Origin of the sequence: Bradyrhizobium hereditatis, assembly GCF_020329435.1 — a bacterium.
GTDB classification, from domain to species: Bacteria; Pseudomonadota; Alphaproteobacteria; order Rhizobiales; family Xanthobacteraceae; genus Bradyrhizobium; species Bradyrhizobium hereditatis.
Window position 1 is genome coordinate 382,823 of the sequence record NZ_JAGKJK010000005.1, and the last position, 56,048, is coordinate 438,870.

The 56,048-nt window shown below is 62.9% G+C and carries 59 protein-coding genes (2 of these 59 running past the window's edge); 23 read left to right on the plus strand and 36 right to left on the minus strand.

All coding sequences use genetic code 11. The features are described from left to right. On the minus strand, positions 1-960 hold the 5' portion of the coding sequence (gene mdcA, locus J6524_RS14560; RefSeq protein ID WP_225671547.1) for a malonate decarboxylase subunit alpha. It extends 729 nt beyond the left edge of the window; only the first 960 of its 1,689 coding nucleotides appear in the window; the start codon lies at positions 958-960; its stop codon lies beyond the left edge, outside the window. A gap of 112 nt (positions 961-1,072) precedes the next feature. On the opposite strand from mdcA, the gene J6524_RS14565 reads away from it, so the two are divergent. From J6524_RS14565 to J6524_RS14575, 3 genes are all read left to right on the plus strand, one after another. After that, positions 1,073-1,951 (plus strand): LysR substrate-binding domain-containing protein, encoded by an 879-nt coding sequence (locus J6524_RS14565; RefSeq protein ID WP_225671549.1) that lies wholly within the window; start codon positions 1,073-1,075, stop codon positions 1,949-1,951. A 145-nt stretch (positions 1,952-2,096) separates the two neighbouring features. Then, entirely contained in the window at positions 2,097-3,326 is a 1,230-nt protein-coding gene (gene hemA, locus J6524_RS14570) for a 5-aminolevulinate synthase (RefSeq protein ID WP_225671551.1), read from the plus strand. A 157-nt stretch (positions 3,327-3,483) separates the two neighbouring features. Next, positions 3,484-6,996, plus strand: a complete 3,513-nt coding sequence (locus tag J6524_RS14575; protein WP_225671553.1) for a PAS domain-containing hybrid sensor histidine kinase/response regulator — start codon at positions 3,484-3,486, stop codon at positions 6,994-6,996. Between the two features lie 125 nt (positions 6,997-7,121). Here J6524_RS14575 and J6524_RS14580 read toward each other — a convergent pair whose 3' ends face one another. From J6524_RS14580 to J6524_RS14590, 3 genes are all read right to left on the minus strand, one after another. Beyond that, positions 7,122-7,796, minus strand: a complete 675-nt coding sequence (locus J6524_RS14580) for a response regulator transcription factor (protein WP_225671555.1) — start codon at positions 7,794-7,796, stop codon at positions 7,122-7,124. Positions 7,797-7,993: 197 nt separating this feature from the next. Next, on the minus strand, positions 7,994-10,129 hold the full coding sequence (locus J6524_RS14585) for a DUF294 nucleotidyltransferase-like domain-containing protein (RefSeq protein WP_225671557.1): 2,136 nt from the start codon (positions 10,127-10,129) through the stop codon (positions 7,994-7,996). A 28-nt stretch (positions 10,130-10,157) separates the two neighbouring features. Then, entirely contained in the window at positions 10,158-10,778 is a 621-nt protein-coding gene (locus J6524_RS14590) for a hypothetical protein (RefSeq protein ID WP_225671559.1), read from the minus strand. A 337-nt stretch (positions 10,779-11,115) separates the two neighbouring features. On the opposite strand from J6524_RS14590, the gene J6524_RS14595 reads away from it, so the two are divergent. From J6524_RS14595 to J6524_RS14620, 6 genes are all read left to right on the plus strand, one after another. Next, entirely contained in the window at positions 11,116-11,394 is a 279-nt protein-coding gene (locus J6524_RS14595; protein ID WP_225671561.1) for a DUF4212 domain-containing protein, read from the plus strand. 13 nt (positions 11,395-11,407) lie between these two features. Continuing rightward, on the plus strand, positions 11,408-13,384 hold the full coding sequence (locus tag J6524_RS14600; protein WP_225671563.1) for a sodium:solute symporter family protein: 1,977 nt from the start codon (positions 11,408-11,410) through the stop codon (positions 13,382-13,384). A 167-nt stretch (positions 13,385-13,551) separates the two neighbouring features. Next, positions 13,552-13,872 (plus strand): hypothetical protein, encoded by a 321-nt coding sequence (locus tag J6524_RS14605; protein WP_225671565.1) that lies wholly within the window; start codon positions 13,552-13,554, stop codon positions 13,870-13,872. After that, complete coding sequence (locus tag J6524_RS14610) at positions 13,869-14,192, plus strand: hypothetical protein (RefSeq protein ID WP_225671567.1); 324 nt, start codon at positions 13,869-13,871, stop codon at positions 14,190-14,192. The genes J6524_RS14605 and J6524_RS14610 overlap by 4 nt, the downstream gene beginning before the upstream one ends. 95 nt (positions 14,193-14,287) lie before the next feature. Continuing rightward, on the plus strand, positions 14,288-14,656 hold the full coding sequence (locus J6524_RS14615; protein WP_225671570.1) for a hypothetical protein: 369 nt from the start codon (positions 14,288-14,290) through the stop codon (positions 14,654-14,656). 349 nt (positions 14,657-15,005) lie between these two features. Next, entirely contained in the window at positions 15,006-16,655 is a 1,650-nt protein-coding gene (locus tag J6524_RS14620; RefSeq protein WP_225671829.1) for an MFS transporter, read from the plus strand. A gap of 205 nt (positions 16,656-16,860) precedes the next feature. On the opposite strand, the gene J6524_RS14625 is transcribed toward J6524_RS14620, so the two are convergent. The 3 genes from J6524_RS14625 to J6524_RS14635 form a co-directional block, all read right to left on the minus strand. Continuing rightward, positions 16,861-17,334, minus strand: a complete 474-nt coding sequence (locus J6524_RS14625; RefSeq protein WP_225671572.1) for a secondary thiamine-phosphate synthase enzyme YjbQ — start codon at positions 17,332-17,334, stop codon at positions 16,861-16,863. Positions 17,335-17,519: 185 nt separating this feature from the next. Beyond that, positions 17,520-18,035 carry a hypothetical protein gene (locus J6524_RS14630; protein ID WP_376712022.1) on the minus strand — a complete coding sequence of 172 codons (516 nt, stop codon included), beginning with the start codon at positions 18,033-18,035 and terminating at the stop codon, positions 17,520-17,522. Between the two features lie 69 nt (positions 18,036-18,104). Next, positions 18,105-18,740 carry a 2-hydroxychromene-2-carboxylate isomerase gene (locus J6524_RS14635; protein ID WP_225671575.1) on the minus strand — a complete coding sequence of 212 codons (636 nt, stop codon included), beginning with the start codon at positions 18,738-18,740 and terminating at the stop codon, positions 18,105-18,107. 274 nt (positions 18,741-19,014) lie between these two features. Between J6524_RS14635 and J6524_RS14640 the strand changes: the two genes are divergently transcribed. The 5 genes from J6524_RS14640 (at position 19,015) to J6524_RS14660 (ending at position 21,593) form a co-directional block, all read left to right on the plus strand. Next, positions 19,015-19,386, plus strand: a complete 372-nt coding sequence (locus tag J6524_RS14640; RefSeq protein ID WP_225671833.1) for an AtpZ/AtpI family protein — start codon at positions 19,015-19,017, stop codon at positions 19,384-19,386. A 68-nt stretch (positions 19,387-19,454) separates the two neighbouring features. Then, on the plus strand, positions 19,455-20,210 hold the full coding sequence (locus J6524_RS14645; RefSeq protein ID WP_225671577.1) for a F0F1 ATP synthase subunit A: 756 nt from the start codon (positions 19,455-19,457) through the stop codon (positions 20,208-20,210). Between the two features lie 56 nt (positions 20,211-20,266). Then, positions 20,267-20,497, plus strand: coding sequence for a F0F1 ATP synthase subunit C (locus J6524_RS14650; RefSeq protein ID WP_016847054.1), 231 nt, complete (start codon positions 20,267-20,269; stop codon positions 20,495-20,497). Between the two features lie 57 nt (positions 20,498-20,554). Further along, positions 20,555-21,103, plus strand: coding sequence for a F0F1 ATP synthase subunit B family protein (locus tag J6524_RS14655; protein WP_225671579.1), 549 nt, complete (start codon positions 20,555-20,557; stop codon positions 21,101-21,103). Between the two features lie 4 nt (positions 21,104-21,107). Further along, positions 21,108-21,593 (plus strand): F0F1 ATP synthase subunit B family protein, encoded by a 486-nt coding sequence (locus tag J6524_RS14660; RefSeq protein ID WP_225671581.1) that lies wholly within the window; start codon positions 21,108-21,110, stop codon positions 21,591-21,593. 65 nt (positions 21,594-21,658) lie between these two features. Here J6524_RS14660 and J6524_RS14665 read toward each other — a convergent pair whose 3' ends face one another. The 8 genes from J6524_RS14665 to paoA form a co-directional block, all read right to left on the minus strand. Then, a complete protein-coding gene (locus tag J6524_RS14665; protein ID WP_376712023.1) occupies positions 21,659-22,294 on the minus strand; it encodes a hypothetical protein in 636 nt (211 codons plus the stop codon). Between the two features lie 104 nt (positions 22,295-22,398). Next, positions 22,399-22,986, minus strand: coding sequence for a GNAT family N-acetyltransferase (locus J6524_RS14670; protein WP_225671584.1), 588 nt, complete (start codon positions 22,984-22,986; stop codon positions 22,399-22,401). A 100-nt stretch (positions 22,987-23,086) separates the two neighbouring features. After that, positions 23,087-24,376, minus strand: coding sequence for a M16 family metallopeptidase (locus J6524_RS14675; protein WP_225671586.1), 1,290 nt, complete (start codon positions 24,374-24,376; stop codon positions 23,087-23,089). Further along, positions 24,373-25,791, minus strand: coding sequence for a threonine synthase (gene thrC / locus J6524_RS14680; RefSeq protein WP_225671588.1), 1,419 nt, complete (start codon positions 25,789-25,791; stop codon positions 24,373-24,375). The genes J6524_RS14675 and thrC overlap by 4 nt, the downstream gene beginning before the upstream one ends. A gap of 434 nt (positions 25,792-26,225) precedes the next feature. After that, complete coding sequence (locus tag J6524_RS14685) at positions 26,226-27,497, minus strand: lipoprotein-releasing ABC transporter permease subunit (RefSeq protein ID WP_225671590.1); 1,272 nt, start codon at positions 27,495-27,497, stop codon at positions 26,226-26,228. A 192-nt stretch (positions 27,498-27,689) separates the two neighbouring features. Further along, complete coding sequence (paoC, locus tag J6524_RS14690) at positions 27,690-29,897, minus strand: aldehyde oxidoreductase molybdenum-binding subunit PaoC (protein WP_225671592.1); 2,208 nt, start codon at positions 29,895-29,897, stop codon at positions 27,690-27,692. A gap of 3 nt (positions 29,898-29,900) precedes the next feature. Next, complete coding sequence (locus tag J6524_RS14695) at positions 29,901-30,851, minus strand: FAD binding domain-containing protein (RefSeq protein WP_225671594.1); 951 nt, start codon at positions 30,849-30,851, stop codon at positions 29,901-29,903. After that, the gene (paoA, locus tag J6524_RS14700; RefSeq protein ID WP_225671597.1) at positions 30,848-31,501 is read right to left on the minus strand and encodes an aldehyde dehydrogenase iron-sulfur subunit PaoA; all 654 of its coding nucleotides are present in this window, start codon (positions 31,499-31,501) and stop codon (positions 30,848-30,850) included. The genes J6524_RS14695 and paoA overlap by 4 nt, the downstream gene beginning before the upstream one ends. Positions 31,502-31,723: 222 nt before the next feature. Between paoA and J6524_RS14705 the strand changes: the two genes are divergently transcribed. After that, a complete protein-coding gene (locus J6524_RS14705) occupies positions 31,724-32,617 on the plus strand; it encodes a LysR family transcriptional regulator (RefSeq protein WP_225671599.1) in 894 nt (297 codons plus the stop codon). 75 nt (positions 32,618-32,692) lie between these two features. On the opposite strand, the gene J6524_RS14710 is transcribed toward J6524_RS14705, so the two are convergent. The 4 genes from J6524_RS14710 to J6524_RS14725 form a co-directional block, all read right to left on the minus strand. Further along, entirely contained in the window at positions 32,693-32,923 is a 231-nt protein-coding gene (locus J6524_RS14710) for a hypothetical protein (protein ID WP_225671601.1), read from the minus strand. A 113-nt stretch (positions 32,924-33,036) separates the two neighbouring features. Then, positions 33,037-33,249 (minus strand): hypothetical protein, encoded by a 213-nt coding sequence (locus J6524_RS14715; RefSeq protein ID WP_225671603.1) that lies wholly within the window; start codon positions 33,247-33,249, stop codon positions 33,037-33,039. Between the two features lie 290 nt (positions 33,250-33,539). After that, complete coding sequence (locus J6524_RS14720) at positions 33,540-33,785, minus strand: hypothetical protein (RefSeq protein WP_225671605.1); 246 nt, start codon at positions 33,783-33,785, stop codon at positions 33,540-33,542. 335 nt (positions 33,786-34,120) lie between these two features. Beyond that, positions 34,121-34,765 (minus strand): response regulator transcription factor, encoded by a 645-nt coding sequence (locus tag J6524_RS14725; protein WP_225671607.1) that lies wholly within the window; start codon positions 34,763-34,765, stop codon positions 34,121-34,123. Between the two features lie 116 nt (positions 34,766-34,881). Here J6524_RS14725 and J6524_RS14730 point away from each other — a divergent pair, with 116 nt between their 5' ends. Then, positions 34,882-36,198, plus strand: a complete 1,317-nt coding sequence (locus J6524_RS14730) for a histidine kinase (RefSeq protein WP_312002386.1) — start codon at positions 34,882-34,884, stop codon at positions 36,196-36,198. Positions 36,199-36,222: 24 nt separating this feature from the next. Here the strand turns inward: J6524_RS14730 and J6524_RS14735 are convergent, their stop codons facing one another. The 9 genes from J6524_RS14735 to coxB all read right to left on the minus strand — a co-directional run bounded on the left by J6524_RS14735 (position 36,223) and on the right by coxB (position 43,386). Beyond that, a complete protein-coding gene (locus J6524_RS14735; protein WP_225671611.1) occupies positions 36,223-36,744 on the minus strand; it encodes a nuclear transport factor 2 family protein in 522 nt (173 codons plus the stop codon). Positions 36,745-36,787: 43 nt separating this feature from the next. Further along, the gene (locus J6524_RS14740) at positions 36,788-37,555 is read right to left on the minus strand and encodes an SURF1 family protein (protein WP_225671613.1); all 768 of its coding nucleotides are present in this window, start codon (positions 37,553-37,555) and stop codon (positions 36,788-36,790) included. After that, the gene (locus J6524_RS14745) at positions 37,552-37,941 is read right to left on the minus strand and encodes a DUF983 domain-containing protein (RefSeq protein WP_225671616.1); all 390 of its coding nucleotides are present in this window, start codon (positions 37,939-37,941) and stop codon (positions 37,552-37,554) included. The genes J6524_RS14740 and J6524_RS14745 overlap by 4 nt, the downstream gene beginning before the upstream one ends. Before the next feature lie 91 nt (positions 37,942-38,032). Then, a complete protein-coding gene (locus J6524_RS14750) occupies positions 38,033-38,923 on the minus strand; it encodes a cytochrome c oxidase subunit 3 (RefSeq protein WP_225671618.1) in 891 nt (296 codons plus the stop codon). 101 nt (positions 38,924-39,024) lie between these two features. Next, a complete protein-coding gene (locus J6524_RS14755) occupies positions 39,025-39,669 on the minus strand; it encodes a cytochrome c oxidase assembly protein (protein WP_225671620.1) in 645 nt (214 codons plus the stop codon). 5 nt (positions 39,670-39,674) lie between these two features. Further along, on the minus strand, positions 39,675-39,839 hold the full coding sequence (locus tag J6524_RS14760) for a cytochrome c oxidase system small membrane protein (protein ID WP_225671622.1): 165 nt from the start codon (positions 39,837-39,839) through the stop codon (positions 39,675-39,677). Positions 39,840-39,857: 18 nt separating this feature from the next. After that, positions 39,858-40,799: a heme o synthase gene (locus J6524_RS14765; protein ID WP_225671623.1), complete on the minus strand. Its 942-nt coding sequence runs from the start codon at positions 40,797-40,799 to the stop codon at positions 39,858-39,860. 59 nt (positions 40,800-40,858) lie between these two features. After that, positions 40,859-42,478 carry a cytochrome c oxidase subunit I gene (gene ctaD / locus J6524_RS14770; protein WP_225671625.1) on the minus strand — a complete coding sequence of 540 codons (1,620 nt, stop codon included), beginning with the start codon at positions 42,476-42,478 and terminating at the stop codon, positions 40,859-40,861. Between the two features lie 74 nt (positions 42,479-42,552). Continuing rightward, complete coding sequence (coxB, locus tag J6524_RS14775) at positions 42,553-43,386, minus strand: cytochrome c oxidase subunit II (protein WP_225671627.1); 834 nt, start codon at positions 43,384-43,386, stop codon at positions 42,553-42,555. Between the two features lie 539 nt (positions 43,387-43,925). Between coxB and J6524_RS14780 the strand changes: the two genes are divergently transcribed. Next, a complete protein-coding gene (locus J6524_RS14780) occupies positions 43,926-44,477 on the plus strand; it encodes an invasion associated locus B family protein (protein ID WP_225671629.1) in 552 nt (183 codons plus the stop codon). A gap of 17 nt (positions 44,478-44,494) precedes the next feature. Here the strand turns inward: J6524_RS14780 and J6524_RS14785 are convergent, their stop codons facing one another. The 3 genes from J6524_RS14785 to J6524_RS14795 are packed head-to-tail and all read right to left on the minus strand — an operon-like array spanning position 44,495 to position 46,027. After that, positions 44,495-45,106 carry a TlpA family protein disulfide reductase gene (locus J6524_RS14785; RefSeq protein ID WP_225671631.1) on the minus strand — a complete coding sequence of 204 codons (612 nt, stop codon included), beginning with the start codon at positions 45,104-45,106 and terminating at the stop codon, positions 44,495-44,497. A gap of 13 nt (positions 45,107-45,119) precedes the next feature. After that, entirely contained in the window at positions 45,120-45,623 is a 504-nt protein-coding gene (locus J6524_RS14790; RefSeq protein WP_225671633.1) for a DsrE family protein, read from the minus strand. Positions 45,624-45,634: 11 nt separating this feature from the next. After that, entirely contained in the window at positions 45,635-46,027 is a 393-nt protein-coding gene (locus J6524_RS14795; protein WP_225671635.1) for a DoxX family protein, read from the minus strand. A 116-nt stretch (positions 46,028-46,143) separates the two neighbouring features. Here J6524_RS14795 and J6524_RS14800 point away from each other — a divergent pair, with 116 nt between their 5' ends. Then, positions 46,144-46,560 carry a winged helix-turn-helix transcriptional regulator gene (locus J6524_RS14800; RefSeq protein ID WP_225671637.1) on the plus strand — a complete coding sequence of 139 codons (417 nt, stop codon included), beginning with the start codon at positions 46,144-46,146 and terminating at the stop codon, positions 46,558-46,560. Positions 46,561-46,643: 83 nt separating this feature from the next. Here the strand turns inward: J6524_RS14800 and J6524_RS14805 are convergent, their stop codons facing one another. After that, a complete protein-coding gene (locus tag J6524_RS14805) occupies positions 46,644-47,144 on the minus strand; it encodes a GNAT family N-acetyltransferase (protein ID WP_225671639.1) in 501 nt (166 codons plus the stop codon). 85 nt (positions 47,145-47,229) lie between these two features. Here J6524_RS14805 and tldD point away from each other — a divergent pair, with 85 nt between their 5' ends. The 4 genes from tldD (at position 47,230) to J6524_RS14825 (ending at position 50,654) form a co-directional block, all read left to right on the plus strand. Beyond that, positions 47,230-48,654: a metalloprotease TldD gene (gene tldD / locus J6524_RS14810; protein WP_225671641.1), complete on the plus strand. Its 1,425-nt coding sequence runs from the start codon at positions 47,230-47,232 to the stop codon at positions 48,652-48,654. Continuing rightward, the gene (lepB, locus tag J6524_RS14815; protein ID WP_376712024.1) at positions 48,654-49,436 is read left to right on the plus strand and encodes a signal peptidase I; all 783 of its coding nucleotides are present in this window, start codon (positions 48,654-48,656) and stop codon (positions 49,434-49,436) included. Before tldD ends, lepB begins: the two co-directional genes overlap by 1 nt. A gap of 95 nt (positions 49,437-49,531) precedes the next feature. Beyond that, positions 49,532-49,870 carry an MmcQ/YjbR family DNA-binding protein gene (locus tag J6524_RS14820; RefSeq protein WP_225671643.1) on the plus strand — a complete coding sequence of 113 codons (339 nt, stop codon included), beginning with the start codon at positions 49,532-49,534 and terminating at the stop codon, positions 49,868-49,870. A gap of 214 nt (positions 49,871-50,084) precedes the next feature. After that, a complete protein-coding gene (locus J6524_RS14825) occupies positions 50,085-50,654 on the plus strand; it encodes a nucleotidyltransferase family protein (protein ID WP_225671645.1) in 570 nt (189 codons plus the stop codon). Between the two features lie 147 nt (positions 50,655-50,801). Here the strand turns inward: J6524_RS14825 and J6524_RS14830 are convergent, their stop codons facing one another. From J6524_RS14830 to J6524_RS14840, 3 genes are all read right to left on the minus strand, one after another. Further along, entirely contained in the window at positions 50,802-51,356 is a 555-nt protein-coding gene (locus tag J6524_RS14830; protein WP_225671647.1) for a PAN domain-containing protein, read from the minus strand. A 202-nt stretch (positions 51,357-51,558) separates the two neighbouring features. Next, on the minus strand, positions 51,559-52,929 hold the full coding sequence (locus J6524_RS14835; protein ID WP_225671649.1) for a glutamate--cysteine ligase: 1,371 nt from the start codon (positions 52,927-52,929) through the stop codon (positions 51,559-51,561). Between the two features lie 96 nt (positions 52,930-53,025). Then, positions 53,026-53,514, minus strand: a complete 489-nt coding sequence (locus tag J6524_RS14840; RefSeq protein ID WP_225671651.1) for a MarR family winged helix-turn-helix transcriptional regulator — start codon at positions 53,512-53,514, stop codon at positions 53,026-53,028. Positions 53,515-53,638: 124 nt separating this feature from the next. Between J6524_RS14840 and gstA the strand changes: the two genes are divergently transcribed. Beyond that, a complete protein-coding gene (gene gstA, locus J6524_RS14845; protein ID WP_225671653.1) occupies positions 53,639-54,253 on the plus strand; it encodes a glutathione transferase GstA in 615 nt (204 codons plus the stop codon). A gap of 216 nt (positions 54,254-54,469) precedes the next feature. On the opposite strand, the gene J6524_RS14850 is transcribed toward gstA, so the two are convergent. Beyond that, positions 54,470-56,048, minus strand: partial view of an FAD-dependent oxidoreductase gene (locus tag J6524_RS14850; protein ID WP_225671655.1) — the 3' portion only. 635 nt of this gene lie beyond the right edge of the window; the window shows 1,579 of its 2,214 coding nt (coding positions 636-2,214); its start codon lies beyond the right edge, outside the window — the gene reads right to left on this strand; its stop codon occupies positions 54,470-54,472.

Genomic DNA, 56,048 nt, shown 5'->3' on the forward strand with positions numbered 1-56,048 from the left:
CACGTCGGCACGCGCCGACATGTATCGCTCCATGCCGAGCTCGGAGCCGAAGCAATAGACGTTGTCGACGAAGCCGGCCTCGATCGCGGGGATCAGCGTCGGGTGCGGATTGAGCACGAAGTGTCTTGCGATCTTGCCCTTTAGTCCGCGCGTTGCGGCGAAAGTCGGAAGGATCAATTCGATCGCCGCCGTGGCGTAACCGATGCCGTGATTGAGTCGCTGTACTTCGTAGGGCTCATAGACGGCGGCAATCGCCATCATCGCCATCAGGATGTTCTGGTCGCGGACCTTTGCGGGATCCCGCGTGAACAGCGGCTCGATGAAGTATGGCTTTGGGCCTGGGACGACGAAGTCGACCCAATCGCCGGGAATGTCGACCCGCGGCAAGCGATCGACGATCTCATTGACCTGAGCCACCACGATGCCGCCACGGAAGGCGGTCGCCTCGGTGATGACAGGCGTGTCCTCGGTGTTCGGACCCGTATAGAGGTTGCCGTCGCGATCGGCCTTGTCGGCTACGATTAACGCAACACGCGGCGTCAGGTCGACCAGCATCCGCCCGTAAAGTTCGAGATAAGTGTGGATCGCGCCGATCTTCAACGAACCCGTTGCGACCAGTTCGGCGAGCTTGCGGCTTTGCGGGCCGGCAAAGGCAAAGTCGAGCCGGTTGGCGATACCGCGCTCAAACACGGCAAGGTGATCGGGCAAGGCCAGCACCGACTGCACCATGTGAAGATCATGCAGTCGCGCAGGAGCGGCCTTGGCGAGTGCCGCAGAGAGAAAATCGGCCTGCTTCTGGTTATCACCTTCGACCGCGACACGGTCGAAGGGCTCGATGACGGCCTCAAGCAGCGCCGTGGCGCGATCGGGCGGACACACTTTTCCGCTGCCACAGACCGATTGAGCCCTGCGCAAGCGATCGCCGCGGTTTGTCGATCTCGGGGTTGGTTGTTGTGACATCGTGAGCCCTTTCCGTGGTCTGGGATAGCGATGACCAAAATGTACGGACGGGTCATTGATTATAAAAACAGTATTTTATAATATCATTGATCGTCAAACATGATCAGTTGTTATGCTCGAATTCGACCTCCTCCGCACCTTCGTCGCCGTGGCCGATTGCGGCGGCTTCCACCGTGCGGCCGAACAGCTCCACCTCACGCAGTCGACGGTAAGCCAGCAGATCAAGCGCCTCGAACTCGAAACCAGGCGGCCGCTGTTCCGCCGCACCACGCGGACGGTCGCGTTGACCGACGACGGCGAGATGCTGCTGGATGACGCGCGTCGGCTCCTGCAGCTCGAAGAAGCGGCGCGCCGCCGCCTCAACGCCCCGCAACTGTCCGGTATCGTGCGCTTGGGCGCGGTGGAGGAAGTAGCCAGCGGTTCGCTGCCGCCCGCTCTCGGCCGCTTCGCCAAATTGCATCCGAACGTGAAGCTCGAGGTTCAGATCGGCGTCAGTTCCGAACTGATCGGACAGCTCGACGCCGGACGACTTGACGTGGTGCTGGCCAAACGTCCGCTCGGCACATCACGCGGGCGTCTTGCGTGGCGCGAGCCGCTATTGTGGACCGCCGCAGAAACCTTCGAACTCTCTCCCGGGGCCCCGTTGCCGCTGGCGCTGTACCGCGAGCATTCGGTGTCGCGCGAGGCCGCACTTCAAGCACTGCGCACCAGCGATCTTTCCTGGGAGATCGTCTACACCAGCCCCAGCCTGACCGGTGTCCGCGCCGCAGGCTTGGCCGGCCTTGCCGTTACACCCTTGCCGGTGAGCGCCATCGTCGGCGGCTTACGCGTTCTCGGCGCCAAGGAGGGGCTGCCGCGCCTTCCCGATCTCGAATTCGCGATCTTTGAGCGGGATCGGCCGGCGGCCGCAGCGGCGGCACTGGCTGCAACACTGGCATCTTTGGCGCCGGCTGCAGAACGTGCCGTTCACAGGACCAAGAGGCGCAACTAGCGCCTTGATCCGCATCAACATTTGAGCCGGCTAAGTAGCATTCCGGAGCTGCGCTGAAATGTGGGAATTCGCATAGACACCAAAGCTGGAAACGCTCTAAAAAGACGCGACGCCAATCCGGCCGGTTCCGTTCCAGGTCTTTGCGATGGACTACAGCAAATTCTTCAATACCGCCCTCAACCGCCTGCATGACGAGCGGCGCTACCGCGTGTTCGCCGACCTCGAGCGGATCGCGGGACGCTTTCCGCATGCGGTCTGGCACTCGCCGAAGGGCAAGCGCGACGTCGTGATCTGGTGCTCCAACGATTATCTCGGCATGGGTCAACACCCGAAGGTGGTCGGCGCCATGGTGGAAACCGCGACCCGCGTCGGCACCGGCGCCGGTGGCACCCGCAACATCGCGGGCACCCATCATCCCCTGGTGCAACTCGAGCAGGAGCTGGCTGACCTGCACGGCAAGGAAGCGTCGCTGCTGTTCACCTCGGGCTATGTCTCGAACCAGACCGGCATCTCCACGATCGCCAAGCTGATCCCGAACTGCCTCATTCTATCTGACGCGCTCAACCACAATTCGATGATCGAGGGCGTGCGCCAGGCCGGCTGCGAACGGCAGATCTTCCGCCATAACGACCTCGCGCATCTCGAGGAACTCTTGATCGCGGCAGGCCCCGACCGGCCCAAGCTGATCGTCTGCGAGAGCCTCTATTCGATGGACGGCGACGTCGCACCGCTCGCCAAGATCTGCGACCTCGCCGAGAAATACGGCGCCATGACCTATGTCGACGAGGTTCATGCGGTCGGCATGTACGGCCCGCGCGGCGGCGGCATCGCCGAGCGTGACGGCGTCATGCACCGCATCGACGTACTCGAAGGCACGCTCGCAAAAGCGTTCGGCTGCCTCGGCGGCTATATCGCTGGCAAGGCCGAGATCATCGACGCGGTCCGCTCCTATGCGCCGGGCTTCATCTTCACCACCGCGCTGCCGCCGGCGATCTGCTCGGCCGCGACTGCCGCGATCCGGCACCTGAAGACCTCGAACTGGGAGCGCGAGCGCCACCAGGACCGCGCCGCCCGCGTCAAGGCGATCCTCAACGCCGCCGGGCTGCCTGTCATGTCGAGCGACACCCATATCGTGCCGCTGTTCGTCGGCGATCCCGAGAAGTGCAAGCAGGCCTCCGACATCCTCCTGGAGGAGCACGGCATCTACATCCAGCCGATCAACTATCCGACGGTCGCCAAGGGAACCGAGCGGCTGCGGATCACGCCCTCGCCCTACCACGATGACGGCCTGATCGATCGGCTCGCCGAAGCGCTGCTCCAGGTCTGGGACCGCCTCGGCCTCAAGTTGAACAGGAAATCGCTGGCGGCCGAGTAACCCTATCCCGCCAAACCTTCGCAAATTGGGCCGGTCGCGCGATGCGCTGCCGGCCCAAAGCGTTTATATTGCCTTCCTCCGGCCGAGACGCCCGCGCGTCCGGCCGGCGCGAAGAAGCACGTCCGCATCAAGTGACGGGAGAGGGAGACCCGCAGCGATGCTGCACGACTGGGGCGTAATCGCCGCCGCGTTCGCCTATATCGGACTATTGTTCGTCGTCGCCAGCTATGGCGACCGCCTGTCGCCGAGCCAGCGCGGCCGCGCCAGCATGATGATCTATCCGCTGTCGCTGGCGATCTACTGCACCTCCTGGACTTTCTTCGGCTCGGTCGGCTTCGCCACCCGCACTAGTGTCGAGTTCCTCGCCATCTATGTCGGCCCGATCCTGATGATCGGGCTGTGCACGCCGCTGCTCAAGCGGGTGATTCATCTCGCCAAATCGCAGAACATCACCTCGATCGCCGACTTCATCGCGGCGCGCTACGGCAAAAGCCAGGCAGTCGCCGCCACGGTCGCTGTCATCGCGATCGTGGGTTCCGTGCCCTATATCGCGCTGCAGCTCAAGGCAGTGGCCTCCTCGCTGGAGACGATCCTCAGCGAAGACAAGCTGTTCTCCTCGATCCCGATCATTGGCGACATCGCGCTGGTCGTGACGCTGGCGATGGCAGCGTTCGCGGTGCTGTTCGGCACCCGCCAGACCGACGCCACGGAGCACCAGCACGGCCTGATGCTGGCGATCGCCACCGAATCCATTGTCAAGCTGGTGGCCTTTCTCGCCGCCGGCGCCTTCGTCACTTTCTGGATGTTCACGCCGGTCGAGCTGATCGAACGAGCGATGAAGACGCCCGAGGCGGTGCGCGCCATCAGCTACGTGCCGTCGATCGGCAATTTCCTGACCATGACGCTGCTGTCGTTCTGCGCGATCATGCTGCTGCCGCGCCAGTTCCACGTCAGCGTGGTCGAAAATTCCAGCCCCGAGGAGGTCCGCCGCGCCCGCTGGCTGTTTCCGCTCTATCTGGTCGCCATCAATCTGTTCGTGATTCCGATCGCGATCGCGGGTCTCGTCACCTTCCCGTTCGGCGCCGTCGACAGCGATATGTATGTGCTGGCGTTGCCGATCGAGGCGAATTCCACGCTGCTCAGCATTGCCGTGTTCGTTGGCGGCCTTTCGGCTGCCACCGCAATGGTGATCGTGGAATGCGTCGCGCTCTCGATCATGGTCTCGAACGACCTCGTTTTGCCGATGGTGCTGCAGGGCAGCCCCACGGCGCGCGACGGCAGCAAGGCTTTTGGCGATTTCCTGCTCAGGATACGGCGCATCGCGATCTTCGCCATCATGGTGATGGCGTATTTCTACTATCGCGCGCTCGGCAACACCCAGCTCGCGGCGATTGGCCTGTTGTCGTTCGCCGCGCTCGCGCAACTGGCGCCGGCCTTTTTCGGCGGCCTGTTGTGGCGGCAGGGCACTGCGCGCGGAGCGATGGTCGGCATGCTGGTCGGCGTCGCGGTGTGGTTCTACACGCTGTTCCTGCCGAGCTTCCTGGAAGGTAGTACAGCCGGTCTCTTATTCTTGCAGCAAGGCCCGTTCGGCATCACGGCGCTGCGCCCGCAGGCGCTGCTCGGCACCGATCTGCCGCCCTTGATGCACGGCGTGTTCTGGTCGCTCGCGCTCAACATCGTGACCTATGTCCTGATATCGATCGCGCGCCAGCCGTCCTCGATCGAACGGCTACAGGCGGACTTGTTCGTGCCGAACACGCTGACGCCGATTGCTCCGCCCTTCCGGCGCTGGCGCACCACAGTGACGGTGCAGGACATCCAGAGCACGGTGGCGCAATATCTCGGTCCCGAGCGTGCTGCCCAGGCCTTCGAAAACTTTGCCGCCGGTCATCCCGGCAATCTCGATCCGACCGCGCCGGCCGATTTCGAGCTGCTGCAATACGCCGAGCGGCTGATCGCCTCCTCGATCGGGGCGGCATCCTCGCGCCTCGTGATGTCGCTTCTGTTGCGCAAGCGCACCGTCTCCGCGAAGGCCGCGCTCAAGCTGCTCGACGATTCCCACGCCGCGCTGCACTTCAACCGCGAGATCCTGCAGACCGCGCTCAACCATGTACGCCAGGGCATCGCAGTGTTCGATGCCGATCTGCAGCTGATCTGCTCGAACCGCCAGTTCGGCGAAATTCTCGCGCTGCCGCCGCATCTGGTGCAACTCGGCATTCCCCTGCAGGAGATCCTCGAATTCATGGGCGCGGTCAGCGCCTCCGGCGCCGACGATCCCGACACGCTGCTGCAGCGGCGGCTGGAGGCCTACACCACTGAGGGCGAGCCCTATCTGGAACGGCTGCCCGACCGCCACATGGTCATCGAGGTGCGTTCCAACCGGATGCCGGGCGGCGGCTTCGTCATCACTTTCTCCGACGTAACGCCGAGCTTCGAGGCCGCCGAGGCGCTGGAGCGCGCCAATGCAACACTGGAAAAGCGCGTGCGCGACCGCACCGAGGAGTTGACCCGCCTCAACTCCGAGCTGGCGCGGGCCAAGAGCACGGCCGAGGATGCCAACATCTCGAAGACGCGGTTCCTGGCCGCCGCCAGCCACGACATTCTGCAGCCGCTCAACGCGGCACGGCTTTATGTGACGAGCCTCGTCGAACGGCAGAACGGCGGCGAGGATTCGCGCCTGGTCGAAAACATCGACGACTCGCTGGAGGCGATCGAGGAGATCCTCGGCGCGCTGCTGGATATCTCGCGGCTCGATGCGGGAGCGATGACGACCTCGATCTCAAGCTTCAAGATGGCCGACCTGATGCGCTCGCTCGAAATCGAATTCGCGCCAATCGCCCGCGCCAAGGGGCTGGAGCTGACCTTCGTGCCCTGCTCGCTGCCGGTGCAATCCGACCGCTCGCTGCTGCGGCGGCTGCTCCAGAATTTCATCTCGAACGCCATCAAATATACGCCGCGCGGGCGCGTGCTGATCGGCTGCCGCCGTCACGGACAGTCGCTGCAGATCGGAGTCTACGACACCGGCGTCGGCATTCCCGTGACCAAGCGCAGCGAGATCTTCAAGGAGTTTCACCGCCTCGAACAGGGCGCGCGAATCGCGCGCGGCCTCGGCCTTGGCCTGTCGATCGTCGAGCGGCTGGCGCGCGTGCTCAACCATGGCATCGCGATCAACGCAACTGCCAGCGGCGGCTCAGTGTTTTCGGTGACGGTGCCGGTCGCCAAGGGGATCAACCATACTGCCGCCGTCACCAGCGCCACGCCGCTTTCGAAGACGCCGATGAGCGGCGCGCTGATCGTCTGCATCGAGAACGATCCGGCGATCCTCGACGGCATGAAGACGCTGCTGACGGCCTGGGATGCCGAGGTAATCGCCGTGGCCGATCCCGAGGCTGCGATCGCAGCGATCGAATCGTCAGACGGCAGCGTGACGGGGCTTTTGGTCGACTATCATCTCGACCGCGGTAACGGCGTCGCGGCAATCCGCGAGATCCGCCGCCGCTTCGGCGAAAACATTCCCGCGATCCTGATCACGGCGGACCGCAGCCCGAACGTCCGGGCGGCCGCGCGCGAAGAGAATATCACGATCCTCAACAAGCCGGTGAAGCCGGCATCGCTCCGCGCTTTGCTCGGCCAGTGGCGCGCCCAGCAGATGGTGGCGGCGGCCGAGTAGCATTCGACGTTGCGAGGAGCTTGCGACGGAATTGCAAAAGCAATTTTGCGCTGAAGCGACGAAGCAATCCATCTCTCCTCGCGCGGTGAGATGGATTGCTTCGCTAACGCTCGCAACGACGGCGATCACCCCGTCGGCGTGCCCTGGCGCCACTGGCCGCCGGAGATTTTCGCGGCGGCGATCACGGCTTGCGTCCGGCTTTCGACGCCGAGCTTTTGCAGGATCGCGGAGACATGCGCCTTGATGGTCGCCTCGGAGACCCCGAGCTCATAGGCGATCTGCTTGTTGAGCAGGCCTTCGGAGAGCATCATCAGCACCCGCACCTGCTGCGGGGTCAGCGTGACCAGGCGGTCGCGCAGGCGCGCCATCTCGGGATCGTCGGCCGACGAAAGGTCGGTATCCGGCGGAACCCAGACGTCGCCCTCCATCACCTTCATGATGGCATCGCGCAGCGTTTCGACGCCGAAGCGTTTCGGAATAAAGCCAGAGGCGCCGAAATCCAGCGACCGCCGGATCGTGCCGGCGTCGTCGCTCGCGGACACGATCACCACCGGGATCGCCGGATATTGCGCACGCAGATAGATCAGGCCGGAGAAGCCCGAGATTCCGGGCATGGTGAGGTCGAGCAAAATCAGGTCGACCTCGGAATCCCGTTCCAAGAGCGCGGTGAGATCCTCGAACGTGCCGGCCTCGCTGACGACGGCCGATGCCACGACGCTCGCCACCGCCTGCCGCAACGCGTCGCGGAACAGCGGGTGGTCATCAGCGATGACGAGGTGGGTGCCGGCAGGGGTGGTCATCTACTTCTTGTGCGTCCAAACGCATGCTCTCGCCATGACGGCTGTCCGGGCGAATTTATCCGTAATTGTCCCCCGCCCCACGTTTGTATGCAAGCACGCAAATACCCCATCAAGCAGAAGCGGTTAACCGCGATCTTGTGCGTCGCAACATGGCTGCTTCGGATTCCTGCGGAACGCCATGGAATCGGGTCTGTCATTCAGTGCAGGAACAGGAGATCGCGCGCGAGGTCATCGACATGCGCCACCGCTTCGAGTGCCGCTCGCAGCCGGTCTTGCGCGCGGCTCGACAATGGCTTGATCGCAACCGCGTTGGAGGGCGGCAGGCCGTGGGCGGCATCTTCAATCTGCTGCGCCACGATCAGATCCAGAAACACGCCGTGTGCCTCCATCAAGGCGTCGAGATCGCTTTCGCTGGCGTGGGCCAGAGCCTTGACCCCGGCCAGCCGTGCCGGCGTCGACCGGTCCATCACGTGATAACGTATCGCCATGGCGCGCGCCGCGGCCACCAGACCGAACAGCCCGGCCGACTTGATGTCGATGCGGCCGCCCTCGGTACGGATGCCGCCGAACAGCGTGAGGCTACCCGGAATCCTCACGGTATCGACAAGCAGCTTGGCAAAAGCGGTCTGTCCGTCCGCTGCGTCATAGGCAGCCTGTCTTACCTCCATCGCAAGAGCAGCGTCGCCGTGTACGGCGCGCAAGTCGAAGAAGATATCCACCGACAGCAAATCCGCAGGGTTGGAGCGCGATATCCAGTGGTCGACGCGGGACAGCCATGTGGCGACCGAACCGCGCCAGGCGGCGTTCTTCGCCATCACGCCTCCCTTGCAGTAGGGCACGCCGGCCTGGTGCAGGATATCGGCCACGTGTTCGCCGAACGCGGCAAACCAGCGATCCTCGGGACCGTCCGGATCGCCATGCGCGAAGATGACGGCATTGTCCTGATCCATCGCCAGCATGCTTTCGCCGCGCCCGGCGGACCCCAGAACGACCAAAGCATAGGGTACGGGCGGTTCGCCGCGGCCGCTCTCCCGCATCGTCCGCTCCGCGATCACTGCGGCCTGGCGCGAGAGTGCTCCCAGCTCGCGGGAAATCACTTCAGCAATCTCGCGGCCCGACAGGCCTTCGCCCGACAATGCTCCCGCAAGATGCGGCAGCCTGGCCCAGGCGACGGAAAGTGCGTGCGCGTCCTGAGCGTCGTCGATCTCGTCGCCGAGCGAGATGGCCTCGCCCGCCCGCAGCCGCAGCAAGTCGCGCGCCGACAACGCTCCGACCACGTGGCCTCGCTCATCGACGACCCCGAGATGGCGTATCTTGTGGCGACTCATTCGGCCAATCGCACGGTAGAGAAAGGCGTCGGCAGGAACGGCGATCAACGGACGCGCCATGATTTGCCTCACCGGCAACTCGAGCGCTCCCGCACCGAAGCGGTCGATCGCCCGCAACACGTCGCGCTCGGTCAGGATGCCTGCGTCGACAGCCTTGATTTCCTCCGATGCACCCAGCGAGTCCGCGACGTAGAGCGAGGATATCTTCTCCTGCCCCATCCTCCCGACGGCCTGCGATATCGGCGTGTCGGGTGTGACAAAGACGGCCGGTGTCCGCATGATGTCGCGATTGCGGCGGCGAAATGCATAGGCGTCGTAGCGCCTCAAGGTCCGCTCGGCATCGAGCCGTGACGGGGGCTCGACCGCTTCGGCCCAGCCGGATCGAACCTGATCGTCGAGCACAGCCGTCAGCGCGCGGCACGCGCGCTCGGCCTCTGCAACGGTGCGGATGCCGTGATCGCGGAGCTGCGGCACAAGCGCCAGGAACACCCGTGCCGTGATGATTGCATCACCGAGCGCCGTGTGCCGGCCTGCGAGATCGATGTCGAGCCAGGTAGCCAGCTTCTCCAGCGAATATCCGGCCAGTTTTGGCGCGGCGATTTCGGCCAGCAGCCTCGTGTCGAGCGTCCGCGGACGAGACCACGGCAGCCCTGCTTCCTCGCATTCACGCCTCCAGACCGCCAGGTCAAAACCGATCGTGTGCCCGATCACGATGCCCGCGCCGAGATATTCCCGGAAGCGCGGCCAGACGTCGGCAAACGGAGGCGCTGCTGCAACGGCCGCGTCGTCGATGCCATGAACCTCGGTGATGCCTGCGGGGATCGATTCGGCACCCGGCCGAATCAGCTGACGAAACGAGTCGCCATCGACGAGCTTGCCCGCCGAGAGCCGCACGGCCGCAAGCTCGATAATTCGGGCCTTTCGCGGGTCGAGCCCGGTCGTTTCGGTGTCGACGACAACCGCATCGAGGGCCAGAAGCGGTGCGCCTCCCTGCGTGCGGTCCATCGCGCCTCCATCAACGTCGCCTGCGCGCCTATGCCGTATCGCCCGTGCTCAACACCTGTCGCAGCGACGCCACGTCTGCCCGCGCGACGAATTCGTCATGGATATTGCACAGGCTGACGCGCAGGTAATTGCGTGTCGTATCAAAATCTCGCCCGCGCAGCTTTTCGTGGATCGGCATCATCGCAAAGTAGCTCTCCGCCAGGGGATTCGGGATGTCCATCACCCGCTTCGGCGCATGTCCCCCGGCCAGGTCCAGCCGATGCTCCAGTTCGCGCCGCGCTTCTTGCCAGCCCGCCGCGCCGATCGATGGCGGCACCGGATAACGGTCGAAGACCGAGAGGACGATGCGGATGGTCCGGTCGTGCACCGCCCGCCGGTCCGCGCCGTCGTGCGGCCGCAGCACCCCTTCGACCATCTCGCCGACCATCGCGAGACCGAGCGGAAATGCCTGCCAGCGCGCACGTTCGACGGAATTGGCAAACCCCTCCTCGGCAAACAGCACCTTGGCGTAATGGCCAGCGCGGGCACGGGAATATTCGTAAATACCCTTCTGCACGATGAAGGCCGACTGGGCATGGACGAAGTCTGCGAGCGCCTCGCGGTCGCGGATCGGCGGACGTCGTCGAAACAGTTTTTCGAATAGCTTCATTGCGATCTCACACTGCCAAATCGACGCTGGTGGCCCTCAATTTACCTTATCTGGTCCTGGCGAATTCAACTTTCTCTACGCCATGCCGTTAGCAGTTGCGGCAACTCCCCATTGCAATTGCTCCGCTCCATTTCGCAGGCGCAACAATTATTACCCCCGAAAGTATTATGAGCCCTGACCCCTCGTAATGTTAGCCTGCGTTGTCTCCAGAATCGGCACAAAGACCGATAGAGCAGCGGCATAGGGGGGACGCCGCACTGAAGGGATTTGTATTCCCCTCGATCATTCATCCCGGCGCTTTTTCGCCGGCCCATGCTTTGAAGGAGGAATGCAAGCTATGCCTGACTCTACGAGCATCAAACAGAATGAAGAGGCTCATTGGCGCAAGACGTCGCGCCTGATGTTCACGCACCTCGGAATCTGGTTCTTCTTCGGCTTCGTCATCCACATGTTCGTGAAGCCGCTCAACAATATCGTCATTCCGATTCTGGGCTTCCCGCTCGGCTTCTATATGGCGGCGCAAGGGTCGCTCATCGCGTTCGTGGTCATGCTGTTCGTGTTCGCGAAACAGCAGGACAAGATCGATCGCGAATTTGGCTTTGCCGAGGAAGATTGAGGGGAGCATCGACATGGCCACGCAAGGCGCTGCCACTTCGGATTTCATCAAAAATCTTGGCAGGATGTACGGGACCTACACCGGCGGGTTTCTGGCGTTCATCATTCTGCTCGCGCTTCTCGAACAGGTTGGCGTTCCAAACAAGATCCTTGGCTACTTCTTCGTGTTCTTCACGCTTGCGGTCTACGCCATCATCGGGGTGATGACGCGAACTGCGGAAGTCTCCGAGTATTATGTCGCGGGACGGCGCGTGCCTGCCTTCTACAACGGCATGGCAACCGGCGCCGACTGGATGTCCGCGGCTTCCTTCGTCGGCATGGCCGGCACTCTGTTCCTGCTCGGTTATGACGGTCTCGCATGGGTGCTCGGATGGACCGGCGGATTTGTGCTGGTGTCGATCCTGATCGGGCCATATCTGCGCAAGTTCGGCGCCTATACCGTACCCGACTTCCTCTCGTTCCGGTACGGCGGCAACTTCGCTCGCTCACTCGGCGTGATCGTACTCGTCGCCTGCTCCTTCACCTATGTGACCGCGCAGATCTACGGCACCGGGATTATCGCCTCGCGGTTCCTCGGGATGCAGTTCGAGCTTGCGGTCTTTGCGGGCCTGGTCGGCATCCTGCTGTGCGCGATGCTGGGCGGCATGCGGGCGGTGACCTGGACGCAGATCGCACAATACATCGTGCTGATCATCGCCTATCTGACGCCGATCGTAATCCTGTCCACCATGAAGTACGGGATTCCGATCCCCGAACTCACCTACGGGCAGGCGATCGTGGATATTACCGCGCGCGAGCAGCAAATGTTGGCGACGGGTCTTGCGACACCCGCGGCGCTGAAACCGCACATCCAGCCCTTCATCAACTACAGCCCGCTCAACTTCTTCGCGATCATCATGTGCATGATGGTCGGAACAGCCTCGTTGCCGCACATTCTGATGCGTTACTTCACCACCCCGTCGGTGCGTGAGGCACGCCAGTCGGTCGCCTGGTCGCTGTTTTTTATCTTCCTATTGTACTTCTCGGCGCCGGCCTATGCCGCGTTCTCCAAGCTGGAGGTCTACACCAACATCATCGGGCGCGACCTGTCAGCGATTCGCCCCTGGTTGTTCAGTTGGGGTGAACTCGGGCTGATCCAGATCTGCGGCAAGGACGCAAGCAGCATCGATGCGGTTATCGCAGCGTGCAAGGCCATCGCCGGTCACCCGGGCGTCGTCCGGCTGCAGGACTTCGTCATCAATACGGACGTGATCGTGCTCTCCACCCCGGAGATCGCGGGACTTCCCTATGTGATCTCGGGTCTGGTCGCAGCCGGCGGTCTCGCCGCCGCCCTCTCCACCGCCGACGGGCTGCTGCTCGCCATAGCCAACGCCTTGTCGCACGACATCTACTACAAGATGATCGACCCGAACGCTCCGACCATTCGCCGGCTCACGGTGGCTCGCGCTCTCCTCGTGGGCGTTGCGGTGGTCGCAGCCGCGACGGCCGCAACCAAGCCGGGCGACATCCTGGCCATGGTCGGCTGGGCGTTCTCGCTCGCGATGGCCGGTAACTTCCCGGCTCTCGTGATGGGCGTCTGGTGGAAGCGGACGACGGCAGCCGGCGCCATCTGCGGCATTATTGCGGGCTTCGGGTTGTGCCTGTTCTATCTCGTGACAACCCGGTACTTCCCGGGTGCAGGCGTGAAGTACTTCGGCATGACGTCGCTGCTGAACCCCGTGACAGGGGCTCCGGTGGTCGATATCGCGAAGGCCATGGCGTTGCCCAATGCCATGGAAAGCTTCCCGACATTGGCTCACCCGCTGGCCAACAAGGTCGGGTGGTTCAACCTCAACAACATCGCCTGCGGATTGTTGGGAGCCCCACTCGGCTTCTTGACAATCGTCGTCGTCAGTCTGCTCGGCAAGGAGCCGTCGCGGGAGATGCAGGCCTACGTCGACGAAATCCGGAAGCCGCGCGGCAGGACGGTGCTCGAAGAGAAGACTACCTAGGTTCTTTGACTGCAGACGATCGACGGGGCCCCCAGGGGCCCCGTCTTTTGTTGGCGGCAGCTTATCCGGCTTGCCCGAACATCGAGCTCTTGCCATTGTTGGTCGAGCGCGGCTGGTTGCGATGATCGGCCGACTGTCACACCGCCAGGCCGCGAGGAGAAACGTTCTTGGATATCGCAAGCTCGCTCGCGGCGTATTGGTACTTTCACCTGCCCAATTTTATCCTTGCAGTGTTGATGTACACGTTGCTTGGCCGCGCCCTGCTGGGTTTGATGGTGGATGCAGATTCGCCGAATTACATCTGGCGATTTTTCTGCCGGATCACCGATCCCGTCGTCGCCGCCGTTGCGATCGTGACGCCCAAGGTAACCCCGCCGGTCCTGGTTTGGCTGTTCGGCTTCGTCTGGCTGTTCTGGCTGCGCGTCGCGTTTCACTACACATTGCTGCTGTTCAATCTCGCGCCCCGGCTTGGCGGAGCCGCGTCATGAATCGCAATTTCTATTTCATCGGCATAGCGTTCTTCGGCATGATCAACGGCATCTTCAATCAGCTCGCGCTGATCTTCACGCTGCTATACGTCCAGTTGCTCGCCGGCCCGCTGCTGTTTGGCAGCCTGTCCCTGACGCTGATGTTCGCATCTCTGATGGTTTCGACCGCGACCGTCATTCTTGGAGGAATCCCGGCGGCGATCTACGAGCGGGTCACCGGCGCCTCGGAATCTAGCGACGCATCGCTCTGGATCTGGCTTGCGGGAACCGCCCTTTTAGCGCTGCCGGCCGCCGGTAACTTTCTCAAGATCGGCCTGTGACGGCCACTTCGCGGTGTTGAGCGCGGGCGGCGCTGCCGCTACCCTGCGGCCCGGTTTCGAACCGGCATATACCTTGATTGACGGGGTGGCGGATCGTGGAAGAGATACGCCGTATCGCCTACGAAACAGTGCTTCGCGCCTGCGGCTTCGCCTCGCTCGCGATCTTCTGCATTATGATCGGGTTGTCCTTCCTGCCACGCTCCTCCTTCCAGGCGGGAGGTTTTCTCAGCATATTGATGACACTGATTCTGGTTTTGAAAGCTTGGGAGGCCCGGACTAAGGACCACCGCCGGACCGAGTTGTGGCTCTACCTTCCCAAAGAGAGCCGTCCACCTCAGGCCTCCGCGCAGCGAACAGTTTCGACGGTCATGCGCGAGACTTATCTGCTGTTCGCGCTCTGGACCGCGAAGATCTCCATTGTGATGTGGAGCATTGCGCTTTTCCTCTCTCTTATTGGACTTTAGTTTGAGCTTCGCCAACGGCGGGGCCGGGCGCGGTCGGATCACCGCTCATGGCGGACCGGCCAAATGCAGGCTGGGCGCAGCGACCTGCCTGAACGCCCACGGCTTTTCACAATCCAAGAACCAGCGCTGCCTACTGTTTACGCAGTCTGGAATTACGCGCCGGCCACGGCCTGCTCGCGCAGAGGCCCCGACGCCCAGCCGAAAGTACTATTGGGCCAAGCGTCGCGAACATGTAGTGAGCCCTATTCATAATGCGTGATCTGACGCAACGCACATTTGCGCGATCGTAAAAAAGGGGAGCGAATCGGAAATGTCGACAGTTACTGCCACGTCCGGCAAGGCCGCAGGGATGACGAAGGACGAACGTTTCGTCATTCTCGCATCCTCGCTCGGCACCGTCTTCGAATGGTATGACTTCTACCTGTTCGGCTCGCTTGCCAGCGTGATCGGCGCGCAATTCTTCGGCGTCATTGATCCCGCAACAAATCAACCGATGTTCAACCAGGCCACGCGCGATATCTTCGCACTGCTGGCGTTCGCAGCGGGCTTCATCGTTCGTCCGTTCGGCGCCATCGTGTTCGGCCGCGTCGGCGACATCGTCGGCCGCAAGTACACCTTCCTCGTCACCATTCTGATCATGGGCCTGTCGACCTTCATCGTCGGCATATTGCCCAACGCGGCGACCATCGGCATTGCGGCGCCGATCATCCTGATCGGCCTGCGCCTGTTACAGGGCCTCGCGCTCGGCGGTGAATATGGCGGCGCGGCGACCTACGTGGCCGAACATGCCCCGATGGGCAAGCGCGGCTACTACACCTCGTTCATCCAGACCACGGCAACGCTCGGCCTGTTCCTGTCGCTGCTGGTGATCCTGTTCACCCGCACCGCGCTCGGCGAGGCCGAATTCGCCAAGTGGGGCTGGCGCATTCCGTTCCTCGTCTCCGTGGTGCTGCTCGGCATCTCGGTCTGGATCCGGTTGCGCCTGAACGAGTCGCCCGTGTTCCAGAGGATGAAGGACGAGGGCAAGGGCTCGAAGGCGCCGTTGACCGAGGCCTTCGCCAACTGGAGCAATGCAAAACTCGTCCTAATCGCCTTGATCGGCGGCGTGATGGGCCAGGGCGTGGTCTGGTACACTGGCCAGTTCTACGCGCTGTTCTTCATGCAATCGATCCTGAAGGTCGACGGCTATACCGCCAACCTCCTGATCGCATGGTCGCTGCTGCTCGGCACTGGCTTCTTCATCGTGTTCGGAGCGCTGTCCGACAAGATCGGCCGCAAGCCGATCATTCTGGCGGGCTGCCTGATCGCGGCGCTGACCTTCTTCCCGATCTTCCGGATGATCACCACCAATGCCAACCCGGCGCTGGAAAAGGCGATCGAATCCGTGAAGGTCGAAGTGGTGGCCGACGCCAAGGGCTGCGGTGACCTGTTCAATCCGGTCGGCACCCGCGTCTTCTCCGCACCATGCGATACGGTACGCGCCTACTTGGCACAGCAGTCGGTCAAATACTCGACCAGCTATGGCGCTGCCGGCTCCGGCGTGAAGGTCGTCGTCAATGGAAAGGACGTAGCTTACACCGACGCTAAGACGTCCAATCCGGCCGTCCTGGCAGCGGTGCAGGCCGCAGGTTACCCCAAGGCCGGCGACGCCCAGATCGTGAAGATGGCTCACCCGTTCGATATCTTCAAACCGAACGTCGCCGCCATCATCGGGCTGCTGTTCATACTGGTGCTCTTCGTCACCATGGTGTACGGGCCAATCGCTGCGATGCTGGTCGAACTGTTCCCGACCAAGATCCGCTACACCTCGATGTCGCTGCCCTATCACATCGGCAACGGCTGGTTCGGCGGGTTGCTGCCGGCGACCTCGTTCGCGATCGTGGCCTCGACCGGCGATATCTACGCGGGTCTCTGGTATCCGATCATCTTCGCCTCGATTACGGCGGTGGTCGGCTTCTTCTTCCTGCCGGAAACCAAGGACGTCGACATTACGAAGTAACTTTCAAGAATCTTTGGACCGGCCGCGGAGCGATCCGCGGCCGGTTTGCTTTTGGGAAACGGCTTAGTTCTACAGCGTCATGCCGCTCAAACCCCTCATCCTGAGGAGCCCGCTGAGCGGGCGTCTCGAAGGATGTAGGCCACAGACGGGGCCTCGTGGTTCGAGACGCGCTTCGCGCTCCTCACCATGAGGGGCTTGTGCAGAGTTAATCCACGCTGCCCACGAACTGCAGCACGATCTCGCGCCGGTGCGGCCGCGCGCGGTTCTCGGTCAGATAGATCGCCTGCCAGGTGCCCAGCGCGAGCGTGCCCTGCAGCACCGGGACCTGCAGCGAGGTCGCCGTCAGCATAGTCTTGATGTGCGCGGGCATGTCGTCCGGCCCCTCGGTGTCATGGCGCCAGCCGGCGTTTTCGGGCGCAAGCCGGTTCAGCGCCGTCGCCAAATCGACGAGCACGGTCGGATCGGCATTTTCCTGGATCGTCAGCGACGCCGAGGTATGGCGGATGAACAGCATCACCGCACCTTCGCGCGCGGCGGCATCGCGCAGGAATTTCGCGACTTCGGCGGTGAGGTCGGTGAAGCCTGTGCCTGATGTCTCCACGGTCAGCAGCGAGGAGACGATGGTGCTGGCGGCAACGGTGGAGGGAGCGCTGCGGGAAATGGATTTGGGTGCGACCATAGATTCGATCTCTCAACACGTCGTCCCTGCGAACGCAGGGACCCATAACCACCAACGTCAGTCGTTGCAGATGGTGTCAACTTTCATCGAAGAAAATCGAAAGGCCGCGGCGTATGGGTCCCTGCGCCGAGTGCGCGATTGCGCACGGAGGCAGGGACGACGTGCGGTTGGAGCGCGACGCGCCGTCAAATCTTGCCGTTGACGTCCCGCTGCAAGCGGTTGGCGATCTCGATCAGGCGCCGCCAAGCCTTCTCCAGAAACGTCATCATGCGATCCATGTCGCGGTCGCTCGGCAGCGGGATTTCGATCTTGCGCTCGCCCTCCGCCACCTTCGGCTCGCTCTTCTTCAGCGAGTCGGATTTTGGCAGCGCCTCTTCGATTTTGCCGGGGACGGTAGGCTCGCGCGCGGCGAGCTCTGCCTTGAGCTTTTCATTCTCGGCCTGTAGGCGCCCGATCTCCGCATCCATCGCGGCGCGCTCGTCCGGCACGGCATAGCAGGCCCAGCCCGCACCCGAATTGCTGCACATGGAGACCGCACCGGTGCGGGTATCGAGGCGAAGCGCGCCATCGGCCGTCGTTGACAGCGTATAGCGGCCGTTCTCGGCTTCCGGCATGCCCGCAATGGCGGCTCCCGCGCCGATGAGACAGATGACCAGGACGACGGGCTTCAAGAATTTCGAGGACGATGTTGCTGTGCGCATGGGCTTGCTCCCGCCTCAGGACAGGCTCGGTTTCCTCGACCGCCGGGGCGCTTTCAAGGCGCGTCGCTTTCAAGGCGCAGTCTGGACTCTTGAAGTATATGGAGCGCGACCGGACTTCAACGCATCCTCCAGCAATTCGAGCCGGTCCTGCCCCCAGAACACCTCGCTGTCCAGCACGTAGACCGGCGAGCCGAACACGTCGGCTGCCAGCGCGTCCTGCCGGTTCTGCTCATACGCTGCCGTAATGTCCTCCGAGCCGGAGCGCTCCACCAGTTGCTGGCCGGGCAGCCCCGATTCGTCAGCGAGCTGCGCAATCGTTGCGGGATCGGCGAGGTTGAGCTGATCCTCCCAGACGCCCGCAAAGCACCGCCGCAGATATCGGTCGGGATCAAGGCCGGCTTCCAGCGCCGCGATCACCACGCCGTCCGCAAGACGAGCGTTGAACGGCCAGTAGGTCGGCTGCAGGTGAAATTTCAGCCCGCGCTTGTCGCGCCAGCGTTGCAGCTCGACCATCCGGTAGCGCTGCCGTACCGGATGGCGCTTCATCAAAGGCAGGCCACCGGTCTCCGAGAACAGATCGACCAGCACTACCGGCTTGTGATTTACCTTGAGATCGTAAGTACTTACCAGGTTCCTAAAGGACTGGTGTCCAATATAGGCCCAAGGCGATTGGATCGAAAAATAGTAGTCGACCTGACGCGGCATGTGCCCTCCGGGAACGAGGATTTCGCTTCGCTCCGAGCATCCCAACAGACCACCCAAACTGGCGCAAGATCGATCATTGCAACAATAACTGCTGCACTGCGATGGCAGTCCACAGTGTCGCAGGCATCCCAGGAATAAATGCAATCAAATCAATGCACTAACTGGTTAGGGCCCAATCTTGACTTGATTAGGCGCGGTAAGTATGGTCCGCGCGGCTTTCAAGGGTGACGGGCGTAATTTCCATCCACCGTTGGCATCGTTTAATGTCTTGGGCATGGCCGAAGACAAAAACAACAACGCAAGTGGAAATCGCGATCAGCCGTCTTCCGACGAAGCTGCGCTTTCCGCAAGGCTCGGAAGTCTGGATCAACGGTTGTCCGAAATTCGCGACAGCCGGAAACTCAGGACTGATCAACCCGGAACTGAAAGCGGAGACAGGGCAGCCAGAGCATCTGCGATGGCGCTGGGTTTTCGTCTTTCCTCGGAGTTGGTTGCGGGCGTTGTCGTCGGGGCGGCGATTGGCTGGGGGTTCGACCGTTTGTTGTCGACATCGCCGTTCGGTCTCATCGTGTTTCTCCTACTCGGCTTCACTGCCGGCGTGGTCAACGTGGTGAGGTCTGCAGGCGTAGCATCCCGCAGACGCTGAGCTTCGACGGAAAGTCACGACATTTGAAATTCGATGCCGGCCAGGCCGGTGGATAAAGAGCCGCGCGGATGAAAATCGACCCGATCCACCAGTTCAATATCGAACCCATCTTCACGATCGGCCATATTGGCAACCACGCGATCGCCTTCACCAACTCGTCGCTCTACATGTTCCTCTCGGTAGCGGTGATTTCGCTACTGATGATCGGCGGCATGTCGGGACGGCAGCTCGTTCCGGGAAGGCTGCAGTCGATCGCGGAAATCTCCTACGAGTTCGTCGCCTCGACGATCCGCTCTACCGCCGGCGCGGAAGGCATGAAGTTCTTCCCGCTGATCTTCTCGCTGTTCATGTTCATCTGCATCTCGAACCTGATCGGCATCATCCCCTACACCTTCACGGTTTCGAGCCACATCATCGTTACCGCGGCGCTGGCGCTCCTGGTCTTCTTCACGGTGCTGATCTACGGCCTCTACAAGAACGGCCTCAAGTTCTTCAAAATCTTCGTTCCCCACGGCGTTCCGATCTACATCCTGCCGCTGGTCATGTTCATCGAAATCCTGTCGTTCTTCCTGCGGCCGGTTTCGCACAGCGTGCGTCTGTTCGCGAACATGCTGGCCGGCCACATCGCGCTGAAGGTGTTCGCAGGCTTCGTCGCCATGCTCGGCGTCTCGCTCGGCGCGATCGGCTGGATCGGCGGCGTGCTGCCACTGGCGCTCACCGTGGCGCTGACCGCGCTCGAACTGCTGGTCGCGTTCCTGCAGGCCTATGTGTTTGCGATCCTGACCTGCATCTATCTCAACGACGCCATTCATCCGGGACACTAAGCGGTCCGGGGAATTTCCACCCACACCCTGTCTTATCTCTCAAGGAGCTCTAGAAAATGGAACCGGCAGCAGCAAAACTTATCGGCGCGGGCATCGCATGCATCGGCATGGGCGGCGCAGGCGTCGGCGTGGGCATCATCTTCGGCAACTACCTTGCCGCTGCCGTGCGCAATCCTTCCGCAGCCCAGGGACAGTTCGGCAACCTGATCTTCGGCTTCGCCGTGACCGAAGCGCTCGGCATTTTCTCGCTGCTGATCGCGCTGCTGCTGCTGTTCGTTCCGCTCTGAGCTGCATCCACTCGCGCCGCCTTCGGGCGGCGCGCTGACAGCAACAGGAGACCCCCCGTGGCTGAGAAAAGTCATGGTACTGGCGCCCACACCGGGGCCGACGGCGGACACGGCGGAGGATTTCCTCCGTTCGAGTCGAGCACGTTCGCCTCGCAGCTGGTGTCCCTCGCCATCGCGTTCGTCGCGCTCTATGTGATCGTGTCCCGCTTTGCGCTGCCGCGCGTCGAAAGCGTGATCGACGCACGTCAGAACGCGATCGAGGGCGATCTTGCGGCGGCGCAGAAGTTCAAGGACGAGTCGGACGCGGCGCTGAAGGCGTATGAGACCGAACTCGCTTCGGCCCGCGCCCGCGCGCAGGCGATCGGCAACGAGACCCGCGAGAAGCTGAACGCGGCCGCGGAAGCCGAGCGCAAGGCGCTGGAAGACCAGCTCAACGCAAAACTTGCCGCCGCCGAGAAGCAGATCGCGGCGACGCGGGAAACCGCGATGAGCAACGTCCGCGGCATCGCCGCCGACGCCGCCGGCGCGATCGTGCAGCGGCTTACCGGCGTGCTGCCCGACGCGAAGATGGTAAGCAAAGCCGTCGATGCTTCGTTGAAGGGATAGACCGATGTTCACCGAACCGGAAACTTGGGTCGCGATCGCCTTCGTCATCCTGATGGTGCTGTTTGCCTATCTCGGCATCCACAAGACGGTGCTGACGGCGCTCGACCATCGCGGCGAACGCATCAAGGCTGAACTTGACGACGCCCGTCGTCTCAAGGAAGAAGCCGCCAAGCTGCTCGGCGAGTACCAGACCCGCCGCGCCAGCGCCGAGCGGGAGGCCGAGGAAATCATCGCCAACGCCAAGGCCGAAGCCGAGCGCATCGCGACCGAGGCCAAGGCCAAGATGGAAGACTTCGTCGCCCGCCGCACCAAGACCGCCGAGAGCAAGATCGCCCTCGCCGAAGCCCAGGCGCTGGCCGATGTCCGCGCCGCCGCCGCCAACGCTGCGGTCGAAGCCGCCTCGACCATCCTGTCGCAGTCGGTCAAGGGCTCGGTCGCCGACGACCTGCTTACCAAGGGCATAGCCGAGGTTCGCGCCAAGCTGAACTGATCGGCTTCCACCAACAAAAAAGCCGGTGCGAGATGATCGCGCCGGCTTTTTTATTGGCTGTTTCCTTATTGCTTCTTCTTTTTCGGCCCGGGGCGTTCGGGCTTCAAGGCCTGCGGGTCGAAGCCGATGTAGAAGATGTAGCTGTCGCCGACGGCGCCAGGAGGCGCCGGATAGGTGAGATCCTCGGCCACCAGCGTGAACGGCTCGCTGCCGGTTTCGGTCATGTTGACCGTGGTCTGATAGGCCTTGGTGGCGATGGTCTTTTCGGAGACGCCACCCTGCACCACGGCGACGCGGATCGGGACCTGGACCGCGGACGGCGCGCCGGCGGGGCCTGCGATGACGCGGCCCTGAATGCCGATCCGCGCCGTGATCACGCCGCCATTGAGGCTGCATTCGCGAGCCATCTTGGAGATCGTCGCCTGAAAGCGCAGGTCGTTGCCAACCGGCTGCTTGCCCGGCGCCGCGACGGCGTAAGTGGAGGCGCCCGCCCTGACAGTGACCGGCGGACAGGTCAGATCGCCCGTGTCCTGGGGAACCGCCGCCGCATTGGGCGCCGGCTCCTCTTCCGACTTGCCGCCAAACAGGCTCTTGAAACGATCGGTCAGCGATTGCGCCGATGTCGGCGCCACGGACAGGCAGAGGAGACCTCCCGCGACCGCTGCCACGGCCATCACCCTGGCCAAACGATTGTCATGCATGCGACGTCCCAAATCCCATCGTCCCACGTCATTATTCCGGGCGGCGTTATAGCAGGGCAATGGCGGCGAACCCAAGGCACCCAAAAGGCGTAAGGACCTGTGGTTCAGCCGCGGAAATCCTCATGCAGCAGGCCGAACAGCAGGTGATCCTGCCAGATGCCGTTGATGCAGAGATAGCGCCGCGCCAGCCCCTCGCGGGTGAAGCCGCACTTCTCCAGCACCCGGATCGACGCCGTGTTGGTGGGAATGCAGGCAGCCTCGATGCGGTGCAGATTGAGCTCGCCGAACAGCGTCGGCAGCAGCACCCGCAGCGCTGACGTCATGTAGCCGCGATGGGCATGGGGCTCGCCGACCCAGTAGCCGATGGTGCCGGCCTGCACGATGCCGCGGCGGACATTGGCGAGTGTGATGCCGCCGATCATGGCGCCGTCGGACTCGCGGAAGATGATGAACGGATAGGAGCGGTCGGCGGCGATATCCTCGGCGTAGCGGCGCAGCCTGCGGCGGAAACCGGCCCGGGTGAGATCGTCCGACGGCCAGATCGGCTCCCATGGCGTCAAATAGGCCCGGCTCTGCTCGCGGAGTTGCGCCCATTGCACGAAATCAGACATTTGCGGCGCGCGCAGCAACAGGCCGTGGCCGCGCGGCATGAGCGCGGCCGGTCCGCTGGATGGCAAACGAAACAGGGCCATGCCCTCAACTCTCCCGCTCGCTAACTATTGCAGCATGATCCTTGCGGAAAACCGGCGGCCACTTTGCGCTAACGCGGCCCTCCGGGTCCGGGATCATGCTCTAGTGTAGCAGCGACTTTGCCTTCGACCTCGTCAATCCTTCCGCAAAAGACACCGCCGTGTCCAGACCCCTGCCGCTGCCCAGTGCGACGACAGCCGGCCGGCTGCGGGACAGCAACGCGCGGGCGGCGTTGCAGGTCGATTCGATGTTGACCGCGTCGATCCTGGCGACCAGCTCTTCCACCGTCAGCGGCCGTCCATAGGCCAGGACGTGCCGGGCCAGTTGTTCGGCCCGCGACGAGCAGCTTTCCAGCGCCATCAGCAGCCCTGCCTTCATCTGCGCCTTGGCGCGGGCGACCTCGGCTTCGGTCAGGGTTTCGACGGCATCGTTGATGACGTCGACGATCACCTCCATCATTTCAGGCGCGTCACCGGGATCGGTACCGGTATAGAGGCCGAAAAAGCCGGTGTCGGTATAGGGCGCGTGGAAGGTGTAGATCGAGTAGCACAGGCCGCGCTTCTCGCGCACTTCCTGGAACAGCCGCGACGACATTCCGCCGCCGAGCGTGTTGGTGAACACCTGCAGCGAGAACAGCGAAAGATCGGTCTGCGGCACACCCTCGAGCGCCAGCGTCAGATGCGCCTGTTCGAGGTCGCGATGCACCACGCGCGAGCCGCCCTTGCCGAACATCGCCGGTTGCGGCTTTGGCGCGGGGGTGGCGTCGAAGCTTGAAAATTTCTGCGTGACTTCCTCGACCACGCGCTTGTGGTCGACCGCGCCGGCGGCGGCCACCACCATGTCGGGCCCGCGGTAATGCGTCGCGAGATAGCCGCGCAGCATGTCGCGGTCGAACGTCTTCAGCGTCTTGGCGGTGCCGAGCAATGAGCGGCCCATCGGCTGGTCCGGAAAGCAGAGCTCGTTGAGGTGTTCGAACACGACGTCGTCGGGCGTATCCTGCGCCGCGCCGATTTCCTGCACGATGACACTCTTCTCGCGCTCGAGCTCATCGGGCACGAAGGACGGATTGGTCAGGATGTCGGCGAGCACGTCGAGCGCGAGCGGCACGTCGGCCTTCATCACCCGCGCGTAATAGGCCGTGGTCTCGGTCGAGGTTCCGGCGTTGAGATCGCCGCCGACCGCCTCGATCTCCTCGACGATCTCGCGCGAGGAGCGCCGGGTGGTGCCCTTGAAGGCCATGTGTTCCAGAAGATGCGAGATGCCATGCTCGTTCGGCTTCTCGTCGCGGCCGCCGACGCCGGCCCAGACGCCGAGTGCGGCCGTTTCCAGATGCGGCATGGTGTCGGTGACGATGGTCAGGCCGGATGGCAGCTTGGTTACGTCAACGCTCATCCGGCAACTCCCTGCTTCGCGGCTCTGCTCACCGAGCGCACGAATCGCTCCACTTCGGCTGAATCGTTTTTCATCACCGTGATGTGTTCGGATTTGGTCAAGAGGCCGTCGAGCCAGACCGGCAGTTGCGGCCGCACGCCACACGCGGCTTCCACCGCATCGGGGAATTTGGCCGGATGTGCGGTCGACAGCACGATGTTGGGGATCTTCGAATCAGGTGTGTCGCGATCAGCCACCGCCAGCGCCACCGCGGTATGGGGATCGACGAGGTCCCCGGCCTCGCGCCAGGCGGCGCGGATCGCGGCCGACGTCTCGGTTTCATCAGCGCGGCCGGCGTCGAACTCCTCGCGGATCGCGGCCAGCATGGCATCCGGCAGCACGAAGCGTCCGGACTGTTTCAGCGAAGCCATCAGCCGGCGCACGCTATCGGCGTCGCGGCGGCTCGCCTCGAACAGCAGCCGCTCGAAATTCGAGGATACCTGGATATCCATTGAGGGTGAGGCAGAAGCGTGAACCTCGCGCACTTCATAGATGCCGGTCTTCAGCGTGCGCGGCAGGATGTCATTGACATTGGAAGCAATGCGCAGCCAGCGCACCGGCAGCCCCATCTTCTTGGCGACGTAGCCGGCGAAGATGTCGCCAAAATTGCCGGTCGGCACGGTGAAATCCACGGTGCGCGTCGGCGCGCCGAGCGCCACGGCCGAGGTGAAGTAGTAGACCACCTGCGCGACGATCCGCGCCCAGTTGATCGAATTGACGCCCGATAGCGCGACCGCATCGCGAAAGCGATGATTATTGAACAGCGCCTTCAGGATCGCCTGGCAGTCATCGAAAGTGCCTTCGATCGCCAGCGCATGCACGTTGGATGCGCCGGTCGTCGTCATCATCCGCCGCTGCACATCGGAGATGCGGCCGTTCGGGAACAGCACGACCAGATCGACATTGTCGAGCCCGGCAAACGCTTCGACCGCAGCGCCGCCGGTATCGCCCGAGGTTGCGACGACGATGGTGGTACGTTGACCGCGCTTTGCCAGCACGTGATCCATTAGCCGCGAGATCAACTGCATCGCGACGTCCTTGAACGCCAACGTCGGGCCGTGGAACAGCTCCAGCAGGAACTGATTTGGCCCGATCTGATCGAGCGGCACCACGGCCGGATGGCGGAATGTCGCGTAGGCTTCATTGGCCATGCGGCCGAGATCGGCGTCGGAAATCTCGCCTGCCGCAAACGGCTTGATCACGTCGACCGCGACCTCCCAATAGGGCCGGCCGAAAAAGGAGGCGATGGTCTCGCGCGAGAGCTGCGGCCAGACCTCAGGCACGTAGAGGCCGCCGTCGCGGGCGAGCCCGGTCAGCATCACATCGCAAAAACCCAGGACGGGGGCCTCCCCCCGCGTCGAAATATAGCGCGTCAAACCACCCTCCAAAGGCGCTAGCCCTATGCCAAGCCTTTGATCTTTATCGTGAATTAGATTTCGCTAAGCGCGAAGCGAGGGGTCACCATAAAGCGTTTTTGGGCCAAGGGGAAATGGCTCGTGCGCGAAAAGGAAGGGCGCAGCCTCCGCAAAATGCGTGATTCTAGGGGTAACGAGCCTTCATGCCGTGCGAGGGCGAGCCAATTTCGCTCCCGCCGGTACGCCGCGCCTACCCCCGTCATTGCGAGCGCAGCGAAGCAATCCATCTATCCCCGAGCTGAGACATGGATTGCTTCGCGGAGCCTGTCATCGGGCGCGCATTCGCGCGACCCGTTGGCTCGCAACGACGGGGAAATAGTTTCGCGCTCTCTCGACACTTGCGCGCCAGAGGGTTGCAGCTTCGCACTCCCTTGAAAACCCGAGAGCGGCCGCCCTCACCCGTACCGGAGAACATCGACCGGATCGAGCCGTGCCGCCCGCCATGATGGATAGAGCGTTGCCAGGAATGACAACGTCAGCGCCATCGCCACAACGGCGGCGGTTTCGCCAAGATCGATTTCCGCCGGCAGCTTCGACAGGAAGTAGAGCTTTGGCGGAAACAGCTCGGTATTGGTGAGCCAGGACAGGAATTGCCTGATCGCCTCGATGTTCAGGCAAACCAGCATGCCGACGAGCAGACCGGCCAAGGTGCCGAGCACGCCGATCGCTGCACCCGCGATCAGGAATACCCGCATGATCGCCCCGCGCGAGGCGCCGATGGTGCGCAGAATGGCGATATCGGCGCCCTTGTCCTTCACGAGCATGATCAGTCCCGACACGATGTTCAGCGCGGCGACCAGCACGATCAAGGTCAGGATCAGGAACATGACGTTGCGCTCGACCTGCAGGGCCGCGAAGAAGGCCGAAGTGCGCCGCCGCCAGTCAACGAGAAACACCGGCCGCCCGGCGGCATCAGCCACCGGCTTTCGAAAACTGTCGACCTTGTCCGGGCTGCCGGTGAGGAAAACCTCGATGGCGCTTACGTCATCGGCGCGGTTGAAATAGGCCTGCGCTTCCGTGAGCGGCAGAAACACCATGACGGAATCGTATTCCGACATGTCGATGCTGAAAACCGCCGCAACCTTGTACGGCTTGATACGCGCCGCCGCAGCTTTCGACCTCGCTGCGCCATCGGGTGCGACCAGCGTGATGTTGTCGCCGGCCCTCACCGACAACTGCTCGGCAAGCCGGCGGCCGATGGCGACGCCTTTCCCTTGGTCGAATCCATCCAGCGCGCCCTGCTGGACATTGCCCGCGATCGCCGCAAGCTTGTTGAGGTCATCGCCGCGAATGCCGCGAACGAGAACGCCGGTGGCATTGTGTGCCGATGATGCCAGGGCCGGACCATCAACCACTGGCGCGGCGAGCCGTACGTCCGGAACCTGACTGATGCGCTCGGCGACGTCCTTCCAGTCCGTCAACGGCGATTCCAGCGGTTGCACCAGAAGGTGGCCGTTGAGGCCGACGATCTTATCCACCAGCTCCTTGCGGAAACCGTTCATGACGGCCATCACGATGATCAGCGTCGCAACGCCGAGCATGATGCCGAGGAAAGAAAATCCCGCGATGACGGAGATAAAGCCTTCCTTGCGGCGCGCCCGCAGGTACCGCCCGGACAGCAGCCATTCGAATGCCGAGAAAGGCAGGGGACGCGGAAGTTTTCCCATCGCCCTTCATAGCGTGTTTTCGGGACGATTTCGTGTGCCGGCTTCGTAGAATGATCTTCGTCCACCGCCATATTCCTGCCACGCCGGAGCCTTGAGCGCCGAGTAGACCAATGAAACCGACGCGACATCGCGCGCGCTTCCCCATGGCCGCGCGTCAGCCTCGGTATACGCGGCACCGGACAGATCTCGCGCTCAACCGACGTCTGGCATTTGCTCCAGCAGCTTATCGAGCGTGATCGGATAGTCGCGGACGCGCACGCCGGTCGCGTTATAGACCGCATTGGCGACCGCCGCCGCCACGCCGCAGATGCCGAGCTCGGCCACGCCCTTGGCCTTCATCGGCGAGGATATCGGATCGGTCTCGTCGAGGAAGATCATGTCCTGATGCGGAATGTCGGCATGAACGGGCACCTCATAGCCGGCGAGGTCGTGGTTGACGAAGAAGCCCGCGCGCTTGTCGACAACCATTTCCTCCATCAGCGCCGCGCCGACGCCCATCGTCATCGCGCCGATGATCTGGCTGCGCGCCGTTTTCGGATTGAGGATGCGGCCGGCGGCACACACCGCCAGCATGCGGCGGACGCGGATCTCGGCGGTCGCAACGTCGACGCCGACTTCGACGAAATGCGCGCCGAAGGTTGATTGCTGATACTTCTTGTCGAGATCGCCGTATTCAATTCCGTCTTCGGCCGTGAGCGCACCATCGGCCGCGGCCTGCGCCAGCGGCACGCGGCGATTACCCGCGCGCACCTCGCCATCGGCAAATTCAGCCTCCGCCGAATTGAAGCCGACCTTCTGGGCGATCGCTTCGCGCAGCTTGACGCAGGCGGCATAGACGCCTGCGGTCGAATTGTTGCCGCCGAATTGCCCGCCGGAGCCTGACGAGACCGGAAAGCTCGAATCGCCGAGACGCACCACCACCTTCTCCAGCGGCACGCCCATCATCTCGGCCGCGGTCTGCGCGATGATGGTGTAGCTGCCGGTGCCGATGTCGGTCATATCGGTCTCGACCGTCACCATGCCGTTGCCGTCGAGCCGCACCCGCGCAGCCGACTTGACCAGCAGATTGTTGCGGAACGCGGCGGCCGTGCCGATGCCGATCTTCCAGCGTCCGTCACGTGCCCTGCCCGGCTGTGGATCGCGCTTGCTCCAGCCGAAGCGCTCGGCGCCGGTGCGGAAGCATTCTGTGAGTTGCCGCTGTGAGAATGGCCGGTCCGGCCGTTCCGGATCGATCTGGGTATCGTTGCGGATACGAAACTCGATCGGATCGATACCGAGCTTCTCGGCCATTTCGTCGATCGCGATCTCTAGCGCCATCATGCCCGAAGCCTCGCCCGGCGCGCGCATCGCGTTGCCTTCGGCGAGATCGAGCGCCGCGAGGCGCGTTGCGGTCATGCGGTTGGCGCCGGCATAAAGCAGCCGCGTCTGGCTGACCGCGCCCTCGGGCCTGCCGCCGGGCAGATTGCCGCACCATTCCTCGTGGCCGATCGCCGTGATCCTGCCGTCCCTATCAGCGCCGATGCGAATGCGCTGAATCGTCGCCGGACGATGCGTCGTATTGTTGAACATCAGTGGGCGCTGCAGCGCTACCTTCACCGGCCGCCCCACGGCGCGCGCGCCGAGCGCCGCGAGCAGCGCATCCGAACGCAGGAACAGTTTGCCGCCGAAGCCGCCGCCAATGAATGACGAGACCAGGCGAACATTCTCTTTAGGGATCCCGAGGGTCTTCGCGACATCGCCTACGCCCCAGTCGATCATTTGGTTCGAGGTCCAAAGCGTGAGCTTGTCACCGTTCCACACGGCGATCGAGGCATGCGGCTCCATCATCGCATGCGCCTGATCGGGCGTGGTGTAGGTGGCATCGAATCGAACCGGCGCTGCCGCAAACGCACCAGAAAAATCACCCCGTGCGGTATCGGCCGGACCGCCGAACAAAGGTTTGGGCTGGCCAGTATCCTTCACCGCCGCGAGGTCAAAGGCGGCGCCATCCGCCTTGACGTAGTCGACGCGGAGGAGCTCCGCAGCGGCGCGCGCCTGTTCAAAGGTATCGGCGACCACAAGCGCGATCGCCTGATGATAATGTTCGATCTCGGGGCCGCCGAGCAGCTTGGCCGCGTTGCGCTCGCCTTTGCCGAGCTTGCCGGCGTTGTCAGCCGTGACGATGGCGCGCACGCCGGGCGCGGCTTTGGCTGCAGCGCTGTCAATCCCGCCGATGCGCCCCTTGGCGATCGCCGAACCGACAATATAGCCGTAAGCAGGGTTGGAAACGACATCGTGACGCTCATAAGCGTAAGGCGCACGGCCGGTGGTCTTGAGGGGACCGTCGACCCGGTCGGCGGGCTTGCCGATCACTTTGAGCTGATCGATCGGATTACTGGTAGCTGGGGTTTCGAATTTCATGGGTCAGCCTTTCGCCTCGGTCAGCACCGCACCGAGCGTGCGCTCGGCGAGCGACAGCTTGAATGCGTTCTGGCGTGTGGGCTTTGCGCCGGCGAACAATTGGGCGGCGACGGCCTTGGCGCCCCGCGGCAACTGCGCGTCGGCCGATTCGATACGCCATGGCTTATGGGCGACGCCACCGAGTGCTACGCGGCCGGTTCCGTCGCGCTGCACGATCGCAGCAACCGAGACCAGCGCGAAGGCATAAGAGGCACGGTCACGCACCTTGCGATAGATGTGCGTGCCACCGATCGGCTTTGGCAGCGTCACGGCCGTGATCAACTCACCCTGCGAAAGCGCAGTCTCGACATGCGGCGTGTTACCCGGCAAATGATGGAATTCGGCGATCGGAATCGTTCGCGTCGCGCCATCCGGCCGCACGGTTTCCACCACAGCATCGAGCGTGCGCATCGCGACCGCCATGTCGCTTGGATGGGTGGCGATGCAGGCCTCGCTTGCACCGACCACCGCATGCTGGCGGTTGAAGCCGCCGATTGCCGCACAGCCGCTGCCGGGACGACGTTTATTGCAAGGCTGGTTGGTGTCGTAGAAATAGGGGCAGCGCGTCCGCTGCAGCAAGTTTCCCGCCGTCGTCGCCATGTTGCGCAGTTGGCCCGAGGCGCCGGCGAGCAGGGCGCGCGACAACACGCCATAGTCGCGTCGGACGCGCTTATCGGCGGCCAGATCGGTATTGCGCACCAGCGCACCGATCTTTAGGCCGCCGTCGGGCATGGATTCGATCTTGTCGAGGGCGAGGCCGTTGACGTCGATCAGATGCGCCGGCGTCTCGATCTCAAGCTTCATCAGGTCAAGCAGATTGGTGCCGCCCGCGATGAATTTGGCATCGGCATGGCGCGCGGCGGCCGCCGCAGCGTCAGCTGGTGAGTTTGCGCGCTCATATGTGAATGATTTCATGTGGGCCTCCCGGCAACCTCTGTGATCGCCTCGGCGATGTTGGAATAGGCGCCGCAGCGGCAGATGTTGCCGCTCATGCGTTCACGAAGCTCGGCATTGGTCAGTTGCGGCGCAGCGTCGAGATCGGCAGTGACGTGACTGGGAATGCCGGCCTTGATTTCATCGAGCACCGCGACCGCCGAACAGATCTGTCCCGGCGTGCAATAGCCGCATTGGAAGCCGTCGTGCTTGACGAACGCGGCCTGCATCGGATGCATATTCTCGGGCGTGCCGAGGCCCTCGATGGTCGTGATGCTGTCGCCTTCGTGCATGACAGCCAGCGTCATGCATGAATTGATCCGCCGGCCGCCTGCGATCACCGTACAGGCGCCGCACTGGCCGTGATCGCAGCCCTTCTTGGTGCCGGTGAGATGCAGGTGCTCGCGCAGCGCATCGAGCAGCGTGGTCCGCATGTCGAGCGCAATCTCGCGCGGCGCGCCATTGACGTTGAACGAAACTTTCATCGTCGCGATGCCGGGAACGGCTGCCTGCGCGGGAACCACAGGCGTTTGCGCCCTTGCCTCTGCGGACGCCGCGCTGAAAGCCACCGACGCGGCGGTTCCCAGCAACAATTTCCTCCGCGATAACTCGAAGTCGCTCGGACCTTGCATGTCGTGTTCCCATTTGGCGTTGTTTGGTTGATTTCGGCGCGACTGTCTAAGCGCTCTGCTTCAAGCTTCCTGTAACCGCGCCGGGTTTGCCCTGTTCCTCGCCGCCATTCACGTTTGAAAGAGCTGGCGAGAACTGCGTTTGCAGCTTGCAACCAGCTAACGGCTGCGCGAGGGCGCGATTAGATGGTATAGTCAGCTTGCGCTTATGAAATGGATTCATGAATGGCGCGCCAGAACGTCAACGACCTCCTCGCGTTCCTGATGGTCGCGCGCGAGCGCAGCTTCACCCGGGCGGCGGCGCAGCTCGATGTCTCGCAATCCGCGCTCAGCCACACCATCCGAGGACTGGAGGAGCGGCTCGGCCTGCGGCTACTCACCCGCACCACCCGCAGCGTCGCGCCAACGGAAGCCGGCGAACGTTTGCTGCGCACAGTGGCGCCGAAACTGGAGGAGATCGATGCCGAGCTCTCAGCGCTCACCGAACTGCGCGACAAACCGGCGGGCACGATCCGCATCACCGCAGCCGAGCACTCGGCCACGACGATTCTTTGGCCAGCGCTGGCAAAGCTGCTGCCGCGCTATCCCGACATCAGAGTGGAGGTGAACATCGATTACGGTCTGACCGACATCGTTGCCGAGCGTTTCGACGCCGGCGTCCGCCTCGGTGAGCAGGTAGCCAAGGACATGATCGCCGTGCGCATCGGGCCGGATTTCCGCATGGCGGTGGTCGGCGCGCCGGCCTATTTCGCCGCGCGTCCGAAACCCGTCAGGCCACAGGATCTGACGGCGCATCGCTGCATCAATATCCGCCTGCCGACCTATGGCGGAATCTACGCCTGGGAATTCGAGAAGCGCGGACGCGCGCTGAAGGTCCGCGTCGAGGGCCAGCTGGTGTTCAACAACCTGGCACTCCGGATGAATGCGGTTCTCGCCGGGCTAGGCCTTGCCTATCTGCCGGAGGACCAAGTGCAGCCGCACCTTGAGGACGGCCGCCTGATCCGGGTGCTGGCGGACTGGTGTCCGCCCTTTCCGGGTTATCACCTCTATTATCCGAGCCGCCGCCAGATGGCGCCGGCATTGGCGCTGCTCGTCGAGGCGCTGCGCTACCGGAGCTGATGCTTTTCGTCCCGGCAAGCAAAAGGGCCGCAGCACATGCCGCGGCCCTCTCTCCTGGAAGAGGTCTGTCGTTGGTTAGTTACTTGTGCAGACCTTCATGGTTTTCATGCTGGTTTCAGCCTCGGTCTTCGTCTTGAACACGCCGTTGTCGACGATGGTGGTGGTTGTCGTGGTTGGCTTGGTATCGACAACCGTGCACTTCTTGGTGGTGGCGTCGTGCACCACGTAGAATTCGGCGGCAACTGCGGTGCCGGCGAACGCCGATACGGCAACGGCCAGCGTTCCGATCATCAATGACTTCTTCAAGATCTCCTCCTCGGGTGTTCCCCGTATGCAGCGGACAACCCGCCAGGAATCCGATTGTTCCAGTTTTTCCCATTCTACAGGGAACGCGTGGCCTCGCGCAGCGCGGCGGCGAACTAGTCGTCCGCGTTTCCTTCCAGGCTCTTGAGATATTTGAGCCCCTGCACAGCCAACAGTTCCGTATCGGTTTCTCCCGCATCGCAGCGCTGCCGGATAAAGCGCTGGAGGCTTGCGCGCCGCGAGTCGTTCTCATCGATATCGCTGTGGATCAGCAGGTAGACATTCCAGGCCCGCGCGAAGGCCGTTTCCACGATATCCGGGCTGTTCATTCAGCTCTCCATGAGATCACCGAGGAGTCATGTTGCCAATTTTTCCCGGTCTTAGCCATTCGGCTTTTGGCAACCGTGGCCTGCGAGGAACCTATGCCGAGGGTCTTCCGTTGGGTCGTTGACGTCGGGGGTAGTCACGCAATGAGAATGGTGGCGAGCATGCCCCTCGTTCGATATTTCCTGTTCGTCGGTGGCGGGTTGCTCGCCCTGTTGTTTGTGGCGGACCTGTATATGCCGCCGCCTGCGACGGAACCTGTGCGCACCGACTTGGACACGTCAGTCATTCGCGTTCACTCGCGGCACCGATGGCCCGAGAAGATCGTCATCGACACCACCCTGCCGACTATCGTGCCACGGTCAGTGGTCGCGGCTGATCCGGCTCCGAACCCTGCTCCACCGACAAGCCAGCCAAGCGACGCATTCGCAATGACAATGGCGGACGGGCCCCAAGCTGCGACGGCGCCAACCCAGAGCGCGCGGAAGCCCATCCAGAAGCGCCGGATCAAGGTAGCGCGAACGCCTGCCTGGCCGAGCATGCACGCGCCCCCGAACAGCTTCCGCATCGCGCTGCCTGGAGCTTGGTAGCTGAATCTACGGGAATAAGCTGGCAATCGGCGACAAGATTATCCTGCTCGCGCCTTGCTTACTTGCTACGGAACAAAATCGGTGATCGGGAACTTGTGTCAGACATCGCGATCAAGCGATTGGGAGGAAGTGGCGCCACCATCGTCGTCATCATCACTGGTGAAGCTTCGCTGCCATTCGCCGTCGTCATCCCCATTGCCCTGGCGATAAGCGAATTGCAGCGGCGCGAACGGGCCGCGTCCCTGCGGCGCGGCCGGTTCAGCGGTCCTCGAACAGCCGATAGCGCTCAGCCCAATCCCATCTCGACCGCGATCCGGATCAGGTCCGAGTGATTCTTTGCGCCGAGCTTCTGCTTGAGCAGCGAGGTGGTGTTAGCCACCGTCTTGTAAGAAATCTCCAGCGCATCGGCGACTTCGACGATCTTGTCGCCGCGGCCGAGCAGCCGCAGGATTTCAAGCTCACGCGCCGTCATCTGCGATGCCGGATTGGCCTTGATCGAAGCGCCCGAGAAGGTCACCGCCTCCGCCAGCTGCGGTGAAATGAAATTGTCTCCCGCAGCCACCTTGCGGACGGCCTTGACCAGCATCCGGGGATCGTCGCCTTTCGAGACATAACCTTGCGCGCCCATCTCGATGGCGCGAACCACGAAGGCCGGATCGTCATTCATGCTGAACATGATGATCCTGGCATCCGGATCATCCTTGCGGATGCGCCGCATAAGTTCGAATCCGGACACATCGGGAAGCTTGATATCGATCACCGTGACATCGGGCTTCCTGGCCATATAGGCGCGGTGGCCGGACTTGGCGTCGTTGGCCTCTTCGATCTTCACGGAATTGTCTGACGCAAACAGCGACCGGCACCCCGACAGGACCACCGGGTGGTCGTCGACGATCAAGACCTTCGTTGCCGATCTGGTAGTATTCTGCATCCTTTATCCCCTTTCGGAATAAATAAGAGGTTGGCGCATTTTGAAAAGAGAAATCTTGGGTTGCGGGAACTATAATAACCAAAATGTGGGAAAGACTTTCTCTTCGAACGCGGCTCTTGCTGCCGCTCGGCCTGATGTTCGTGGCGGCCCTGCTGGCGGGAGCCGTCTCGCTTCGGATCTTCGCGTCGACGCAACTTGTGGAGGAAATCGAACCCGCGGCTCGCTCGGCCAGAGCGGTTGCGGCCGCGCTCAACGGTGCGTTGCAGGCTTCCGCCAATCCGCATGCGACACTCGATGCATTCGTGCAATCGCTGGGGACTTCCGAGGCAATCCAGTTTCGGCGCCTTGGCACCAGCCTCGACCTGCATCCGCACGCGGTGCAGGCGCCCTTAGGAAGGGTGCCTGACTGGTTCGTCCACCTCCTCGCTGTCCCCGAGTTAAGGGCGGCCTTCCCCATCATGATCGAGGGCAAGCAAGTCGGCGACATCGTATTCACACCGGACATGTCCGCCGACATTCGCGAGAAGTGGATCGGATTCCTGGCGATCGCCTGGTCCGGAATCACCCTGATGCTGCTGACGGCGGCCATTGCCCACTTTATCGCACGCTCCGCGTTGCAACCGCTGCAAAATCTCGGCGACGGGCTGACCCGGATGCGGACGGGCGACTACGAACACCTCATTGCGCCTGCCGGCCCGCCCGAGATCCGCAAGAGCGCGCAGGAAGCCAACGAACTTGCCCGCACCCTCCATCACCTCAGCCAGGACAATCGCAACCTGCTGCGCCGGATCGTCTCGCTGCAGGACGACGAACGGCAGGACATGGCACGCGAGCTCCATGACGAGCTTGGGCCGCTGTTATTCGGAATCCGCGCCAACACGATCGCGCTTCTGGAATCGATTTCTGCAGGCGAAGCCGAAATACGAAGCGCCGCCGAAGGAATCTTGCAGTCGGTCGAAACGCTGCAGCAGGCGAACCGTCGTATCCTCGATGCGCTGCGGCCGCTCTACATTGAGGAGCTCGGCCTGCAAAAGAGCATCGAGACCCTTTTGCAGAACGCAAAGGCGCAGGCGCCGGACCTCAAGGTCACGTCGCAGATCGACTCAACACTGAATGAGGCCGACGGCCTCCTGTCGCAGACTGTCTACCGCGTCATCCAGGAGGCGGTGACAAACGTGCTCCGCCATGCCAAAGCGAGCTCAATGCATGTTGCGGCGAGGCGCGACGGCCCCGAAGTGATCGTGGAAATATCCGACGATGGTGTCGGCTTTCCGGCGGATCGGCGGTTTGGCCGGGGATTGACCGGAATGCTGGAGCGCGCTCGCGCGCTAAGCGGGACGCTCGAACTGTTGCGCGAAGCTGGGCGCACATCTGTCCGATGTCGACTTCCGGCCGGAGATTCCGCCGCGCAAACGGGTAGTAAACAGTCCTGAAGGAAAGGCGCAGGATCGGGAGAGCTAACCGGCGTAGTCCCGCAGACCGGCTCGCGGCTGTAACTCCGCCACGGGCAAGCAATGGGTTGCCTGAATTTTCCCGTCGCGCGTGAAGCTGAAAGCGATGCGCACCGGCTTGCCTTCATGGCTCAGATAATCGAGCACGACGCCGTCGGTGGTCGGTATGATTTCCTCCAGCCCAAAGGCGGTCGGAGCGAGCGTATCGAGGCGCGGCTTCCAGTAGCATTCAAGGGCCGCGCGACCTTCGCTGATCGTGGCCTCACCGCATTGGCATTCCAGCGTTGCGTTGTCAGCATAGAGATCGAGCAATGTCGCGAGATCGCGATTGCGGCACGCGTCCAGCCAGTCGACCACCAGTGCGATCTGATCAAAATCGTTCGCCAAGTCCGCGGTCCCATCCATCTCGCCGTACCTAGTCCTGAGCGCTGATCCGGTTAGCGGAGTATGGCGATCGTCGTGAATGGACACTGAACAGGCCTTTGTCCGGAACTCGGCTTTGGAACCAAAAACGATTCTGCGGAACAAAGGTTCCCTCAGGCTAGTCCGGACGAATACGGGGACGGAGCTTTCAACCGCGCCGCTTGCCACGCCACCAGACGCCGAATGCGATGACGACCGCAAACGCCAGCGTGAACCAGGTGATGGCGTATTGCATATGATCATCCTTCAGACGAACCGAGAGCGCTCCAGGCTTCGGGATGCCGCTTTCAGGCACCGGCGTTTCCAGATCGATGTAGAACGGCGCGACGGCTTTGCCGCCCTCGCCCCAGCCAAGCGCGCGTGCCATTGCGAGGTGATCGCGGGTGAACCAGAGCCGCTTTGCCACGTTCTCCGGCGGCGTCAGCGTGCCCGCGCTTTCGGGAAAACGGATGTAGCCGGTGAGCTGCGCAGGATGACCGGTGATCAGCCGGCGCACGGCGCGATCCTGCTGGTTGCGATCCTGCATCGTGTTCTGGACGAAGCCGGCGTTAACCACGACGGTGTTGCCGTCGGCCAGTTGCACCGGCAGGAAAGCCCAGGTGCCGGGGCCTGAGACGTCGTCGCGAACCGCGGAGCCGGCGCTGTAGACCATCGCATCCGGCAACGGCGCGTAGGTCGCCGTGAAGCTGACGCGACGGAATTCGTCCCCGGCCGGCGTCAGCAGCGACCATTGCGCCGGCGCCGGCAGCGCCTCGGGCGCGGTCGCGACGCGCTCGTTCAGCCGTGCGATCAGCGCGTGTTTTTCGACCCGGCGCTGCAACTGCCAAATGCCGAGGCCGCTGAAGGCCAGCACCATCAGCAGCGTGAAAATGGCAAAGCCGGCGACCGCGGGGCGCCGTGGCGAACGGTCGGTCATTTCGGTTCGCGATCGATCAGCCGGCCGGGCGCCGCCTTGTGATGAAACTGCAGCGCAATCAGAAGCGACTTCATCGAGCGCAGCGGCAACAGCGTGGTCGCGGCGATGAGCGGCAGCCACAGCGCCGCATGCAGCCAGAACGGCGGCTGATATTTAACTTCGACGATCAGCGCCGCGGTGACGACGATGGCTCCCGCCAGCATGATGATGAAAATCGCAGGCCCATCGCCGCTATCGATGAAGGCGTAGTCGAGCCCGCACGCTTCGCAATTCGGGCGCAGGTTAAGGAACCCCGAATAGAGCTTGCCCTCGCCGCAGCAGGGACAGCGGCAGGCGATGCCGCGTAGCGCGCTCTGGATGACGGTTGGCGATTGATCAGTCGTCATATTCGGCCCTTCCCTTCTCCGCTTGCAGAAGGAGGAAGAAAGAAAAAGGGGCGGTCCTTCCGACCGCCCCCTTCTATCACGTCACGCCTGCTCAGTGGCCGGCCGCAGGTCCCGGGCCGCGGAACCAGACGTAGATGCAGACGAACAGGAACAGCCACACCACGTCGACGAAGTGCCAGTACCAGGCGGCGAACTCGAAGCCGAGGTGCTGCTTCGGCGTGAAGTGGCCGGCATAGGCGCGGAACAGGCATACCAGCAGGAACACGGTGCCGACCAGCACATGGAAGCCGTGGAAGCCGGTCGCCATGAAGAAGGTCGCGCCGTAGATGTTGCCCGAGAAGCTGAAGGTGGCATGGGCATATTCATAGGCCTGCACGCAGGTGAAGGCGGCGCCCAAGAGCACGGTGAGGATCAGGCCGTACTTCAGGCCCTGCCGATCATTCTCGAGCAGCGCGTGGTGGGCCCAGGTGACGGTGGTGCCCGAGGTCAGGAGCAGGAGCGTGTTGAGGAGCGGCAGGTGCCAGGGGTCAAAAGTCTCGATGCCCTTCGGCGGCCAGGTGCCCGGTACGTTGCAGGCACCGGCAGCCGTGCCTGGACCGCAGCCAAACACCGCGTCGCGGGTGGCCTGGACCGCGTCGGCGGGGAACAGCGCGGAATTGAAGAAGGCCCAGAACCAGGCCACGAAAAACATCACCTCGGAGGCGATGAAAAGGATCATGCCGTAGCGGTGGCTGATCTGCACCACGCGGGTGTGGTCGCCCTTGTACTGGGCTTCGCGGATCACGTCGCCCCACCAGCTCGCCATGGTGTAGAGCACGCCGATAGTGCCGACGCCGAAGACGATCGGAGCACCGGAAAACATCTTGTGCATCCAGGCGATCGCACCCACGGCCATGATGAAGGCCGAGATCGAGCCGACGACCGGCCACGGGCTCGGATCGACGAGGTGGTAGTCGTGGTGCTTCGCGTGCGCCGTAGCCATTGCGGTCTCTCCGTTAGATGTGCCGTTCCCTTCGGCACATATTCGTCTCAAATTTCAAGGCCGAACTCCGTTAGATACGGGATCCGGCGGTCACAGGTTTCTCACAGGTTTCCCTTGCGCTTGTCGCCTTCGCCGGCCGCGAGCGGCTTCGGCGCCGGTTCGCGCACGGGGTAGAAGGTGTAGGATAGCGTGATCGTCTTCAACGCGTCGTTCTCGCTGTCCCCGGCCAGCGCCGGATCGACATAGAACACCACGGGCATCTCGCGCTTCTCGCCCGGGCCCATGGTCTGTTCGCTGAAACAGAAGCAGTTGATCTTCTGGAAATAGGCGCCGACGGTGAGCGGCGCGACATTGTAGGCGGCAACGCCCGCGGTGGTGCGCGCGGCCTGATTGGTCACGGTATAGAAGACGGTGACGACCTCGCCGACCCGGACCTCGATCTCGTTCTGCTCCGGCTCGAACTTCCAGGGCAGGCCGGGGCCGACATTGGCATCGAACCGCACCGCGATCTTGCGCTCCAGCGGCGCGGCTGATGGCGCCGAGGTCGCGACCTGGGTGGTGCCGTTAAAGCCGGTGGCGCGGCAGAACCAGTCGTAGAGCGGCACGGCCGCATAGGACGCGCCGACCATGAACACGACGACGAAGCCGCAGATCGAGGCGACAACCGCATCGCGCGACAGCGCGCGGCGCGAGGCGACCTGCTCGCCCGCCGTCACGCTCTCCGGCATTTGCGGTTTGCTTTCCATCTCAGTCACATCGGCCGGACAAGAACGGCCGGCCCCTTGACCATGGTGACCGCGAAGAACAGCACGACGAGAACGCCGAGCGCGAGCGCAATGGCGATCGAGCGGTGACGGCGGCTTCGCTTCTGCGCCTCGGTGAGGACGATTCCATCTGGCTTGCGCTTCTCGTCCATACGCGTTCCATGCGCCCCCTACCCGACGACCATGGGCACGATGGCGCGGATGACGACCTCGAGCAGGAGCGTCGCAAACAGCGCGAACAGATAAAGGATCGAGAAGGCAAACAGCCGGCGCGTCGCGCGGCTCGCCTGCTTGCCCTCGCGGTGGCGATAGACCTCGATCGCCAGCCACATCATGCCCGCGCCGAGCGCCAGCGAGGTGACGCCGTAGATCGCATCGAAATAACCGAGCGGCCAAGGCGCGGCGGCGATCGCGACCAGCACGATCGTATAGGCCAGGATCTGCAGCCGCGTCGCGTTGGGCCCGGCGACGACGGGCAACATCGGAATGCCGGCGCGGGCATAGTCATCGCTGCGGAACAGCGCCAGCGCCCAGAAATGTGGCGGGGTCCAGAAGAAGATGATGAGAAAGAGGAGCACGGGCTCCATCGACAGGGAGCCGGTGGCCGCGGCCCACGCCACAACCGGCGGCAGTGCGCCGGCGGCGCCGCCGATCACGATGTTCTGCGCGGTCCAGCGCTTCAGCCACATGGTGTAGATCACCACATAGAAGAAGATCGTGAACGCGAGCAGGCCGCCGGCAAGCCAGTTGACGAGGACGCCGAGCGTCATCACCGAGAAGAAAGCCAGCGTCAGGCCAAACGCCATCGCTTCCGCGCTTGTGATGCGTCCACGCGGGATCGGCCGGTTGGCGGTGCGCGTCATCAAGGCGTCGATGTCGCCTTCCAGGGCCATGTTCATCGCGCCCGAAGCGCCGGCCCCGACCGCGATGCAGAGGATCGAGGTGAAGGCGATCACGGGATGGACATGGCCCGGCGCAATGAAGAAACCAACCAAGGCGGTGAAGATCACAAGCGACATCACCCGCGGCTTCAGCAGCGCGATGTAGTCACCGACCTCCGCCTCGGAAATCCGAGGGCGAACATCGATGGCGTTGTGGTCGACTACCGACAAGATCTATCTCGCTTCATCAAAGCCGCGGCGCGCAACGGACGCGCGCCGCGAACAACCGTTTACTGCACGCGCGGCAGCACTTCGAACTGGTGGAAGGGCGGCGGCGAGGTCAGCGTCCACTCCAGCGTGGTGGCACCGGCGCCCCACGGATTGTTGGCGGCCGCCTGCTTCTTCACGAAGGCGTCGACGACACCGTAGATGAAGATTAGGACGCCGAAGCCGGAGACGTAGGAGCCGATCGAGGACACCAGGTTCCAGCCGGCAAACGCGTCCGGATAGTCGATGTAGCGGCGCGGCATGCCCGACAGGCCGAGGAAGTGCTGCGGGAAGAAGATCAGGTTCACGCCGATGAAGGTGACCCAGAAGTGCAGCTTGCCGATGGCTTCCGAGTACATGTAGCCCGACATCTTCGGGAACCAGTAATACCAGCCGGCGAAGATCGCGAAGACAGCGCCAAGCGACAGCACGTAGTGGAAGTGCGCAACCACGTAATAGGTATCCTGCAGCACGCGGTCGACGCCGGCGTTCGCCAGCACGACGCCGGTGACGCCACCGACCGTGAACAGGAAGATGAAGCCGATCGCCCACAGCATCGGGGTACGGAATTCGATCGAGCCGCCCCACATCGTGGCGATCCAGGAGAAGATCTTCACGCCGGTCGGCACCGCGATCACCATGGTGGCGGCGACGAAATAGGCCTGCGTCGCCGACGACATGCCGACCGTGTACATGTGGTGCGCCCACACGACGAAGCCGATGCCGCCGATCGCGACCATGGCGTAGGCCATTCCGAGATAGCCGAACACGGGCTTGCGCGAGAAGGTCGAGACGATCTGGCTGATCATGCCGAAGCCGGGCAGGATCAGGATGTACACCTCGGGGTGGCCGAAGAACCAGAACAGATGCTGGAACAGCACCGGATCGCCGCCGCCGTCGGCGGCAAAGAAGGTGGTGCCGAAGTTGCGGTCGGTCAGCATCATGGTGATGGCGCCGGCCAGCACGGGCAGCGACAACAGGAGGAGAAATACCGTCACCAGGATCGACCACACGAACAGCGGCATCTTGTGCAGGGTCATGCCGGGCGCGCGCATGTTGAAGATCGTGGTGATGAAGTTGATGGCGCCCAGAATCGACGAGGCGCCAGCCAAATGCAGCGAAAGGATCGCGAAGTCGACCGCCGGCCCCGGATGGCCCGATGTCGACAATGGCACATACATGGTCCAGCCCGCGCCGACGCCGTTGGCGCCCGGCTCACCCTCGACGAAAGTGGACATCAAGAGCAGCGCGAACGAGGCCGGCAGCAGCCAGAACGAGATGTTGTTCATGCGCGGGAACGCCATGTCGGGCGCGCCAATCATCAGCGGCACGAACCAGTTGCCGAACCCGCCGATCATCGCCGGCATCACCATGAAGAAGATCATGATCAGGCCGTGCGAGGTTACGAACACATTGTAGGTGTGGGCTTCGTGGAACAGCTGGATGCCCGGATACATCAGCTCGACGCGGATCGCGATCGACATCGCCGCACCGATGATACCCGCGAAGATCGCGAAGATAAGGTACATCGTGCCGATGTCCTTATGGTTCGTCGAATAGAGCCAGCGCCGCCATCCGGTCGGATTGGCATGCGCATGGTCGTCATGGGCGTGATCGTGATGTGTCGCAGCGGTCGTTGCCATTTTAAAATCCTGCCTTGCAGTCCCTTTGTGGACCTTGTTCAGGTCCCGTCGCCCTTGTCCTTAAAGCCTGCGCCCTACTGCGCGGCCTGACCAGCCGAGGCGTAGGTGTTCGCCGGATTGGTCGCATATTTCTTCTTCGCCGCCTCAACCCAGGCCGCGAATTCCTGATCGGTCACCACCTTGACCGCGATCGGCATGAAGGCGTGGTCCTTGCCGCACAGTTCGGAGCACTGGCCGTAATACATGCCGACCTTGGTTGCCTTGAACCAGGTCTCGTTGAGGCGGCCGGGGATCGAGTCGATCTTGATGCCGAACGAGGGCACCGCGAAAGCGTGGATGACGTCGGCGCCGGTGGTCTGGACGCGGATCACCTTGTTGACCGGCACCACCATCTCGTTGTCGACGCCGAGCAGGCGCGGCTGCTTGTCCTGCGCCATCAGCGAATCGAACTCGAACTTGCCGTTATCCGGATAGGCGTAGCTCCAGTACCACTGCTTGCCGGTGGCCTTGACGGTCAGGTCAGCCTTGGGAACATCGAGCTGCTGGAACAGGAGGCGGAACGACGGCACCGCGATGCCGACCAGGATCAGCACCGGGATCAGCGTCCAGGCCACCTCGATCAGCGTGTTGTGGGTGGTCCGCGAGGGGATCGGGTTGGCCTTGGCGTTGAACTTCAGCACCACGATGACGAGCAGCGCCAGCACGAACAGGGTGATCAGCGTGATGATCACGAGCAGCAAATTATGGAAGCTGATGATGTTTTCCATCACCGGGGTAGCGGCTTCCTGCAGCGTGATTTCCCACGGCTTGGGCTGCGCCCCAAAAGCCGCCCCGCCGGCCGCGAGCGCCATGCCCGCCACCGCCAACCCCAGCAACCGCCGGCCCATCTGGCCACTCGACATCTTCATGCCGCTTGCGCTCCTTTAAGAATAGTCCCCAACGCACTCCCGCCGGATGGCCGGAAATGCCGCCACGATCGCCCTCACAAACGGCCTACCGGAGGTACTTTGGAAGTCCACCTTCGAAAGTACCTGCAACAGTATTGCTACAGTACTCCTGGGCCCGATCGTTAGAACGCGTCGAAATCCAGCCTCTCAAATCATAATTCTTGGGGTCTCGCAATGCAGTAGTAGGCGGCAAGCCATGCTTTAGCTGCTATTCGCCGGATGTCTGATTTTCCCGGCAAATCAGCAAAAACCCGCCGTTTTGCGAACCCGCGCCGCTTGACAGCCCGATTGCCGGATGTAGGCACAGTGGCGGCGCTCCCGGGCGAGCTGATTCGCGCCAGTCCGGACAAATCGCCGAGGGCGTGGATTGGCGCTCGGGCCGCCTTCAAGGCGCCGTCATTGCGTATCAGTCCGGACAAGACCCAGTTACAAATGTATGCTGCGGGCTTGGGCCGGAAACGTCACCGGCGCCGCCGGAATTCGCGAGAGGATGGACCCCGATGGGGCGTTCAAAACATCAGGCGGGATATCGCTTGGAACTTGCCCGCTGGCTCGGCGGCCTCTTCGCCGTGGCTTTCCTGTTCACGGCCTTCCTGCTCAGCCTGACCCAGGCGGCGAGCGCCCAAGGCGCGGTACGGTCGGTCCATGGCGACTGGCAGATCCGCTGCGACACCCCGCCGGGCGCGCAGGGCGAGCAATGCGCCCTGATCCAGAGCGTGGTGGCCGAGGACCGTTCCAACGCCGGCCTTACCGTGATCGTGCTGAAGACCGCCGATCAGAAGAGCAAACTGATGCGGGTGGTCGCCCCGCTCGGCGTGCTCCTGCCCTCCGGCCTCGGGCTGAAGCTCGACAATCAGGACGTGGGCCGCGCCGGCTTCGTCCGCTGCCTGCCCAATGGCTGCGTCGCCGAGGTGGTGATGGACGAAAAACTCTTGGGTCAGCTCCGGAGCGCCAAAACCGCGACCTTTATTATCTTTGAGACGCCCGAAGAGGGTATCGGCTTTCCGCTCAGCCTGAACGGGCTCGGCGAGGGGTATGACAAGCTGCCGTGAGCTAACTCCGGTTCATCTTAGCCCTTTGCGCTGGCGCCGGCGTAGTAATCGAACAACCGGCGCGCCTCGATGGAGAGCCAGTCCGCTTCGCCGGTGATATAGCCTTCGACTTGGCCCTGGAGACCCAGCAGGAAGGAGATCGGCATGCCGTAAAGCGCGAACGGCGTGTCGACAGCGTCGCTTGCGCCGGCACGCGCCACCAGTCCGCCCGGATCGAAGCCGATCGCGAGATGGCGCAGCTTCAGCTGCTTGACGAATGGCGCGACAACCGATCGATCGCGATCCGTCGCAATGGCGATCACCGCGAGGTCGGCGCGCCGGTTTCCCGCGAGCTGATCCAATATAGGCAATTCGGTCCGGCAGGCCGGGCACCAGGTCGCCCAGAAATTGACGAGCACAACCTTTCCACGGAACGAGGTGAGATCGAGTACGCCTCCGCCGAGGCGTGGGATTTGCGCCGGCGGGACCGGACGCGCGCCGCGAACCTCCGTGAACTGATGCCTGGCCGTTGCAAAAGGCGGTGGCCCGCCGGAGCCGGCGCATCCAGGCGATGGCATTGCAAGCGATGCGGCCGCGCCCGCTACTCCCGCAAAGAACATCCGACGGTTCGGGCTGCGATGCGACGTCATGTCGGTGCTCCGTTCAGGACCGGATGTAGGACCAGCCGGCTTCTTGCAGTTCGATGATGCGTCCGGGCCCGCTTGGCACGAGATCGACATTGTCGATCAGCGTGACCGGACGGCCCTCCTGGCGCTCCATGCCGAGCTTCGTTGCCTCGCACACCACGAAGCGGATGTTCGCATTGACCGTCCTCAACAGGCGCAGCATGTCTTTCACCGGCGAGGTATCGGCGCGCAACATGTGCACGCCGGCGTTATAGGCGACGACCTCGATGGTGAATGCTTCATTCCGTTCCTGGTAGTATTTCGGAAGGTTGAGCGAGGTCGAGATCAGCGCCCGCATCGTGGTGGGATCGTCGGTGTTGATCGGCAGCACCAGCCGATGCATCGGTGGCGAAGCGGGCTTCGCCACCGGTTTCGAGACCGCGGAGCCCGGATCGGTCAGCATCAGGGTCACGACCAACGGCACGATGAAGGTCAGCGCCAGCCCGACCCAATTGGCTAATTGACGGAACGACAGGCGCATCGCCGTGCCTTTCAAAAGGACTTGGCGAGCGAGGCGATCGCCTCACGCTCGGAATAGGCAACGAGCGCGTTCAACATCAGCAGAACAATTGCCGGCACCGGTGATCCGCCGATGACGAACAGGTGAGTGATCACGGCGCCGATCATCACACAAATCAGCAGCAGCGCGCCGAACCCAGCCTTTCGTGGCAGCAGGAGCAGAATTGCCCCGATTATCTCGAGGCTACCAGTCAAATAGCGAAACCATTGTCCGAGCCCGATGTGATGGAACTCGTCCACCATCATCGGCACGCCATAGAGCTTTGCGCCGCCGGCCCCGAGAAAGGCGAACGCCAGCAATCCTCTGACAATCCAAACGCCAAGATAGGTCCAACGGCGTCCGGCAGGCGCAGCAGCATCCGACATTGAGAACTCCCGAAGATCGAGGAACGGCCCCCAGCCGCAAAAGCGCCCAAGGCTTTCAAAACCAAAATTCGGAACTAAGATGAAATTGACAAGTAGGATGATTTTTCTGGTGTAGTATGAAAAAGCAGACTAATGGGCCCGCGCCGTCCGAATGCACCGCTGCGCCGCAGCTTCAGCGCGCTCTTCGTGTACTCTCCGGCAAGTGGAAGGGCGAAATCCTCTGGCAGTTGGTTGGTGGCAAGCGACGGTTCGGTGAATTGCGGCGCGCCATTCCCGATGTGACGCAGCACATGCTGACGACCCAGCTGCGGGATCTCGAAAACGAAGGCCTGGTAAAGCGCACCGTATTTCCCGAAGTGCCGCCCCGCGTCGAATACGAGATGACGCCCGCGGCGAGGGACCTGAAGCCCGTGTTCGACGAGCTGTCCCGTTGGGCCAACGCGCATGGCAGGCGAGGACCCGATCCGGATGTTGCGGATGCCGAGGGTCGAGGCACCAGTTCAGCCGATCACCCGCCGCGCCCGGCGCGATGACTGAGTGGTGGGAGCACTAGTTTCAGGAAAGATCGGCGCTCGGCGTGAACGGCTCACCGAATGAAGGCTGCCGTGCGAGCCAGCTACTCAAACAACAGCCCCATCAGAATCAGGTTTTCGTAGCCGTCATCGACCAGAATCCGGTTGCGCTGCAGCCCTTCGATTATAAAGCCGTATTTCTTGTAGAGCTCGATCGCGACCGTATTGTTCTCCCGAACCGTAAGTTCGACCCGGCGCAGCCCAAAGTCCCGCGCAGCGTCAAGCGCCTGCCGGATCAAACGTCCACCAATCCCGTGCCGCCGGAATTCCGGTAGAAGTGCAATACCGAGAACGCCGACATGGGCATATATCGGCCTTGGGTTGGGTAAGACATCGCACCAGCCAATGACCTCGCCGGACGAAACCGCTACCAGTTGCGGATAACCATGTTTGATATTGTCGAGAACAAAGGCCTGCGTCGATTCGAACGGTGGGGCTTCCAGAAACGCGAGATAGCGCCGCTCCCGCGCGACGAAGTCGAGGGATCGATGAAAGCTTTCAATATGCTCCTGCGCTATCGGAACAATTTCGACTGAAGGTAACATCTTGGCAACGTGTTGGAGCAACCCCTCGCGGAATGGCCGGGAAACAACTATCTTGCAAGAACCTCTCCGACAACGGACTGATTTGATGACCAATCCCGCCACAACCTCCCTGCTCGACCGCGCTAATCTTGACCGTGATGCCGTCAGACGCGAGATCGCGCGCGGACTTGCGGGCGCCGACGATGGCGAGCTATTTCTGGAATATGGCCAGACCGAAGCCCTCGGGTTCGACAATGGTCGGCTGAAGCAGGCGACCTATGACACCTCGCAAGGTTTCGGCCTGCGCGCCGTGAAGGACGACGCGGTCGGTTACGCGCATTCCTCCGACGTCTCGCTGCCGGCGTTGATCCGTGCGGCGGATGCGGTGGCGGCCGTGCGCGGTGGGTACAGCGGCAATTTCGCCGCCGCGCCCGCACACACCAATGTGCGGCTCTACGGCGATGAGAACCCGCTGGATGCGCCGGGCTTCGAGGCCAAGGTGAAGCTGCTGGCTGAGATCGACGCATACGTCCGGGACAAGGATCCGCGGGTGCGGCAAGCCTCCATCAGCCTGGGCGCCACTTGGCAGGTGGTCGAAATCCTCCGCCCCGACGGCGAGAGCTATCGCGATATTCGCCCGCTGGTGCGCGTCAATATTTCCGTCGTCGCGGGCCAGGGCGACCGGCAGGAAAGCGGCAGCAAGGGCTATGGCGGCCGCGAAGGTTATGCGCGCTTCATCGAGACCAAGGCGTGGCGCGAGGCCGCCGATGGCGCGATCCGCGAGGCGCTGGTCAATCTGGAATCGGTCCCCGCCCCCGCCGGCGAGATGGACGTGGTACTAGGCGCCGGCTGGCCCGGCGTGATGCTGCATGAGGCGGTCGGCCACGGCCTCGAAGGCGACTTCAACCGCAAGCAGACCTCCGCTTTTGCCGGGCTGATGGGCAAGCAGGTCGCCGCCAAGGGCGTTACCGTCGTTGACGACGGCACGCTCGCCTCGCGGCGCGGCTCGCTTTCGATTGACGATGAAGGCACGCCAACCAACCGCACCGTGCTCATCGAGGACGGCATTCTCGTCGGCTACATGCAGGACCGGCAGAACGCGCGGCTGATGAACATGAAGCCGACCGGCAACGGACGCCGCCAGAGCTATGCCCATGTGCCGATGCCGCGCATGACCAATACCTACATGCTCGCGGGCGACCGTGACCCCGCCGAGATCATCGCCTCGGTGAAGAACGGCGTCTATGCCGCAAATTTCGGCGGCGGCCAGGTCGACATCACCTCCGGCAAATATGTTTTCCAGTGCACCGAGGCCTATCGCATCGAGAACGGCAAGCTCGGCGCCCCCCTGAAGGGCGCCATGCTGATCGGCAACGGGCCGACCGACCTGCATCGCATCACCATGGTGGGCAACGATCTGGCGCTCGATACCGGCATCGGCACCTGCGGCAAGAACGGCCAGGGCGTGCCTGTCGGCGTCGGCCAGCCGACGCTGCGGATGGAGCGGATCACGGTCGGAGGAACGGGCTAGTGAGCGACGAGAAGGCAGTCAGCGACAAGGAAATCTCTCCCGGCAAGATGAACTGGCGCGGCCAGGCCGCACAACTCGCCGCCATCGTGGCCGTCGTGTTCATCGCCAAGGGCGCGATCGCCGAGCCGTTCTATGTGCCATCGGGCTCGATGGAGCCGACGCTGCTGATCGGTGACGCGCTGGTCGCGTCGAAATTTCCGTATGGTTATGGCGCGGCGTCGCTGCCGATCCAGATCACGCTGCCCGAGACTGGCCGCCTGTTCGGCGATACGCCCAAGCGCGGCGACGTCGTCGTATTCCGCTGGCCGGGCGACCGCTCGCAGGCCTGGGTCAAGCGCGTGGTGGGATTGCCGGGCGACCGCATCCAGCTGCGGCAGGGCCAACTCTTCATCAACGACCATGCCGCGACGCTGAGGCCAGACGGGGTGGGTGAAGCCGAAGATGACCACGGCAACACCGAGCGGGCCTACCGCTTCATCGAGACGCTGCCGAACGGCGTCAGCCATGCGATCTTCAAGATGCGCGACAATGGCCGGCTCGACAACACACCTGAAGTGACGGTGCCAGCGGGCATGCTGTTCGTGCTTGGCGACAACAGGGACAATTCCGCCGACAGCCGCGTCGCGGTGCGCGACGGCGGCGTGGGACTGCTGCCGATCGACAATCTGATCGGCCGCGCCGATGCCGTGGTCGGCTCCTGGGATCTCGGCATGCGCAGCCAGCCGGTGTGGACCTGGCCGTCGGGCTTTCGGCTGGCACGGTTTTTCACTTCCGTGCATTGAGGGCGTAGCCCGGATGAGCGAAGCGACATCCGAGACAGTGTCGAGGCTAGCCCCGGATATCGCTTCGCTCATCCGGCTACATTCGTTTCCAGCCCATGACCTTCGACGACGTCAGAAAGTTCGCGCTCGCCTGGCCTGAGGTCGAAGACGGCACCTCCTACGGCACGCCGGCCTTGAAGGTGCGCAAGAAGATGCTCGTGCGGCTCAAGCAAGACGGCGACAGCCTGGTGATGCCGGGCGTACCACAGGACGAGCGCGAGATGCTGGTGGAAAGCCAGCCCAAGGTGTTTTACTTCACCGATCACTACCGCGATTATCCGATGGTGCTGATCCGCCTGTCGAAGGCCAGCCGCGCCACCGTCGAGCCGCTCCTCCGGCGACACTGGCGCACGCTGGCGTCGAAGAAGGCGGTGAAGGAATTCGACGAGCGTTAAGGGCGGAACTAGTGGGGTGGGCAAAGGCGCGTTTGCGCCTTGCCCCAGCAGGGAAATCTGTCAGGTCTCATCCTGAGGAGCACGCGTCAGCGTGCGTCTCGAAGGATGGCACCAGCGGGGCCACATGGTTCTCCCGGCGATGCGAAGCATCGTCCGGAGCGGCGCTTTCGCGCCTCCTCACCATGAGGGTTTAGAAAGTTACTGCGGCGCGCGCATGAACAAAGACCAATTCCTCACCGCCGCCTTGCGTAACCCGACCAACGAAATCATTACCGAAGAGCTGCATCGGCTGGCGCTTCCCGACGCGTGGCTGGTCTCGGGATGCCTGGTGCAGACGGTGTGGAACGTGCTGACCAGCCGCGCCGTCGATTACGGCATTAACGACTACGACGTATTCTATTTCGATCTCGATACGTCGTGGGAAGCGGAAGACAAGGTTATCCGCCAATTGACCGATCGCCTTGCGCCGCGCGGCATCGCGGTCGAGGCGCGCAACCAGGCGCGCGTTCATCTCTGGTATCCGGAGAAACATGGCCTGCCCTATCCGGAGCTGCACTGTTCGACGCAAGGCATTGACCGGTTTCTGACCAGGAATACGCAAATCGGAATCCGCCGCGTGCGCGATGCTTACGAGGTGTATGCTCCGAACGGCTATGACGATGTCGCGGCGCTGATCGTACGGCCGAACCCGGGACCGAATTTCTCGGCGGCGAATTATGAGGCGAAGGCGCGGCGGTGGAAGGCGCTGTGGCCGGAAATCACGGTGCTGCCGGCGGATGCATAATTCCCGACGTCGTCCCTGCGAAAGCAGGGACCCATAGCCACTGATGCCCATTGTTGCAGAACACAGCGGGCCTAGCTCTGCACATCACTAAGCACTAGTGGTTATGGGTCCCCGCGTGCGCGGGGACGACAGCAGTGTATGCCGCAACTAGCGCACCACGCCCGAGGTAAACCCCGCCTTTCTTCGCGGCGGCTTGATCTCTTTCTTAAGGAAGCAATGCGCCTCCTTGCCGGCATAGCCGGGCCGAGCGTAGGTCCAGGCGCGGCATTTGTTGTCAGCGGCGCAGGCGGCCTTGCAGGCGTCCTCGCCGTCGCTGCGTTTGAGATCAAAGCTCTTGTAGTCGCCGCCGAAGCGGTCGATCGAGGTTTCGCTGGCCGCGTTGCGCCGCTCGACCACGCCGGCGCCGCGTATGCCGGAGACGCAGCAATCGCTCTCCACGCGCGCCGGCACGTTGCTCTTGAGCCAGCACACCGCGCCATTGGCGAGGTCGGTCGGATAGTTGAAGCTCCAGGCGCGGCAGCGCCGGTCGCGCTCGCATACCAGCGCGCATTCCGCGGGATCGCCCGAGATCACGGGCGCGCTGTGATAATCGCCGCCGGGACGGTCGAAATTGGCCTGCGCCAGCGCCGGGGACGCGCAAAGGGTGGCCGCCAAAAAGGCGAGCGTCACCACACACGCCCTGAGCTGGCGAATAGTCCCCATTTTCGGTTGCTTTCGAATACGCGTTTCAGGCGCGGGAAGACTCTTCTTCGAAGCGCCGTCCCGCCCCAGCCCCTTCGATATAAGCATGCACGTTTCGGAAAGCCGCACCCGGCTTTCCGGCTCATGCTCCAGCCGGTCGTCATTTGAGCGTCATCAACCTGTACGGCGCATGAACGGCGAATAGGCGAGGCAACCCGTTCAATTAGAACGCGTATTCCTGATAGACCGGCTCCACGGAACCGCCCCAGGGGCCGTTGAACTTGTCCAGCATTTCCTCCGCCGGCGTGCGGCCCGATTCGAGGATCCGCTCCAGCGGCTCCAGATGGCGGCTCTCGTCGCGGCCGGAATGGTCGACGCGGTTGCGCCGCTGCAAGCCCTCATACGACAGCTTCAGGCATTCCTTGGCGATTTCGAACAGGTAACGATCCTTGATCCTGGCCTTGAAGCCGAAGCGCGGCACGTCATCGCGCAAAGCCTGACGCTCCGCGGCGGTCCAGTGGCTTACCAGATCCCAGGCCGCATCGAGGCTGTCATTGTCATACAACAGGCCGACCCAGAATGCCGGCAGCGCCGGCAGCCGGCCCCACGGCACGCCGTCGGCGCCGCGCATTTCCAGATAGCGCTTGAGGCGGACTTCCGGGAAAATCGTCGACAGGTGGTTGGACCAGTCGGACAAGGTCGGGCGCTCGCCAGGAAGCGAATTGTTGCGGCCCTCGAAGAAGGCGCGGAACGAGGAGCCGGCGACATCGATATAGCTCTCGCCGCGCTTGACGAAGTACATGGGCACGTCGAGCGCGTAGTCGACCCAGCGCTCGAATCCCATGCCGTCCTCGAACACCCAAGGCAGCATGCCAGAGCGGGCATTGTCGGTGTCGCGCCAGATCTCGGAGCGGAACGACAGGAAGCCGTTGGGCTTGCCTTCGGTAAAGGGCGAATTGGCGAACAGGGCGGTCGCCACCGGCTGCAGCGCGATCGACACCCGCAGCTTCTTGACCATGTCGGCTTCCGAGGAGAAGTCGAGATTGGTCTGCACCGTACAGGTCCGGTACATCATGTCGATGCCGTAGTTTCCGACCTTCGGCATGTAATTGGTCATGATCTTGTAGCGGCCCTTGGGCATCAGCGGGATCTGCGACCGCGACCAGGACGGCGTCATGCCGAGGCCGAGAAAGCCGATGCCGAGGGGCGTTGCGATCTCGCGGACCTGCGCCAGATGCGCCATCAATTCGGACTGGGTCTGGTGCACGTTTTCGACCGGCGCGCCCGACAATTCGAACTGGCCGCCGGGCTCCAGCGAAATCGCGCCGCCGCCGGTGACGTCGTAGAGACCGATGATGTTGCCGTTCTCCATGATCGGCTCCCAGCCGAGCAGGAGCTGCATGCCTTCGAGCAGCGCGCCGATACCACGCGCGCCTTCGTATGGCACGGGCTGATGACCCTCGAGCGTGAACGGGGTCTTCTCGTGCTCGGTGCCGATGCGGAAGTCGGACGGCGGCTTGATGCCGGCTTCGAACCACGCGACGAGTTCGTCACGTGATTGCAGCGGCGTCATATCGATCTGGTCACGCGCCATGAAAAAATCCGGAAAACTGGCGATTCGACCGAACGCGCCGTGTGGCTGAAGGGATGCGGACGACGACGTCCGCAACAACGAAACGTATCAGGGCCGTCATCGCGTCGGCACGCTGTCGCGGGCAGCAGCCGCCTTGACATCGGAGCAGGAGCAGCCCAGCCGGTCGAGCAGACCGCAAAGCTTGATGGCGTCGGCGTCGGATAGTTTCGAGCCGACGTGTTTTTCGATCGCCGCCGAATAGGCGGTCCACATTTTCTTCTGCAGCTCGCGCCCGGCTTCGGTGATCTCCACGAACTGGCCACGCTTGTCGACCTTGCATTCGCGCCGCGCCGCCAGGCCCTCGTCCACCAGGCGGTCGATCAGCCGAGAGGTGGAATATTGCGGGATCAGCATCTGCTTTTCCAACTCCACCGGACGCAACTCGCCGGACGGCGCGCGCGACAGCTCCAGCAGCGCGTCATACCAGGCCAGCGGCGGGAAGCCGGCCTTCTTCAAATCCTGCTCGACGGCGTCGAGCACCCGGCTCTGCACCCGCATCAGGCGGATCCAGGCGGCAGTCGCCTCGGTCGATGGTTTGCGTTTCATGGTCCGGGGTCCATATCAGTCAATGATCAGTGTACCGCACTAAATGCAGGTGCATCAATCTTGACTATTTCATGCAGATGCATTTAGTCGGTCCGCCAATAATTACGAGGGAAGGAAAAATCCAATGAAACTGTACTATTCCCCGGGCGCCTGCTCGTTATCTCCCCATATCGCCCTTCTGGAAGCCGGTCTGCCCTATGAGCTGGTGAAGGTCGATCTGCGCGCCAAGAAACTGGAAAACGGTGACGATTTTCTGAAGGTCAATCCGAAGGGCCAGGTGCCGGCGGTGCAGCTCGATTCCGGCGAGCTGGTCACCGAAGGACCCGTTATCGTGCAGATGATCGCCGACAAGGCCGGCAAGAATCTGGCGCCCGCACGCGATTCGCAGGAGCGCTACAAGCTGCTCGAATGGCTGAACTACATCACGACCGAGCTGCACAAGAATCTCGGACCGATGTTCTCTCCGCTGCTCGCCGACGACGCCAAGGGTTTCTTCAAGGACCGCGCGATGTCCAAATTCAAGTATCTGGACACCGCGCTTGCCGGACGGGACTATCTGATGGGCCAGCAGTTCACCGTCGCCGACGGCTACCTGTTCACCATGCTGATGTGGGCGACCGACCGGTTGAAATTCGATCTCACTGACATGCCGAACCTGATGGCCTACAAGGCCCGCGTCGGCGCCCGTCCGAGGGTGCAGGAAGCGATGACCAAGGAAGGGCTGCTGAAGGCGGCGTGAGGGTTTCAGGGATCGCGACGAACGAAGGGCCGGATTCGATGATCCGGCCCTCTTCATTCGTGTCACCGCTCTCTCCAGTGGTCGTCCCTGCGAACGCAGGGATCCATAACCACAGGGAGTTGTTGTTTTCCGAAAGGCGTCGACCAACAAGGCTTATCGATAGATCACGCGGTATGGGTCCCTGCGTTCGCAGGGACGACCACGCACTTCGCGACCCTATGCCGCCGCCTTCTTCGGCGCGAAGCGGCCGTAGAAGGTCTCGTTCCTCGCCGCCATGTCCTCCAGCAGCTTTGGCGGGGTGAAGCGCGAGCCGTATTTGGCTTCCAGCTTGTGGCAGAGCTCGACGAATTTTCGCGCGCCCATGAAGTCGATGTAGGACAGCGTGCCGCCGGTGAACGGCGCGAAGCCAAACCCTAAGATCGAGCCGACATCGGCCTCGCGCGGGTCGGTGATGACGTGATCTTCCACCGTGCGTGCGGCCTCCACCGCCTGCACTACCAAAAAGCGCTGCTTCAACTCCTCGATGTCGATGGTGTCAGGATCGAGCTGCTTGGGCTGCAGCGCAGAGAGACCAGGCCACAGGCTCTTCTGACCCTTGCCCTTCTCGGGGTAGCCGTAAAAGCCCTTGCTGTTCTTGCGGCCGAGGCGGCCCTGCTTCTCGACCATCTCCACCATCAGCTTCTTCTGATCCGGGTTGACGGCGTTGGGACCGAGGTCTGCCTCAGTCGCTTTCATGACCTTGAGGCCAAGATCGAGGGCTACTTCATCCGACAGCGACAGCGGACCGACCGGCATGCCGGCCATCTTGGCGCAGTTCTCGATCATCGCCGGCGGCACACCTTCGAGGAACATCTCGTTGCCTTCGGCGATGTAACGGCCGACGCAGCGGTTGGCGTAGAAGCCGCGGGAGTCGTTCACGACGATCGGCGTCTTGCCGATGATGCGGACGTAATCGAGCGCAGTCGCCAGCGCGATGTCGCCGGTGTTCTTGCCGAGAATGATCTCGACCAGCATCATCTTCTCGACGGGCGAGAAGAAATGGATGCCGATGAACTTGCCCTGATCCTCAAAGCTTTCGGCGAGCGAGGTGATCGGCAGCGTCGAAGTGTTGGAGGCGAAGATCGCGTCCGCCTTGAGATACTGCTGCGCCTTGGCGAAAGTATCGGCCTTGACCTTGCGGTCCTCGAACACGGCCTCAATCACGAGGTCGCAATCCTTCAGGGCCGCATAATCAGCGGTTGCCGTGATGCGTGACATGATGGCATCGGCTTCAGGCTGCTTGGCGCGGCCCTTGGCGATCAGACCGTCGATAACGCTCTTGGCGTGAGCCTTGCCCTTGTCGGCGCTTTCCTGGTCGCGGTCGATCAGCACGACGTCGAGGCCGGCGCGGGCCGAGACGTAGCCGACGCTGGCGCCCATGAAGCCGGCGCCGATCACGGCGATCTTCTTCACCTTGGTCGGCGGCACGTTCTGCGGACGCCGCGCACCTTTGTTCAGTTCCTGCATCGACAGGAACAGGCTGCGGATCATCGCCGCCGCTTCCTTGGAGCGCAGCACCTTCGTGAAATAGCGCGATTCGACGCGCAGCGCGGCGTCGATGGGGAGCTGCAGGCCCTCATAGACACAGCTCATGATGGCGCGCGCCGCCGGATAATTGTCGTAGGTCTCGCGGCGATAGATCGCATTGCCGGCCGGGAACATCATCATGCCGGCCTTGGAGAACACCGGACCGCCCGGCAGCTTGAATCCCTTCTCGTCCCAGGGCGCGACCGCCTTGCCGCCGCCCTTGATCCAG

Bases quoted from the DNA above. Each gene is read 5' to 3' on its own strand.
- J6524_RS14645 (WP_225671577.1), top strand. From the start codon at position 19,455: ATGAAAATCGACCCGATCCACCAGTTCAATATCGAACCCATCTTCACG.
- J6524_RS14720 (WP_225671605.1), bottom strand. From the start codon at position 33,785: ATGCTCGGCCAGGCAGGCGTTCGCGCTACCTTGATCCGGCGCTTCTGG.
- J6524_RS14790 (WP_225671633.1), bottom strand. From the start codon at position 45,623: ATGCGCCTGTCGTTCCGTCAATTAGCCAATTGGGTCGGGCTGGCGCTG.
- J6524_RS14620 (WP_225671829.1), top strand. From the start codon at position 15,006: ATGACGAAGGACGAACGTTTCGTCATTCTCGCATCCTCGCTCGGCACC.
- J6524_RS14755 (WP_225671620.1), bottom strand. From the start codon at position 39,669: ATGGAAAGCAAACCGCAAATGCCGGAGAGCGTGACGGCGGGCGAGCAG.
- paoA (WP_225671597.1), bottom strand. From the start codon at position 31,501: ATGCAAGGTCCGAGCGACTTCGAGTTATCGCGGAGGAAATTGTTGCTG.
- J6524_RS14820 (WP_225671643.1), top strand. From the start codon at position 49,532: ATGACCTTCGACGACGTCAGAAAGTTCGCGCTCGCCTGGCCTGAGGTC.
- J6524_RS14635 (WP_225671575.1), bottom strand. From the start codon at position 18,740: ATGCCGCGTCAGGTCGACTACTATTTTTCGATCCAATCGCCTTGGGCC.
- J6524_RS14595 (WP_225671561.1), top strand. From the start codon at position 11,116: ATGCCTGACTCTACGAGCATCAAACAGAATGAAGAGGCTCATTGGCGC.
- J6524_RS14585 (WP_225671557.1), bottom strand. From the start codon at position 10,129: ATGGACCGCACGCAGGGAGGCGCACCGCTTCTGGCCCTCGATGCGGTT.
- J6524_RS14785 (WP_225671631.1), bottom strand. From the start codon at position 45,106: ATGACGTCGCATCGCAGCCCGAACCGTCGGATGTTCTTTGCGGGAGTA.
- J6524_RS14795 (WP_225671635.1), bottom strand. From the start codon at position 46,027: ATGTCGGATGCTGCTGCGCCTGCCGGACGCCGTTGGACCTATCTTGGC.
- tldD (WP_225671641.1), top strand. From the start codon at position 47,230: ATGACCAATCCCGCCACAACCTCCCTGCTCGACCGCGCTAATCTTGAC.
- J6524_RS14835 (WP_225671649.1), bottom strand. From the start codon at position 52,929: ATGGCGCGTGACCAGATCGATATGACGCCGCTGCAATCACGTGACGAA.
- J6524_RS14760 (WP_225671622.1), bottom strand. From the start codon at position 39,839: ATGGACGAGAAGCGCAAGCCAGATGGAATCGTCCTCACCGAGGCGCAG.
- J6524_RS14745 (WP_225671616.1), bottom strand. From the start codon at position 37,941: ATGACGACTGATCAATCGCCAACCGTCATCCAGAGCGCGCTACGCGGC.
- J6524_RS14780 (WP_225671629.1), top strand. From the start codon at position 43,926: ATGGGGCGTTCAAAACATCAGGCGGGATATCGCTTGGAACTTGCCCGC.
- J6524_RS14625 (WP_225671572.1), bottom strand. From the start codon at position 17,334: ATGGTCGCACCCAAATCCATTTCCCGCAGCGCTCCCTCCACCGTTGCC.
- J6524_RS14650 (WP_016847054.1), top strand. From the start codon at position 20,267: ATGGAACCGGCAGCAGCAAAACTTATCGGCGCGGGCATCGCATGCATC.
- J6524_RS14685 (WP_225671590.1), bottom strand. From the start codon at position 27,497: ATGGGAAAACTTCCGCGTCCCCTGCCTTTCTCGGCATTCGAATGGCTG.
- J6524_RS14670 (WP_225671584.1), bottom strand. From the start codon at position 22,986: ATGGCCCTGTTTCGTTTGCCATCCAGCGGACCGGCCGCGCTCATGCCG.
- J6524_RS14800 (WP_225671637.1), top strand. From the start codon at position 46,144: ATGAAAAAGCAGACTAATGGGCCCGCGCCGTCCGAATGCACCGCTGCG.
- gstA (WP_225671653.1), top strand. From the start codon at position 53,639: ATGAAACTGTACTATTCCCCGGGCGCCTGCTCGTTATCTCCCCATATC.
- J6524_RS14590 (WP_225671559.1), bottom strand. From the start codon at position 10,778: ATGAAGCTATTCGAAAAACTGTTTCGACGACGTCCGCCGATCCGCGAC.
- paoC (WP_225671592.1), bottom strand. From the start codon at position 29,897: ATGAAATTCGAAACCCCAGCTACCAGTAATCCGATCGATCAGCTCAAA.
- J6524_RS14580 (WP_225671555.1), bottom strand. From the start codon at position 7,796: ATGACCACCCCTGCCGGCACCCACCTCGTCATCGCTGATGACCACCCG.
- J6524_RS14705 (WP_225671599.1), top strand. From the start codon at position 31,724: ATGGCGCGCCAGAACGTCAACGACCTCCTCGCGTTCCTGATGGTCGCG.
- J6524_RS14640 (WP_225671833.1), top strand. From the start codon at position 19,015: ATGGCCGAAGACAAAAACAACAACGCAAGTGGAAATCGCGATCAGCCG.
- coxB (WP_225671627.1), bottom strand. From the start codon at position 43,386: ATGAAGATGTCGAGTGGCCAGATGGGCCGGCGGTTGCTGGGGTTGGCG.
- J6524_RS14600 (WP_225671563.1), top strand. From the start codon at position 11,408: ATGGCCACGCAAGGCGCTGCCACTTCGGATTTCATCAAAAATCTTGGC.
- J6524_RS14740 (WP_225671613.1), bottom strand. From the start codon at position 37,555: ATGACCGACCGTTCGCCACGGCGCCCCGCGGTCGCCGGCTTTGCCATT.
- J6524_RS14660 (WP_225671581.1), top strand. From the start codon at position 21,108: ATGTTCACCGAACCGGAAACTTGGGTCGCGATCGCCTTCGTCATCCTG.
- J6524_RS14830 (WP_225671647.1), bottom strand. From the start codon at position 51,356: ATGGGGACTATTCGCCAGCTCAGGGCGTGTGTGGTGACGCTCGCCTTT.
- J6524_RS14825 (WP_225671645.1), top strand. From the start codon at position 50,085: ATGAACAAAGACCAATTCCTCACCGCCGCCTTGCGTAACCCGACCAAC.
- J6524_RS14575 (WP_225671553.1), top strand. From the start codon at position 3,484: ATGCTGCACGACTGGGGCGTAATCGCCGCCGCGTTCGCCTATATCGGA.
- J6524_RS14630 (WP_376712022.1), bottom strand. From the start codon at position 18,035: ATGCGCACAGCAACATCGTCCTCGAAATTCTTGAAGCCCGTCGTCCTG.
- J6524_RS14675 (WP_225671586.1), bottom strand. From the start codon at position 24,376: ATGAGCGTTGACGTAACCAAGCTGCCATCCGGCCTGACCATCGTCACC.
- J6524_RS14565 (WP_225671549.1), top strand. From the start codon at position 1,073: ATGCTCGAATTCGACCTCCTCCGCACCTTCGTCGCCGTGGCCGATTGC.
- hemA (WP_225671551.1), top strand. From the start codon at position 2,097: ATGGACTACAGCAAATTCTTCAATACCGCCCTCAACCGCCTGCATGAC.
- J6524_RS14665 (WP_376712023.1), bottom strand. From the start codon at position 22,294: ATGCATGACAATCGTTTGGCCAGGGTGATGGCCGTGGCAGCGGTCGCG.
- J6524_RS14840 (WP_225671651.1), bottom strand. From the start codon at position 53,514: ATGAAACGCAAACCATCGACCGAGGCGACTGCCGCCTGGATCCGCCTG.
- J6524_RS14750 (WP_225671618.1), bottom strand. From the start codon at position 38,923: ATGGCTACGGCGCACGCGAAGCACCACGACTACCACCTCGTCGATCCG.
- J6524_RS14715 (WP_225671603.1), bottom strand. From the start codon at position 33,249: ATGAACAGCCCGGATATCGTGGAAACGGCCTTCGCGCGGGCCTGGAAT.
- J6524_RS14610 (WP_225671567.1), top strand. From the start codon at position 13,869: ATGAATCGCAATTTCTATTTCATCGGCATAGCGTTCTTCGGCATGATC.
- ctaD (WP_225671625.1), bottom strand. From the start codon at position 42,478: ATGGCAACGACCGCTGCGACACATCACGATCACGCCCATGACGACCAT.
- J6524_RS14695 (WP_225671594.1), bottom strand. From the start codon at position 30,851: ATGAAATCATTCACATATGAGCGCGCAAACTCACCAGCTGACGCTGCG.
- J6524_RS14805 (WP_225671639.1), bottom strand. From the start codon at position 47,144: ATGTTACCTTCAGTCGAAATTGTTCCGATAGCGCAGGAGCATATTGAA.
- J6524_RS14725 (WP_225671607.1), bottom strand. From the start codon at position 34,765: ATGCAGAATACTACCAGATCGGCAACGAAGGTCTTGATCGTCGACGAC.